The following is a 57671-nucleotide window of genomic DNA, read 5'->3' as shown; positions in this document are numbered from 1 at the left end:
CCAATTACCGAACCATAATGCTTAATGCGATAAATATGAATAAAACGCGTTTTTGCAAGTTGTTCAATGCTGTTGAAAATGGCGGTGTAACCTTCCAGTTATTAGACAATGAATATTTAAGAAATACCTATTGCGAGAATTGCAATGACTAAAACGTGTAAATAGTATCTGGCGTAACGCAGTAATCCAGTTTAATATCGCCTTGGTAAATCCCTTCAATGTTCTCTTCAACACTAAAAAGGGACAAACCAATTTTAATGGTTTCCGGTTTGCAGTTGGCCAAAAAATTATCGTAAAATCCTTTGCCGTAGCCTACCCGATTGCCTTGTTTATCAAATGCCAAAAGCGGTACAAAAACCACATCTATTTTTTTATCGTCAATTTCTATGCCATCAACAGGTTCGGGGATACCCCAAGCGCTTTTCTTAATTACCGTATTGTCGGTCAATAAATAATTGATTAAAGACGTGTCTTTAAATTTACATTTAGAGATGACAATGTTTTTGTCTTTCCCCGAAAGAATGTTTAAAATATAATCGGTGTTAATCTCTTTCAGCTCTTTAATCGATAAAAATATATGGTAGAAAGTGTGTTCCCAAATAGGCAAACTTAAAGTTTGGTTGGCAATAGCCATACTAAAATCGTCTATCTGTTTAAGCGATAAATCTTCGCGAAGCGCTTTATACTTTTTACGTAATGCTGGTTTGTCCATACTTGATTAATTTGAATTGAGAGCTGGCTGTTTTAACGTTTCAATTTTGTGGTAATATGAAAAAGTGCATCGCCTTGGTACACAACCGGCGATTGGTTTACATTAATAATATACCCCGTATGGTCAGCTTTTACAAAATAATTCATCTTGCCGTAAGGGTCGGTTATATTACCTAACAAATCACCTTTTTCTACTTTCGCATTTATTTTAACGGACGCTTTGAACATGCCTGAAAATTTAGCCCGAATCCATTTGCTTTCCTCAATAAAAACACAATCTTTTTTTGGTGTAGACACCTTAAATTTTGAGCTTAACATGCCCAAATGATGCAACACCCTTTTGGCACCGTTAACACCGGAATTGGTTACAATATCATCAATATAAAAAGACTTTCCGCCTTCAAAAAGCAACAAAGGCTTACCCAGTTTATAACAGGTATTTCTAAACGATTTATTTAGATTTTTTGAGTAAAGCACAAAGGGTGCACCAAAAACCTTTGCCAATCCATTAAGCTGTTTATTGGCCTTTGCGATACGCAATTGCGGGGCATTAAAACGTCCCGAACCACCTGTATGAAAGTCCATAACATAATCTACATGCGGTACAATTTCCGTTATTAGTTTGTGGGCCACACGACTTGCCAACGACCCGTTTTTAGACCCCGGAAACACTCGGTTTAAATCACGGCCATCGGGGAATTCCCGTTTTAAATTTATAAACCCAAAAATATTGATGATGGGCATGCAAATAATGGTTCCGGACTTTGGTTTGTTAATGCCTTTGGCAATTAACTGCCTTACAATTTCAACGCCATTTACTTCGTCGCCATGTATGCCAGCAGTAAATAAAACCGTTGGCCCCGGCTTTTTTGAGCGCTCAATAATAATGGGCACATTTACAGGCGATGAGGTGTGCAAATTGGCAACCACAAAATTCACTTCTTTGCGCTCTCCCGGTTTAATGGGTTTGCCTAAAATGGTAAGTATATTGGTTTCGGTACTCATATTACAAATATCATTTATTAAATGAAATTAGCGTCTGTTTCGTTCAATAAAAGTAATAATAGCTTTGGCAATATTCCGTCCGGTAGCGCCTTCAATTCCTTCTAATCCGGGTGTCGAATTCACTTCTAAAAGCAATGGCCCACGTGCCGATTGCAACATATCAACACCGCAAACCGGAAGCTTTAAAGCCTTAGAGGCATTCATGGCCAATTTAAGTTCGTCGTGGTCCAGTTTTATAATATTTGCCGATCCGCCACGGTGTAAATTAGACCTAAACTCGCCTTCCTTTCCTTGGCGTTTCATCGCGCCAACCACTTGTCCGTCAACCAACAAAACCCTTATATCGGCACCTTTGGCCTCTTTTATAAATTCCTGAACAATAACACGGGCCTGCAAGCCATTAAAGGCTTCCAAAACCGATTCGGCCGCATTTTTGGTTTCGGCCAAAACCACACCCAAACCCTGTGTGCCTTCCAGTAACTTTATAATTACGGGCGTACCGCCAACGTGTTCTATAACTTCTTCCACATCGCGCGAGTAATTGGTAAAAACGGTTTTTGGCATACCAATTCCCGCTTTACTTAAGCGTTGTAAACTTCGCAGTTTATCCCTAGAGCGCTGTATGGCATCAGAGGTTACAATGGTAAACACGCCCATTTCCTCAAATTGTCGCACCACAGCGCACCCATAAAAGGTAACCGAAGCTCCAATTCTTGGTATTATCGCATCCACATAATCCAAATATCTGTCCTTATAATATATGGTGGGTTTTTCGCGTTCTATTATAATATCGCATTTCAAAGGGTCAATCACTTCAACTTTATGCCCGCGCTTTTCACCTTCTTCAACCAAACGTTGGGTCGAGTATAAATGCGCATTTCTAGAGAGTATTACTATATTCATTCTACTTTTTTAAATTAAAGGACACATTTTCAACATCCACATCCACTAAAAATTTTCGTTTTAAAAACTGTCTCCCAATAAGCACCGGAAATTTCATATCCTCGCGCGTGCTTAAAGTTAAGTTAATCTTATAAGACTTTCCAAAAAATATAACTTCCGACTTTATTTTATACCTATTTTCCTTAAAACCATTACTACTTTTTACGTTGGTGCGCCAAAACTCATTAAACACAATTTCGGTTTTACCAAAGTTTTTGTGCACCTCGCTGTTAAAAATACATCGCAAGCGTTCGCCCTCTTCAATAATCTCAGAGCAATGTATCGCCGATGTGTAAGCACCGGTATCAATTTTTACATCAATATTGTGCAAGCCCAGTTTCGGGAAATCCACAATATCAATACGTCCTATAACTTTTTTGGTCATTTTTTTATTTATAATTTGGGCGTTACCTAAAGGTCGGGCTTTCCGTTTCAAGTCCGCGCTCGTGCCTCGCTGTGGGCTTTCCTCTGCAATCCCTAACGCGGGTTAGCCCGCGGTTTTCAGTGCTCAATCGCAAGTTAAAACCTTGTTTGTCATCACAATAACTTCAATCAACTTTCAACCGTCTTTTGTTGTTTAAGTTTTTTAAAAAGTGGCGCAAGGTAGTAAATTAGTTATTCCAAAAAACCATTTTACATTAAAAGTTTAACACATTTATATAATTGTATTTTCAGTCCTAAAAAATTAAAATAATTACCTTTGGGAAAATGAGTAAACCTACACTAGACATACAATTAAAAACCTTACCAAATGCTCCCGGTGTGTATCAATATTTTGATGCCGATGGCACCATTATTTACGTAGGAAAGGCCAAAAACCTAAAAAAAAGGGTCAGTTCCTATTTTACCAAAACACACGACAATGGCAAAACCCGAGTACTGGTAAAAAAAATAGCCAACATAAAACACATTGTGGTCGATACCGAAACCGATGCTTTATTGCTCGAAAACAACCTGATTAAAAAACACAAACCACGCTACAATGTGCTGCTGAAAGACGACAAATCGTACCCGTGGATTTGCATAAAAAAAGAGCGTTTTCCCAGAGTGTTTTCAACCCGACGCGTTTTTAAAGATGGTGGCGAATATTTTGGTCCCTACACCAGCATGAAAACCGTTTCAACACTGTTGGATTTAATAAAAGGCCTCTATAATTTACGCACGTGCAACTATCATTTATCCGAAGAAAAAATACAAGCCGGCAAATATAAAGTCTGTCTAGAATACCATTTGGGGAACTGCAAAGGCGCTTGCGAAGGTTTGGAAACCGAGGCCGAATACAACGAAAACATAAAAGCCATTCGGGAAATTTTAAAAGGAAATTTTAAAGATTCGTTACAGCAATTTCGAGTGCAAATGAAACAATTTGCTAAAAAAATGCAATTTGAAGACGCTCAAAAAATAAAGGAAAAAATAGAGGTTCTGGAAAATTACCAAGCAAAATCCACCATTGTAAATCCTAAAATTAGCAATGTTGATGTGTTTTCCATAATGAGCGACGAGAGTTATGGTTATATCAATTTTCTGCAACTGTCTTATGGCTCCATTATCCGGTCGCACACCTTGGAAATTAAAAAGAAATTAGACGAAACCGACCAACAGCTTTTAGAATTGGCCATTACCGAAATACGGCAACGTTTCCATTCAAAATCAAAAGAAATCTATGTGCCCTTTAAAGTAAATTTAGGCGACGCTGTTAAAGTTACCGTGCCAAAATTGGGCGATAAAAAACATATTTTAGACTTATCGTTGCGCAACGCCAAGTATTTTAGAATGGAGCGTTTTAAACAAGATAAAATTGTAGATCCCGATAGGCACGTAAACCGTATTATGGCACAAATGAAAGCCGATTTAAGGCTTTCTGAAGAACCACGGCACATTGAGTGTTTCGATAATAGCAACATTCAAGGCACACATCCGGTGGCGGCCTGTGTGGTATTTAAAAACGGAAAGCCAAGTAAAAAAGATTACCGGCATTTTAATATAAAAACCGTTGAAGGGCCAGACGATTTTGCATCGATGGAAGAAGTGGTGTATCGGCGGTACAAACGCTTATTGGACGAAAACCAACCCTTGCCACAGCTTATTATTATTGATGGCGGAAAAGGGCAACTCTCTTCGTCATTAAAAAGTTTGGATGCTTTAAATTTAAGAGGAAAAATAGCGATTATCGGTATTGCTAAACGTTTGGAAGAATTATTCTATCCAGACGATCCAATTCCCTTATATTTAGATAAAAAAAGCGAAACCCTAAAAATTATACAGCAATTGCGCAACGAAGCGCATCGTTTTGGTATCGAGCATCATAGAAATAAACGCAGTAAAACCGCGTTAAATACAGAGCTTGAAACCATTGCTGGCATTGGCGAAAAAACGGTTGTCGAGCTATTAAGGCATTTTAAATCGGCTAAACGCGTTGCCAATGCCAAATTGGACGAGTTGGAAGCTGTGGTTGGTGTGTCGCGTGCGGAAAAGATTTATAATTATTATCATGGGAAGTAAAATTTTAAAAATAATAATTCTAGTTTTATTAGTCCAGAGTTGTGCTACATTTCAAAAAGATGTTACTAATCCAGGTTTTTTAACTGAGAGCAGTCTCGATAAATTAAATGGAAAATATGAAGCAACAAATATTAATTTTGATAGTATTAAAAAGAAACGATGGGAGCATAATAATTTCCTAAGAGAAATAGATCGAAAGCTTTTAAAAGACACATTAAAATTAGACACATTAAAAAGGTATCATTTTGAATTAAAATGCCTCAACCATAAAAGTATTAAAATTAGTTATCTGGAAAATGATAAGGTTTTTAGAGAAAGAACTTTAAAAGGAAAGTTTAAAAAAGATGGATATTTCTATCTGAAAAATAAAAACACAGGATTTTTGTTGATACCATATCTATTTGGGGCAATCGATATAAAAAGAACTCGAATAACACTATCAACGAACGAAAATTTAATTTTTGATGCTTCTAACCATAGATCTGGTGCAGCATTATTATTCGTTTTTTTAGATGGAAGAACTTGGAAGTACAGAGATGAATATAAGAAACTGAAATAAAAAGAACGATAACAAACCTCTAAAAAGCTAGCGCTCATTTGTAGCGAGTGCCCAAAGCTAGCGCTCGTTTGTAACGAGTACTTACAAAAAAAATCAAACCGCCACTCGTTATAAACGAGCGGTAGCGTAGCAGAAATAAGAAAAAGACAATTAACAACTTGAACAATAAAACAATCATATTTGCCCTATTTCTAATCGCGTCACTTTCCGCGAAAGCGCAAGCTCGTGCCACCCAAAAACACGATGTAAAAGTCGGTTTGGTATTAAGTGGCGGTGGCGCAAAAGGGTTGGCGCATATTGGCGTGCTTAAGGTTATTGATAGTTTGGGCGTTAAAATAGATTATGTTGCCGGCACAAGTATGGGCGCTATTATTGGGGCGTTGTACGCATCGGGGTATTCTGGAAACCAATTGGATTCCATCTTTAAAAAGGTAGATTTCGATAAAATTATAAGCGACGATTTACCAAGGTCGTCCAAAGCCTTTTACGAGCGCAATAACTCCGAAAGATACGCCATAACGCTGCCGTTTAATAAGTTGAAAATTAAATTGCCGTCGGCACTTTCAAGAGGTCAAAACACTTACAGTTTACTGTCTAAATTAACATTGCACGTAAGCGAAATTGAAGATTTCAGCAAGCTGCCCATTCCGTTTTTCTGTATTGGCACCAATGTGGAAACCGGCGAATCGGTGATGTTGGATCGCGGCAATTTAACCCAATCTATAATGGCAAGTGGCGCGTTTCCGTCGTTATTTCAGCCTGTAATTATCAACAATCAAGTGCTTATTGATGGTGGCGTTGCAAACAATTATCCTATTGACGAACTCAAGGCAAAAGGCATGGATATTATCATTGGTGTTGATGTACAAGACGGATTGGCCAATAGAGAAGAGCTTACCTCGGCACCCGAAGTATTGTTGCAAATCAACAACTTTAGGACCATAAAAGACATGAGAATAAAGGCCAAAAAAACCGATATTTACATAAAACCCGATATTACGGATTTTACCGTGGTATCTTTTAGCGAAGGCGAAAAAATTATAAAACGGGGCATAACGGCAGCTTATGGCAAAATCCATGCTTTGAAGGATTTATCGAAATACGATGAAAACAAACCGAAGTTTAAAGTGAATTTACACACCCAAGATTCTATAAAAATTAATTCGGTAACACTAAACGGAAACGATAAATATACACGGGCTTATGTTTTAGGTAAACTGAGGCTGAGATTAAATGAAAAAATAGCTTTTAAAGAATTTTATAAAGGCGTTAACAACCTGGTGGCAACCAACAACTTTGATGCGTTTCAATACCAATTCAACAAATCTCAATATAGCGATGGGTACGATTTAACGGCAACCGTTAACGAAACCAACATTACCACCTTTTTAAAATTAGGGCTGCATTATGACGATTTATACAAAAGCGCAGCGCTAGTAAACGTGACCAAAAAAAGGTTTCTTTTTGATAACGATATCGCATCTTTAGATTTGGTTTTTGGAGACAACGTGCGCTATAATTTCGAGTATTTAATCGATAAAGGATTTTATTGGAGTATTGGTGTACGGTCTCGCTTTAATCAATTTCATAAAAACGTAAACGCCCAATTGTTTTTTGATGACAATGAAATTGCAACAACGGGATTAAATAAAATAGATATCGATTTTCAAGATCAAACCAATCAATTTTATTTGCAAACCCTAATAAAAAAAGATTTCGCCTTTAGTGTTGGCGCAGAGCATAAACGTTTGGAGATAAAATCCGAAACAGTTCTCACCAATAATAGCGAATTTGTGTTTGAAAACACCGATTATTTTAGCGCTTTTGGCACCTTAAAACTGGACACTTACGACCATAAATACTTCCCCAAGCGCGGTGTGCATTTTAATGGCGACTTACACATGTATTTATTAGCTTCAAGTTTTAACGGCGAGTTTGAAGATTTCTCAATGGCCAAAGCAGATATGGGTTACGCCTTTAGTGTATCGGATAAATTAGCGATTAATTTAAAAACAAGCGGCGGTTTTAAAATAGGCGATAAATCTACACAATCCTTAAATTTTGCCCTTGGTGGTTACGGCAATAATTTGGTTAATAATTTTATTCCGTTTGTAGGTTACGATTTTGTGGCTTTAACGGGCAATAGCTACGTGAAGGCTCATTTAACCGCCGATTACGAAATATTTAAAAACCAGCATATTACTTTGGAAGGCAATTGGGCTAATGTTGATGACGATATTTTCGATACCGGCGAATGGTTTACACTACCCGACTATCGCGGCTATGCGTTGGGCTATGCTCTCGATACTTTAATCGGGCCCATTCAAGCAAAATTTAGCTATTCGCCCGAAGCCAAACAAAGCGTTTGGTTTTTTAACGTAGGGTTTTGGTTTTAGTAAGTGATTGTTTTTTACGATATTTGTAACATGATAGCACCATTTTGGGCAGATTTATTACAGTTTCTACACTACCTCATCAAGAGAAATCCTGAGTGAGAGCGCATTGTCATTCCTGCGAAGGCAGGAATCTTTTTAAATTCATTATCTTTATTTGAGTTTTAGTTATAATGCCTTACAACTTTTCATTTTTAATATTTAAATTATGCCTTTTTATCATAAACTAGGAAACATTCCGCATAAACGTCATATTCAATTCAAAAAACCAGATGGTAGTTTGTATTACGAACAGCTCTTTGGCACCATTGGATTCGATGGCATGTACACAAATAGCTACCACGAACAGCGTCCCACACAAGTAAAGGAAATAAAAAAACAATACAGTGTCGCTCCAAAAATAGCGTTAAAGAACAATCTAAAATCATATCGTCTAAAAGGCTTTCAAGTAAAACCGGAAAATGATTTTTTAGAAAGCCGAAAAACCGTGCTAATCAATAGCGATTGTGCCATTATATTAGCGGCTCCAAAACAATCCACACAAGATTATTTTTATAAAAACACCGATGCCGACGAATTGATTTTTATCCACAAAGGCACCGGTAAATTACGCACTATGTTGGGCAATCTCGATTTTAAATATGGCGATTACTTGTTGATTCCACGTGGCATTATTTACAAAATAGATTTCGACACTGAGGATAACAGACTGTTTATTGTCGAGTCCCGCCGTCCCATTTACACCCCAAAACGCTACCGCAATTGGTTTGGACAATTATTGGAGCACGCACCATTTTGTGAGCGCGACATCAGGCAGCCCCAAGAATTGGAAACCAATAATGAAAACGGCGACTTTTTAATCAAAGTAAAAAAACAAGACGATATTATTGAAATGGTTTACGCATCGCACCCCTTCGATGTGGTGGGTTACGATGGCTATAATTACCCGTATGCCTTTTCAATACACGATTTCGAACCCATCACGGGGCGTATCCATCAACCGCCTCCGGTGCATCAAACCTTTGAAACCGATGCCTTTGTGGTGTGCAGTTTTGTGCCGCGTTTGTACGATTACCACCCGCTGTCCATTCCGGCGCCTTACAACCACAGCAATATCGATAGCGACGAGGTGCTGTATTACGTTGACGGCGATTTTATGAGCCGAAACGATGTCGAGGCAGGCCATATCTCATTGCATCCCGCAGGCATTCCGCACGGGCCGCACCCCGGAGCAGCAGAACGCAGTATCGGCAAAACAAAAACCGACGAGCTGGCCGTTATGGTCGATACCTTTAAACCCCTAATGGTAACTGAAAAGGCCATGAAAATAGCCGATGACGATTATCATAAATCATGGCTTGAGTAAATTGTCATTCCGAACTTGTTTCGGAATCTCATCAACCATAACGTTCATTAAAATAATTTTTAGAAGCTATTTCCTGCTTTCCGCTGTATCTTTTTCTCGTGCCTCAAAAAAGGATGCCGCTTCAATCAGGGCTAAAAACATAACTATTCGTTATTAGCTAAACGACTTAACGAATAAACAAATAAACAATTTATCATGAGTAAAGACATAAAATCAGTAAACTACGGTTTAGAAAAAATATTTGAAGGCGCACAAGATTTCTTGCCGCTATTAGGAACAGACTATGTAGAATTCTACGTAGGCAACGCCAAACAGGCAGCGCACTTTTATAAAACCGCATTTGGGTTTCAATCGTATGCCTATAAAGGCTTGGAAACCGGCTCGAAAGACACGGTAAGCTACGTATTAAAACAAGATAAAATACGCTTGGTGTTAACCACACCATTAAACAGTAAATCCAAAATAAACGACCATATTGTAAAACATGGCGATGGCGTAAAAGTAATAGCCCTTTGGGTAGACGATGCTAGAAAATCTTACCAAGAAACAACAAGTCGCGGTGCAAAATCGTATATGGAACCAATCGTTGAAAAAGACGAGCACGGTGAAGTGGTTCGCGCAGGCATTTACACCTATGGCGAAACCGTGCACATATTTGTGGAGCGCAAAAACTATAACGGTACGTTTTTACCGGGGTTCCGCGAATGGAAATCAGATTACAACCCAACTCCAGTGGGCTTAAAATATATCGATCACATGGTTGGTAATGTAGGTTGGGGACAAATGAATACTTGGGTAAAATGGTACGAAGACGTTATGGGTTTTGAAAACTTTTTATCGTTTGACGACAAACAGATCCATACCGAATATTCAGCGCTTATGAGTAAAGTGATGAGCAATGGCAACGGCCGTATAAAATTCCCCATAAACGAACCGGCAAAAGGGAAAAAGAAATCGCAAATAGAAGAATACCTCGATTTTTACGAAGGCGCCGGTGTACAGCATATTGCCGTAGCGACAGATGACATTATCAATACGGTATCTCAATTGAGGGCAAGAGGCATTGAGTTTTTATCAACCCCACCAGAAGCTTACTATAAAGCTGTTCCGGGGCGTTTGGAAGAACACAGCCATGAGCTAAAAGAAGACATTGAAACCCTGAAAAGTTTAGGTATTATGATTGATGCCGACGAGGAAGGCTATTTACTGCAAATATTCACAAAACCGGTTGAAGATAGGCCAACACTGTTTTTCGAAATCATTCAGCGTATGGGCGCACGTGGTTTTGGCGCGGGCAACTTTAAGGCCCTTTTTGAATCTATTGAGAGAGAACAAGCTAATAGAGGGACGCTTTAAAAAACAAATTGCACGGTTACAACTCCGGTAAGCGTGCAACTTTCAAATTAAAATTAGCTCTATTTATAACCTATTTGATTCTTAAAATCAGATAGGTTTTTGCGTTAGGGATAGCAGTGGAAAGCCCACAGCGAGGCACGAGCGAGGACTTGTAGCGAATAGCCCGACCACTTGCCCTGAGCGCAGTCGAAGGGTTGTGGTAACGCCCAAATTGTTAAATTCATTTTTATTACATGTAACAAAAAAACGTTAAGAGCTTCTTATAATAACAGGCTGTGTAAAGAATTTTTATATTTTTGGAACAGTAATTGTAATTTCTTGCGTACAACAATAAATGTAAACTCTAAGAGTTACAATACCTATCACCCAATAAAGCATGAAAAAAACACTACTTATAGTACTCGCATTTGGCACAATACAAATGGCTTTTTCCCAACAGGAGTCTGCGTTTGGCGATGGCGAATGGTTTAAATTCAGAATGAGTTACAGCAACTGGCTGAAAGCTGGAGAGGCCACACTTACCGTTAAAGACTCAAAACTTAACAACAAAGATGTTTACCATGTGGTTGGCAAAGGAAAAACCACAGGTATGATAAAGTGGTTTTTTAAAGTCAAGGACCGCTATGAAAGCTACTTCGATAAAAACACCCTTTTGCCTTACAGATTTATTAGAGATATAGATGAAGGCGGGCATACCAAAGATATTGAAATTGACTTCGACCAAAAAAACAATAAAGCCCACGTAAACGATAAAAAACACAACAAAAAAACAGTTTGGAACACCAAGCCCAATATACAGGACATGGTGTCAACCTATTACTATTTGCGCAACAACATCGATGTGAGCACGTTAAAAATAGGCGATGAGTTTAAAATTGACATGTTTTTTGATGAAGAAACCTACGGGTTTAAATTACAGTATTTGGGCGAAGAAACCATAAGTACCAATTTTGGTAAAATTGAAGCCCTAAAATTTAGGCCTTATGTTATGGCAGGTCGCGTTTTTAAAGAAGAAGAAAGTTTAACACTTTGGGTGTCGAAAGACAAAAATAAAGTACCTTTGCGCATTAAAGCAGATTTAGCCGTAGGGTCTTTAAGAGCAGACCTTGAGGCTTTTAAAGGCTTAAAACATCCATTCCAAATAGTTGTTGAAAATTAAAGAGATTTTGAGTACAGATATTACCAACCAGCTTAAAGAAAAATACGAGGCGATTGACCAAGATTTAGAGGTTCATCTTGAAGGTCTTTTATATAGCAAACCCATAAACTATTGGGACTATATTCAAACCGATGCCTTATTGAATTTACAAGTACAGCGCACCACCTTGCCAGACGAGATGGTGTTTATCATGTACCATCAAATAAACGAGCTGTTGTTTAAAATGATACTTGGCGAGATTGAACAAGTGGCAAAACACGACGCTGTTGATGCCGAATTGTTCACCTCAAAACTAATGCGTATTAGTCGTTATTTTGATATGCTTACATCGTCTTTTACTATTATGAAGGATGGAATGGACGTCGATCAGTACAATAAATTCAGAAAAACATTAACACCGGCAAGCGGATTTCAAAGTGCGCAATACCGAAAAATTGAGTTTGCTTCAACAGAGCTCATCAATCTTATAGATAACAGGTTTAGGGATTCTATCGACAGAAACACCTCTTACGAACATGCGTTCGAACATTTGTATTGGCAAGCCGCCGGAAAAGATTATAAAACAGGAAAAAAAAGCTATACTTTAACAGCTTTTGAAGAACGATATAAAGAAGAGTTTATTAGATTTACCAAGTTTTACAACACACATAATTTATTATCAAAATTTAGAAAACTTCCAAAGGAGGTAAAAGCGGACGAAAGCCTAATAAAAGCCATGCGCCACTACGATTATACGGTAAATATAAAATGGGTTATGGCACATTACAACACCGCAAACCACTATTTAAATATAGGCGGAAAAACAGCTGAAGCTACCGGAGGAAGCGAATGGGTGAAATACATGCATCCAAAATATCAAAGAAGAATATTTTTTCCAGAATTATGGACCGAAAAAGAATTACGAGAATGGGGAACAAATGTTTAGTACTGGCTGTTTTAGCCATAACCATTATGGCTTGCAAAAAAGACAAACCCGAGCCATTACCGGTTTTTCAAGAAGAGATTGCTATAGTAGAAAAACCAAAGGAAGTTTTTGAGTTTGGTTTTAATTTAAACGACTATACAGTTAAAAGAGACACCATAAAAAAGGGAGATACTTTTGGAGTTATTTTAGAGCAAAACAACATAGGCTACCCAAAAATATTTCATATTGCTGAAAAAGCAAAAGATACTTTTGATATTCGTAGACTCCAAGTGGGTAAACCGTATACCATGTTGTTTTCCAAAGACTCTTTAGAGGTTCCAGAGAGTTTTATTTATCAACCCACAAAAGAGGAATATGTGGTTATAAACTTCAAGGATTCCATTCACGCTTTTAAAAGCCGGAAACCCATCACTTATGTTGAAAAAACATTGTCTGGCGTTATTACAAGTAGCATTTCTGAAACTTTGGACGAAAAAGGGATAAGCGCAGTGTTAACCAATAAATTAGCGGACGATATTTATGCTTGGACGATCGATTTTAGGAGACTTCAGAAAGGCGACCGTTTTAAGGTAATTTATACTGATAAGTATATTGACGATTCTATATACGGCGGCATACACGACGTAAAAGCAGCTTATTTTGAGCATAATAAAGAACCTTTTTACGCTTTTCAATTTGAAACAGATTCAACCAAGGGCATCATAGATTACTTTAATCATGAAGCTAAAAATTTACGAAGGGCTTTCTTAAAATCACCTATTAAATTTGGCAGATTATCTTCTCGATATAATTTAAAGCGAAGAATTGCATATTATGGCTATAAAATAAGACCACATAGAGGCACTGATTTTGCTGCCCCTGTTGGAACCCCCATAATGGCGACTGCCAATGGAACTGTTACGGCTTCAACACGAAGAGGTGGTAATGGTAAATATGTAAAAATAAGACATAATGCCACCTACGAAACCCAATATTTGCATATGAGCAAACGCTTAGTTAAAGTAGGGCAGTTTGTAAAACAAGGCGATATTATTGGAAGAGTAGGTATGACAGGTAATACCGGCGGACCTCACGTGTGTTATCGCTTCTGGAAAAACGGAAAGGAAGTCGATCCTTTTAAGCAAAAACTTCCGGAGGCAAAACCCATTTCGGATTCATTAAAATTTCAATTTTTAGAATATATCAAACCTATAAAATATAAATTGGACAATATTCAATTTGAACCGGAAATTCCTGAAAATCAAGACCCGGAACAAACTATAATTACTCCAGCAAATTCATAATATGTCACTACCAGCTATAAACCCAACCGCAACCAATTCTTGGAAAAAACTACAAGAACATTACAACAAAATCAATCGTGTTCACATGAAAGATTTGTTCGCTCAAGACAGCGACCGAGCCAATAAATTCACCATTAAATGGGATGATTTTTACGTTGATTTTTCTAAAAACAGAATTACCGAAGAGACGTTTAAATACTTGTTGGAGTTGGCTGATGATGTTAAATTAAAAGACGCTATTGCAAGTCAGTTTTCAGGTGAGAAAATAAATCAAACCGAGGGACGTGCCGTTTTACATACCGCATTGCGCGCTCCAAAAAATGCCCAGTTTTATGTTGATGGCGTTAACGTTATGCCCGAAATTCACCAAGTAAAACAAAAAATTGAAGGGTTTACCAACGAAGTTGTAAATGGCAACAGAAAAGGCTTTACAGGCAAACCATTTACCGATATTGTAAATATTGGTATTGGCGGCTCGGACTTGGGACCAGCTATGGTTGTGGAATCTTTGCAGTACTATAAAAATCACCTAACCACACATTTTGTTAGCAATGTTGATGGCGATCACGTCAACGAGGTCATTAAAAAACTAAACCCGGAAACCACACTTTTTGTGGTGGTTTCAAAAACATTTACCACCCAAGAAACCTTATCAAATGCAAACACCATTAAAGATTGGTTTCTAAATACAGCAAATCAAGATGCCATTGCAAAACACTTTGTTGCCGTATCTACAAATATTGAAAGCGTTAAGAGTTTTGGAATTGACGAGAACAATATTTTCCCCATGTGGGATTGGGTTGGTGGCCGTTTTTCGCTGTGGAGTGCCGTTGGTTTAAGCATCAGTTTAGCCGTGGGTTATAATAATTTTGACAGTTTGTTAAAAGGCGCCCATAAAATGGATAACCACTTTAAAACCGAGGATTTTAAAACCAACATTCCAGTGGTTTTGGCCTTGATAAGTATTTGGTACAACAATTTTTTTAAAGCTGAAAGTGAAGCTGTAATAGGCTACTCGCAATACCTAAACCAATTTGCAACCTATTTGCAACAAGGCATTATGGAAAGCAACGGGAAAAGTGTAGATAGAAACGGAGATGCAATAGATTACGAAACAGGGACTTTAATTTGGGGCGAACCGGGAACCAATTCGCAGCACGCCTTTTTTCAACTCATTCATCAAGGCACAAAATTAATTCCTGCAGATTTTATTGGGTTTGTAAAATCGTTGCACGGCAATCAAAATCACCAAGACAAATTAACGTCTAATTTTTTAGCGCAAACCGAAGCCCTTTTAAACGGAAAAACCAAAGAGGAGGTTATCGCCGAAGGCACCGATGCATCAATCATACCGTTCAAAATATTTAAAGGCGATAAGCCGACAAATACCATTTTTATAAACAAGCTAACACCCGAGAGTTTAGGGAAATTAATTGCGATGTACGAGCATAAAATATTTGTGCAAGGCATTATTTGGAATATTTTTAGCTACGACCAGTTTGGGGTTGAATTAGGCAAGCAATTGGCCAGTAAAATATTAAAAGAATTTGGTGCAAGTGCAATTGGCAATCATGATTCTTCTACAAGCAATCTATTGAACTATTATAAGAATTTATCTTAATTTATTGCGATATCATTAAAATCAACATCAAAAAGGCAAATATTGTTAATATTTGCCTTTTTTTGTTTATAACTAAATGTTAAGTTTGTTAACATTTAGTTAATATTAATTACTTAATTATATGTATTTTTGCGTCGACTAATTTCAAAATAATTAATTTAAAATTATGAAAAAAACTTCTCAATTTTTATTGCTGACTGTAGCGTTTTTATTTTCTACAGTAATTATGGCACAAAGTACTTTAACCGGTTCGGTTTTAGAAGCAGGAAGCAATATACCACTTCCAGGAGCTAATATTATCGAAAAAGGTACTACCAATGGTGTAACATCAGACTTTGATGGAAACTTTACACTTAAAACACAAGCTTCTTCTGGCGAAATTGTAATCACTTTTGTTGGTTACAGCTCGAAAACCTTATCTTTTTCTGGAGATGCCGATCTTGGAAAAATTTTCCTGGAATCTAGTCAAGTAGGTCTTGAAGAAATACAAATCATTGCTTCTGTGGCTGTTGATAGAAAAACGCCAGTAGCCGTATCAACTGTAAAAGCAGCCGATATAGAGCTAAAATTAGGAACGCAAGAGTTTCCGGAAATTTTAAAATCTACACCTGGTGTTTATGCAACCAAAGCAGGTGGTGGTTATGGTGACGGTAGAATTAATGTACGTGGTTTTAAATCTGAAAACGTAGCCGTTATGATTAATGGTGTGCCAATTAACGATATGGAAAACGGTCGTGTATTTTGGTCTAACTGGGCTGGATTAGCCGATGCAACAAGATCTATGCAAGTACAAAGAGGTCTTGGAGCTTCAAAGGTTGCCGTGCCATCAATTGGTGGAACTATTAATATCTTATCTAAAACTACCGATGCAGAGGCAGGTGGAAATGTTTCTACTACTCTAGCAAACGACGGGTATTTAAAATACGGATTAACGTATTCTACAGGATTAAACGAGAACGGTTTTGCTGCTACAGTATCTGCTGCCAAAACTTCTGGAGATGGTTATGTAGATGGCACCGAATTTACTGGAGTTTCTTATTTTCTTAACCTTTCAAAACAATTCAACGAAAGCCACACCTTATCATTTACAGCTATTGGTGCGAAACAACGTCATGGTCAAAGACAAAATCGCCACACTATAGAAACCTATAGAAGTAGTGAAAGAGGTATTAAATACAACTCTGATTGGGGTTATAAAAATGGACAAGTAACCCATATTGAAGATAACTTTTACCACAAACCTCAAATTTCATTAAATCACTATTGGACACTAAGTGATAGAACAAGTGTGTCAACCGCATTATATGGCTCATGGGGCTCTGGTGGTGGTGGTGGAACCGCAGGATCGGATAGAAGTAAATTTTCTAGTGACGATTATAAAATTGGAAACTTTGGACCCGTGGATTTAGATCGTATTGTTGATGAGAATATTGAAAATGGCGCTCTTGGTTCTACTACATTCTTAAGAGCATCGCGTAACGATCACAACTGGTACGGGCTTTTATCTACATTAAAAACAGACTTATCTGATAATACCGTTTTATTAACCGGATTAGATTGGAGAAGCTATAAAGGTATTCACTTTAGAGAAGTTACCGATTTATTAGGCGGGCAGTATGCGACTGATGACAGCGATGTGAACGACCCAAATAAAGTACTTCAAGTTGGCGATAAATTCTCGTATTTTAATGATGGTATCGTAGGCTGGTTAGGTGCTTTCGGACAAGTAGAGCACGATATTAATGAGAACTTTAATACCTTCGTTTCTTTATCTGTTTCAAATACATCTTACAAAAGAGTTGATTATTTTAACTACTTAGATAGCGACCCATTACAAGAAACAGATCGTTATAATTTCTTAGGCTATAGTATTAAAGGTGGTGCTAACTACAGGTTAGACGATAAACATAATGTTTTCGCGAACGTTGGTTATTTTGAAAAAGCACCAGGTTTCGATAGTGTGTTTTTACAATTTGATAACGAACATATCAATGAAGATGCAGCAAATCAAAAAATTACAAGTTTCGAGTTGGGTTATGGTTATAGAGGCGACAAGCTTTCTGCAAACGTAAACTTATACTCTACAAGATGGAATGATAGAAGTGAAACAGCTTCGTTCCAACAACCAGACGGATCGTTTTTGGCGGCAAACATTTTAGGTGTAAACGCGCTTCATAATGGTATTGAACTTGATTTTGTTTACAAGGCTTCTTCAAAAGTAAAATTCACAGGTATGGCATCTTTTGGAGATTGGAGATGGGATAGTAATGTAGAAAACGTTGATATTATTGACGAAGAACAAAATGTTGTAGACACGGTTAATTTATTTATAAAAGATTTACACGTAGGTGATGCAGCACAAACAACTATGGCTTTGGGTATGAATTATAGCTTATCGCCAGAAACCACATTGTTATTAGATTACATCTATTATGATAATTTATATGCAGATTTTGATCCGAGTGATAGAGGAACTCCTGGACCTGAAACATGGGTAGTACCAAGTGTGGGGTTATTTGATATGGTATTAAAACACGATTTCGATTTAGGTCCTTTTAGAGGAACTTTAACGGGAAGAATTAACAACCTATTTGATACAGAATATATTTCTGATGCTAACGATGGTACAAATTCAGACGCAGATACTGCACTAGTTTGGTTTGGTAACGGAAGAACCTTTAGTGTTGGGGCAAAATTTAATTTTTAAAAAACTTTGAAAATGAAAAAAATAATTTATTTAATGGTAGTATTAGGAGTAACCCTTTCGGGTTGTAATCCTATGGAAGACATCTATAACGACATAGATGCAACAGTAGACCCTATAGTGGGTGATGCTGTTATAACCTTATCGGACGAGGACTATGATGAGCTTGAATTGAATTTTGGGAATTTTAATTCTGTAGATGATGCAAAATCAATGTTGCCTAGCTTTTTATCAGATAAATATCCAGTATGGGGGGCAGGCTCTACGGCTTTGGTAACTTTTAAATGGTACAACCCTATTGAAACTTACGAAGCAGCTGTTTACGAATTATCAGATGCAGAACACAATGCCATTACCGGTACAACTTACGGTAACTTTGATGAAAGTGGGCACATCTATGATTATTTAGACGCTACTTATCCAAATCCGGATGAAGGCGACTTTGTATCGTTAAGATATCGTTTTTATAACGGAGGAGAAATGACATTAACTGATGGTTTTGCATTCGAAGATGGATCATGGGTAAAATTCACAGGATTTACAGAAGACCAATATAACGCCATGGGTGAAGGTTTTCCTAACTTTTCCAGTGAAGATGAGGCTAACCAGAAAATTCCAATTGCATTGTTAGATGTATATAAATTCAATCCGAAGAGTGCGGGAGACATTGTTTTATCAATGTATGAGTTATATGTTGGCGGAGGTGTAACAGAAAGTTATACGGCTGCGTATATTTTTGACGGGGTAGCGTTTTCGGCTTACAACAATGTAGCTGAAGAAACTGTTCAGTTTGGACATGATGGTACTACTTGGGTACCAGATAACACAATTAAGTATACATTCACTGGTGACGACGTAGCATTCATATCCAATGCGTTAATTGGTACTTACCCTGGACCTGCAGATAATGTTGGCTTTTTCGGAAGTTTTGACAGAAGAGACAGCAGCAGCAACTACTGGAGTGATGCCATGCTTTTAGAAGCATTTAACTTACTGTTAGATAACAAACACCCTAGTGCTGAAGAAGGACAAAAATATGTACTTACTTTTATTATCTACAACGGTTCTACAACTAACGAAACAAAAAGCGTTATTAAAACCGGAGGCGTTTGGGTATATCAATAATATAGTATATTCTTAAAGTAAAAAACCATCTCAATCGAGGTGGTTTTTTTTCCTCAAAAATTAATACCTTTATTAATATTATGAAAAAAATCTGTTTATTATTACTTGTTGTCTTAGCCTTTTCCAATTGTAGCTCAAGTGGCAACGATGCGCCACCACCAACCCCAACACCAACTGATGACGGTAAGCCCGTAGCTGTGAACGACACAGCAACAACCGTGGAAGATGCCAAACTAATTATAGGCAACCTTTTGGATAACGATACCGTAGTTGATAATGCAAGAATAACCTCTTTTGATACCGCATCAACAAACGGCGGAACTATTGAAGACAATAGAGACGGAACCTACACCTACACACCGGCAAATAATTTTGTAGGCGCCGATACCTTTACTTATACACTTTGTGACGATGATGATCCTAAAAACTGTTCTACCGCAACCGTTACAATAACGGTAACCGACGAAGGCAATCCCACAGCAGAAGACGATGCCATTAATGTCCTGGAAAATAGCACGAAAATAATTTCAACGCTTTTGGATAACGATGTCGTTATCGATGGTGCAGTATTAACTTCTGTTGATAACACCTCAACGCAAGGTACGGTGGTTTTAAATACCGATGGCACCATTAGCTATACACCTCCAACCGATTTTACGGGTTCTGATAGTTTTGTGTATACCATTTGTGATGACGATACACCAACTAATTCTTGCGATTCGGCAACCGTTACCATTACGGTAATTGCCGCTATAAACTTTAACATTCCCGCAGAATTGGTAGACTATTATTCTGGAGTAATATTTTCGGAAGACACCGATTTAATGTTTACGGAATTAGATGAACTAACAAAAGAAAAGCATACCACAATACTGTCTTATGGCCAAAGACACCAATATTTATACAATGCCGATGAAGACGAAAATAATGCTGATAATGTTATTTTGATGTACTCAGGGGAAAGCAGATATTGGGAAGAATATACCTCGGGAACAAATTCATATTCGCCTCAAACTTTTAATACCGAACATATTTATCCGCAGTCTAGACTTGAAGCCAATGATGCCGTAACGGATTTGCATCATTTAAGAGCCTGCGATGCAACCGTAAATAGCAATAGACTTAATTATCCTTTTACAGACGGAACCGGTTCTTACGCATTGGGAACAGAAGAATGGTTTCCTGGTGATGATTGGAAAGGTGATGTAGCCCGAATGATTATGTACTTAAATATAAGGTATGGTGAAACTTTTGAAAAAGTAGGCAGTCTAGAATTATTTATTAAATGGAATATTGAAGATCCGGTCTCGACATTCGAAGAGCAACGAAATAATATTATTTACGCTGCCCAAGGTAATAGAAATCCGTTTATAGACAACCCGTATTTGGCCACACTGGTTTGGGGTGGCAATGATGCCGAAAACAAGTGGAATTAAAAACTCATAAGCTCTAAAAAAACCGCTACCAACAAAGCGGTTTTTTTAGGTCTTTTATTATTACTTTTGCTAATATCAAATTTTTAAAAAAATAAATTATGTATAATACGCTTTTAAATTTGCACTCCTATTGGGCTTATCTGGTTTTATTGGTTTTAATTATTGCAGCAGGTAACGCTCTCATTAAATCAATTGGAAGTAAAGAGTACACGGCTATAGATTTTAGAATATCACTTTTTACTTTAATCGTATCCCATATTCAATTATTAATTGGATTGATACTCTATTTTGTATCACCAAGATTTGAACTTTGGAGTGAATTGGGAGGTAAAGTTATGAGCAATTCCGTAGCACGCTTATTCCTTGTTGAGCATCCTTTTGTAAATATTATAGCAGTTGCTTTAATTACCATAGGCTATTCCAAACATAAAAAGAAACTAACATCGGCTTCTAAATTAAAAACAATAGCTATTTTTTATACCATTGCGCTCGTGTTATTTTTATCAAGAATTCCGTGGAATACGTGGATGGGTTAAACACAAAAACAACCATTATATTACAAAACCTGACAGATTTTAAACCCTTGTCAGGTTTTCTGTTTTATGAAGATTTTTAATCTGTAACCTCTTTGATTATATATACATAAACAGGAAAGTGATCGCTAAAACCGTCGGTAAACGTCCCATTGGAAAAACTTCTTTTCGGATACCCTTTATATTGCCCACGGTTATTTATCAAATAATTTTTGTTGAAAATGCCCGCTTTATAAAATCGGAATGACGAATAATCTTTTTCCAACAAAGGTTTGGTCATCAAAATTTGATCGAACAAACTCCATGTATCTCGGTACGCATTCGAACCCAATCCTTTTTTATAAAACCCTTCAAACGGATTATAAATCCCTTTTAACCCTACTTTTTTTCTGTCTTTTTTAGCTTTCAAAATACCTTTAACACTTTCGTTGGTTGGGTTGTCGTTTAAATCGCCCATAATAAATATTTTAGCATAAGGATTTATGGCTTGTACCGAATCTATTAAATGCTTACTTAATTTTGCGGCTGCAACTCGTTTGGGTCTGCTTCTCGCCTCCCCGCCTCGTCTAGATGGCCAATGGTTTACAATAACATGAATAACATCGCCATCTAAATTACCGGTTACAAAAAGTTGGTCTCTGGTATACACGCGCTTTTTACTAGCATCGTCATAAATTTTCAGGGTATGACTACTTGTATGCGTGGGCGTAAATATTTTTTTTTGATATAATATGGCCACATCAATGCCTCGTGTATCTGGCGAATTGTAATGCACAATACCGTAATCTTTTTCAAGTAATAACGAATCGTTTACCACATCTTCAAGCACTTCTCTGTTTTCAACCTCAGAGACTCCAATAATCGCGGGAGCGTTATTTGTAACATCAGCACCAATATCTGCAATTACACGGGCCATATTTTTTACTTTCTTTTTATAAATAGCAGCGCGATTGGTTTTCAGTTCCATCATCGGGCTAAATTCATCAAATTTATTCGGGTCGTTTATAGTGTCAAATAAATTTTCTAAATTGTAGAAGGCTACAGTGTGGATTTTGAATTTTTTTTCTTGAGCATTTGCAGTCCAAATAAGCCCAAAAAATAAAATAGAAATGCTAAGTTTAATAATACTCATTTTTAATAACAAACTAACGGATTGCATTAGCTATAATACAAAACCTAAGCCAAAGTTATTCTAAATGAATTAAATTATTTTTAGATGTTTCTATGTCTAATCATTTGTTTCTAAATAGATATGAAGAAAATTGTACTGTTTTTTTTATTTGGATTTATTACAGTTTCATTAAGCTTTGGGCAACAAACAAGTATAAAAGGCAGCGTTTTAGACGCCATTTCTTTTGAACCTATTTCTAATGTCACCATTACTATTGAAGGAAACAAACAAACCACGCAAACCAATGCTTTGGGCGAATTTGTTTTTGCTTTAAATGTGCCCTTGGGCGAACAGGTTTTAAGGATTTCCAAAATAGGATACATTACCAAAAGGTATCCCATAGTTGTAAATGAAAACAAAACGGTAAACATTACGGGCATGACTTTAGAAACGGAAGCCTCCAGAAACCAGGATTTATTTACCATTACACTTAGCGATGACGAATTGAACGATGATACCAGTGGCGCCGATAATATTTCGGGCTTGTTGGCATCGTCATTAGACATATTTCAACGTACCGCGGCATTCGAGTTTAGTGCATCCTTTTTTAGATTGAGAGGTTTGGATTCTAACCACAGCTCCGTTCTAATCAATGGTATTGAAATGAACAAAACCTATAACGGACGACCGCAATGGAGCAATTGGGGCGGAATAAACGATGTGTTGAGAAACCAAGAATTGGCAGCGGGATTAACGCCATCAAACTATAATTTTGGCGGTGTTTTGGGCAGTACAAACATAAACACGAGAGCCTCAGAAGCGCGGTCTGGCGGCCGTATAACCTACTCGTCTTCAAACCGCAGTTACACCAATCGGTTTATGGCAACCTATGCTTCGGGTTTATTAAAAAACAATTGGGCCTATACCATTTCGGTTGGGCGACGCTGGGGAAATGAGGGCTATCAAGAAGCGACGCATTATAATTCAAATTCGTTTTTCACTTCCGTGGAAAAAAAAATAAATAATACGCACAGTTTAAATCTAACAGCCATTTATACGCCGAATCGTCGCGGTAAATCATCCCCAAACACACAAGAGGTTTACGATTTAAAGGGCATAAAATATAACGAATATTGGGGTTGGCAAAACGGCGACAAGCGCAACAGTAGAATTAAAGAAGTTAACGAACCCATAATCATGTTAAACCACTATTGGGATTTCAATAACAAAACCCATTTAAATACTAACATAGGTTACCAATTTGGAAAACTGAGCAATAGCCGATTGGATTATAATGGCACCGATTTGGTTAATGGCTTTCCCCAAGGCGGTGGCGCAAACCCAAGTCCGGCCTATTACCAAAAGCTCCCAAGCTATTTTGAAAGAAACTTTCCTAACGATTTGCAGTTTGCCTACTTAGCTTTAAATAAATTTTTGGATGATGGCCAAATAGACTGGAACGCCATGTACAGCGCCAATATCAATAATACCCAACAAGGTGGCAATGCTATTTATGCCTTGTATGAAGATCGGGTTGATGATTCGCAACTTGCCCTAAACTCTATTTTAAATACCCAATTAAACGAGCATACCACCTTAAATGCAGCCCTAAATTATAAAACTTTAAAGTCTGAAAACTTTGCCCAGGTTTTAGATCTTTTGGGTGCATCAAGCTATTTGGATATCGATGGTTTTGCCACAACTATTGAAGAAGCACAAAACAACTTGTTAAACCCCAATCGCGTGGTAAGCCAAGGGGACACCTTTAAATACCATTACAATATACTGGCGAGCGAATTGAGTGCCTATACGCAGGCGCAATTTAAATTTAAAAAGACCGATTTTTATGTGTCTGCAAGTGTAAAGAACACCCAATACCAAAGAGACGGCAAGTACCAAAATGGTGGGTTTCCAGATAATTCCTTGGGCAAAGGCGACAAATTAAACTTCACAGGTTTTGGTGTCAAAGGAGGTCTTACCTATAAACTTACAGGAAAACATGTATTTGATGCCAATGCGGGTTTCATTTCCAGAGCACCTTCCATACAAAACACCTATTCAAATTCTAGGGAAAATCATAATATAGTGCCTAATATTTCCGAAGAAAATATAATGAGTGTCGATGGCAGTTATATTTTCAGATCGTCCATAATAAAAGCAAAACTAACGGGCTATTTTACTAAAATAACCGATGCCAGCGAAATATCATTCTATTTTGCCGATGGCGTTGGAGGCGATAATACAGCCTTTGTTCAGGAGATTTTACAAGGCATAGACAAAAAGCATTTGGGAATTGAAGCAGGTATTGAAGCCCAAGTAACACCAACCATAAAATTGAAAGGCGTGGCATCGGTTGGCCAATTTACATATGCCAATAATCCAGATTTATTTTTATCGACAGAACCCGACGACGAATCTGTTGCCGCTGGTTTTATTAATGGATTTAAAGGTTTTGGACAGTCCAATTTAAAAAATTACAAACTGGCTTCGGGACCGCAACATGCGTATTCGGTGGGCTTTGATTATCGCGACCCCGATTTTTGGTGGTTTGGCGCTACGGTGAATTTTTTCGCTAATATCTATGTCGATGTCAATCCCTTAACTCGATCCTCAAATTTTACAACAGATTTTGATGGGAATGTTTTTAATGATTACGATGAAGATTTAGCTCGAACCTTATTAAGGCAAGAACGTTTTGATGATTATATGGTTATAAATTTGGTCGGTGGAAAATCGTGGAAGCTCGGTAAATACTATGTGGGGCTTTTTGCAAGCGTTAATAATCTTTTAGACGAAACCTACAAAACCGGTGGTTTCGAGCAAGGTAGAAATGCCAATTACAGAGAGTTAAGGGATGATAAAGCGTTGGACAAACCCGTTTTCGGATCGAAATACTGGTACGGCCGTGGCACGACCTATTTCTTAAATTTGAATCTTAGATTTTAAAAAAGTTAATTATGAAAAAAAATAGCAAAATCAGAATACTTTTAAGTGTTGTTTTAATGCTTTTGGTTATATCGGCTTGTATAAAAGACGACGATTACAGTGTACCCAATATTTCGGTGACCGAACCCCAAATTCCGCAAGATAAAATAACCACATTTAAAGCCATTAAATCGCTTTACGAACAGGCCGAAAACAATGGGAATTCAACCGTTGTTATCGATGACGACACCGATTTATATATTGTAGGTTATGTGATTTCTTCGGATAAATCCGGTAACTTTTTTAAAGAACTCATTATTCAAAATAAAACAGATGACAGCAGTCCGGATAACGACCCGAGGTTGGGTTTTAAGGTTGATATCAATGTGAGTAGTTTATCAGACACCTATCAATTCGGACAAAAAGTTTACGTAAAACTAACGGGGTTAACCGTTGGCGAAAGCAATGGCGTTTTAACCATTGGAAAAGGCGATGCCGTAAGCGTGAAACAAATACAAGCTGCCGAGTATAAAGATGTGGTAATTAGAAGTAACGACATCGCAACAATAACGCCAAAAATTGCCAATTTATCAGAATTAAATGCATGGGACAAAAACACCTTAATTCAATTAAATAACATGCAACTAAACCGGTTTGAATTGGGCGCCACTTATGCCAGTGAATCGTTCGACGAGTTTGATGGGCACCGTTTGCTGGAAAGCTGCGACTCCGGTATTTCCATGATTTTACAAACCAGTACGTTTGCCGATTTTAAATCTCTAGTTGTTCCGCAGGGAAAAGGTTCCGTTACCGGTGTTTTTAGTAGGGATTTTGGCGACGATTTTAATGTGTTGATCATAAACAGCACCCAAGATATAAATTTTGATAGCGATGCCCGTTGCGACCCTATGGAATTGAATTGTGGTTTGGCCTCAACCGTTGGAACAGGAAATTTATTTATGGAAGATTTTGAATCTCAAAAAAACAATAAACCCATTGAAATTGACGGTTGGACCAATTATATTGAAGCAGGCACAGTAGCTTGGGAAGGCTATTCGTCAACATCGTCCAATGCCTCTTTGGGGCGTTCTGCGAGGTTTCAACCCGCCAGTTCCGGAGATGATAGTAGCATTGGTTGGTTAATTACACCGGCTATTGATTTAGATGCTCATGAGGGCGTTACGCTGCGTTTTAAAACATCAAATAGTTTGGCCGATAGTAGTTTTATGGAGGTGTTATATTCGCTGGATTGGGACGGCGATGAGGCCCATATTACCACGGCAACTTGGGGCGTGCTGTCTGCGGCTTATGTGGTAAAGGATACCGATTCGTTTGTGCCCTGGTTTAATTCCGGAACTGTCGATTTATCATGCGCAACAGGCACCATGCACGTCGCATTTAAATACACGGGCAGCGGACAGGATACTTTTGATGGGGTTTACGAATTGGATGATATTAGTGTGGATTATGTTGAGTAATTAAAATAGCATAAAGTCATTAAGAAAACATTAAATTCGCCAAATGACAGTTTTCGACCAATTTTACTACGCAATATTTTCGTTTTATAAAAAGCGATACAAACAAAAGGCAAATACTGTGGCGCTGGTTTATGTAACTATACTTCAAATAAGTTTAGCGTTTCTTTTAGGTTGTTTTTTTGCCGCCTTTTTTAATAAAATGCATGCCGATACGATGTCGAGCACGAGCGCCTGGACATTATTTATTTTGGTTTCCATTGGTATCCATTTTAAAAACTGGATACAATACACGGGTAAAAGACGCATGATGATAAACGCAAAAATGATTAAAAAGAAAAAACCACAAACCAATATTTGGCTGCTTTGGGTTTTACCCTGTGTTGTTTTAGGATTGGCTTATGTTGTGTTTCAGGCAACGTGATTTAAAAATGTGATAACTTCCGTCACCCCGAAACTGTTTCAGGGTCTCACAAGTAAAATAAAATTATAATGTGATTCTGAAACAAGTTCATAATGACGAAAACTGTTACTTCTTAAAAATAGCATACACCGGAAAATGGTCGCTGTAACCGCCTTGATATTTTTTGCCAATATAAGTTCTAAAAGGCGAGCCTTTAAACTTGCCATTAAAAAGTTTTAAAAAATCTTCGTCAAAAATATTGGCGGTGTAATATTCGAAAAGTTTATCAGAGGTTTTAAAAAAATTGGTCGATATTAAAACTTGGTCAAACAAGTTCCACTGCCTACCGTGGTAAGAGCTACCCCGACTGTACGAGCGCAATGTTTCCATAGGATTAAACAAATTAAAACCGTTAACCAACTGCTTTATGCTATGGCTATGCGGGTCGTCGTTAAAATCGCCAATTACAATAATTTTAGCGTTTTCATTGTCTAATCGTAACGTTGTAATAATCTCGCCAACTTTGGCTGAAGACGCCATGCGTTTAAACTCGGTTTCCTTTTCGCCTTCCCGTCTCGACGACCAATGATTCACGATAACATGTACAAGCTCGCCATCAAGTAAACCCGACACCAACAATATATCTCTGGTATAATCAGGAAAACCATCGGCGTTAGTCAATTGAATGGTAAACGTTTCAGAGTGGGTCACTTTAAAAGCCGTAGCATCGTAAAGTAAGGCCACATCAATCCCGCGTTCGTCCAAAGAATTGTAATGCACATACTTGTAATTACAGTTTTCCAAATGTTTCGAGGCTATTAAATCTTCAATAACCTTAGCGTTTTCAACTTCGCATAACCCAACAATAGCGGGTTGTTTCCCGGTTTCTTTCCGTCCTATATTCGAAATGGCAAACCCCAGTTTTCTAAGCTTGTTTTTGTAGCGTTTCGGTGTCCATTTTTTAACCGATGTCGGTAAAAAATCGTTATCGTTGGTATGTCTATCTTCGTTTAAATCGAATAGATTTTCAAGATTATAAAATGCAACCGTCTGCATATCGTCTCTAATCGGAAGGTCTTCAAAAGTGTCTAACATACTTCAAAAATAGAAAAAATAAAATGCTTGTAATTACGTAACTTTGCATTATGATAGAAGAGAAAGACCTCAGCTTAGAACGTGCCGTTTTAATTGGCATTATTACTAAAGATCAAGATGAAGAAAAATCTAAAGAATATTTAGACGAGCTTGAATTTTTAACCTTTACCGCTGGTGGCGATGTTATAAAACGCTTCACCCAAAAAATGGATATGCCAAATCCAAAGACCTTTATAGGCAGTGGAAAAATGGAAGATGTGCGCGAATTTATTGAAGAAAACGATATTGGCACCGCTATTTTTGATGATGAATTATCGGCCGCCCAAGAACGAAACATAAGTAAAGTACTTAATGTAAAAGTATTGGATCGAACCAATTTAATACTCGATATTTTTGCACAACGCGCCCAAACCAGTTACGCCAGAACGCAGGTAGAACTGGCCCAATGCGAATATTTACTGCCACGATTAAGAGGGATGTGGACCCACCTTGAACGCCAAAAAGGGGGTATTGGCATGCGCGGACCGGGTGAAACCGAAATAGAAACCGACAGACGTATTGTACGCGATAAAATAGCACTTTTAAAAAAACGAATAGAAACCATTGATAAACAAATGGCCGTACAGCGCGGTAACCGTGGTAAAATGGTGAGAGTGGCATTGGTGGGGTACACCAATGTGGGCAAATCCACACTCATGAACGTGATAAGCAAAAGCGACGTATTTGCCGAAAACAAACTGTTTGCCACATTGGATACCACGGTTAGAAAAGTGGTAATTCAAAATCTGCCTTTTTTATTAACCGATACCGTAGGTTTTATCAGGAAGTTGCCAACGCAATTGGTTGATAGTTTTAAAAGCACACTGGATGAAGTTAGGGAAGCCGATTTATTATTGCATGTGGTAGATATTTCGCATCCCAATTTTGAAGAACATATTGAATCGGTAAATAAAATTTTAGGTGAAATAAATAGCAGCGATAAACCCATTATAAAGGTGTTTAATAAAATTGACGCTTACAAGCCAGAACCTTTTGACCCAACAGATTTGGAAATCGAACGCAGCTCTGAACATTACTCGTTGGAAGAATGGAAGAAAACCTGGATGAACAAATTAGGCGACAACGCCCTGTTTATTTCGGCACTAAACAAAGAGAATTTAGAAGACTTTAAAAAACGCGTTTACGATGAGGTTCGCGACATTCACGTAACGCGTTTCCCTTACAACCATTTTTTATATCCGGATTACGACGATATACAGCAATAAACCAGACTGTTTAGAATGAAACGTATAAGATTGGCACTAAAAAACAGATGGGTTAGGTGGTCTTTAATGGCAGCGGCAAGCATCGTCCTTTTTTTTACAATCATTTATGTTAGTGTGTTTTTAGGAGCTTTTGGAAAACTTCCTACGGAACAGGATTTAGGTTCCATCAAACAAGCCGAGGCTACGCAAGTGCTGGATGCCAACGGTAAACTGATTGGGAAATATTACATTTATGACAGGCAGCCATTGAATTTTAAAGATTTCCCCCAGCATCTTATCGATGCGCTTATAGCTACCGAAGATGTGCGGTTTTATGAACACGACGGAATCGATAACGTAAGCTTAATGCGCGTGTTTGTTAAAAACATCATTTTTCAGGATAAATCTGCTGGTGGTGGGAGCACCATTACGTTGCAATTGGCAAAAAATCTTTTTGGGCGTAAAAAATATTTCGCTTTTAGCATGTTAATTAACAAGTTTAAAGAATCGATTATTGCTAAACGCATTGAAACTATTTATTCAAAAGAAGATATTCTTACGCTTTACCTCAACACCGTTCCTTTTCCCGATAACACTTATGGCGTTGAAAGTGCCGCTCGCAAGTTTTTTAACAAACCAGCTTCAAAATTATCTTACTCAGAAGCCGCCACTTTGGTTGGTACTTTAAAAGCAACTACCTATTTTAATCCACGGATTAACTTAGAGCGCAGTCAATCACGACGCGATGTTGTGTTTCAGCAAATGCTTAAATATGAATACATCTCGCAAGACTCTTTAGAGGCTTATACCAATCAAAATATTGTTTTAAATTATAAATCTTTTAATCACGATGTAGGGTTGGCACCTTATTTTCGTGCCCAAGTAAAAAAAGAGTTAACTGCTATTTTAGACACGCTAAAAAAACCAGACGGCAGTGTTTATGATTTGTATAAGGATGGCTTAAAAGTACACACAACATTAGATTCTACCATGCAATCTTTTGCTGAAAAAGCCATGCGCGAATACCTTATGGATTTGCAAAGTGTGCACGAAAAATCTTTTGGAAAAACAGCGCCGTGGAACTCTAATAAAGCCATTATCCAAGCTGCCATTAAAAACTTGCCTAAATATAAGTCCTTACAAAAAGCGGGATTAACTGAAGCTCAAATTTTAGATTCGCTTTCCGTAAAACGAAAAACAGAAATGTTTAATTGGATGGGCGATACCATTCAAAATATATCGGCAATAGATAGTTTAAAGCATTATTTAAAATTTTTAAACACAGGAATGCTTTCTATTGCCCCAAAAACCGGTGCTATAAAAGCCTATGTTGGCGGTATTGATTATAGGTTTTTTAAATACGACCATGTGTCGCAAAGCGAACGTCAGGTTGGTTCTACCTTTAAACCTTTTGTTTACACTGCCGCAATTGAAAATGGCATGAAACCGTGTACCTATTTTTCGTTACAAGAAGTCACTTACACTAATTTTGATGATTGGACGCCAACCAACTCCGGTGTAAAAGAAGAAGATCCGCACCTCAATTATAATTTAGAAATGGCTTTGAGCAATTCCGTTAACACCATAGCTGTAAAAGTTTTAAATGAAGTTGGTATTGATAATGTTGTACAGCAAATAGAAAAATTAGGCATTAGTAAAGCACTTCCTAAAGAACCTTCGCTGGCTTTGGGCGTAGCAGAAATAAACCTAAAAGCACTTACAGGAGCTTATGCTAGTTATGTAAACAACAGCAAAGGCGTTAAACCGTATGCGATAACAAAAATTGAAGATAAAGCAGGTCATAATATTGCCGCATTCGAACCACAAATTATAGAAAAACCAGCTTATAGCAATTATACAAGGCAGGTGATGCTACAAATAATGAAATCTACCGTTAATAGCGGAACAGCCTCTAGATTGCGATCAACCTATAATTTAAAAAACGAAATAGCAGGCAAAACAGGAACCACGCAAAACAATAAAGACGGTTGGTTTGTGGGTATTACCCCTAATTTAGTAACCGTTACTTGGGTTGGGAACGATAACCATAGCATTGGATTTAAATCTACAAGCCTTGGGCAAGGTGCAAATTCTGCATTACCTATTTTTGCTAAATTTTATCAGAAATTAAATGCCGATACGCATTTTAATAGTATTACGAAAAGCAATTTTGAAACACCTTCACAAGAGGTTATTAGTGATTTAGACTGTAATCCGGAAAAACGAGATGGGTTTTTTAAAAGGCTTTTTGGAAGAAAACATAAAAAGAAGAAGTTTAAAGGTGATGAATAAAAAAGAAGCTGTATAAAAAGTCAATTTCTACTCTAAATGTCACATTGAGCGCAGTCGAAATGTTTTGGTTTTCAGAATATTAAAACTTATAATTAAGTCCGAACACCCAATACGATTGTAGTTTGTTATCGGTATCTTTTAATTGCGCATTCGCACTCCCTGGTTGACTTTGTTGGTAGTTAAACGCTTCTTGTTTATTTTGCCTTAAACCAAAATCGAACCCAACGCCAATCATTTTTCATATCCGACTTACAATGATGAAGAAATGGAATGATGGTTTTATTTAAATTTCATATTCCAAGATAATCCCACATCAAAAATCCAAAAATACGAACCCGGGTTGAAACTAACCTCTTGATGCACAATGCCACTTCTTATGCCCCATGCATTTTTGTTGTTCTTCGATGTGAAAAAGTAGCCTAAATTTAATTTTTGGGATTTAAGGTTTATTATGGCGTTTTCATTGCCTTCAAATTCGAATCTGTAAATTTCGGGAGAAAAACCCATGCCCGCATCAATGCTAAAATAGTTATCGGAATTAATTCTATACTTTCTGTAATTAAGGGTTCCTGACATGCTCGCGCCAGAATCGCCAGGGGTAATGTAGGTTCTAAACGACCAATAATCATTACCGGTGTACCAACCTACAGAACCCGTATAAATGGTTGTGGTTTGCGAGTATTTTAAGGCTCTTAATCCGAGTGATGCCTCAAAACTTTTTGGTAAAGATTTGTATAGTTCGAATCCGTAGCGAATATCTGGAAACAGTGATGAACCGGATACGCCAACATTTAAATAAGCGTATAAACCTTTGGTTATTTTTGGATATAAATCAACTTCAAATTGTACACCATTTGAAGCAAACCTTCTGTTAAAATTAACTTTACCATGAATACTACCATATTTTGTTTGTCTTGAATATTTAAATAGATAATACTGCATGGGGTCGAATACTTCTGAATATATCTCGACCGACGACCGTAACCCTATGGTGTTTAAACTTAATTTATCAACTAAACTGGTTTTAAAGGATTGTGCTTTTTCATGGTTTGGATTTGTTTTTAGCAATGCCTCAATGGTTTGTAAGGCTTCGTTTTGCTCGTTGGTACCCTCTTGGGCACTCGCTTTTAAGTATAATAAATCCGGGTTGTTAGGAAAATAGGTTAATGCCTCGTTCGCCATTTTTAGGGCACTAAAAGGCACTTCGCTATACAACTCATTTTTAATGGCAGCCTCCCAAGTACCCAATCTATTGGAATCTTTTTTTAGAACATACTCAAAAGCTTCTCTTGCTTTTTTATATTCTCCATCCCAAGAATACGTGCTTCCTAAAAAGTCTCTTATATCGTGATAATCCGGATACTTTGTTAAAATTAGCAACAAGGTGTCCTGTGCTTGCTTTCGCGCATCGTTAAATGCTAAATTCCGAGCGACTTCAAAAGCGCTGTCTGGGTCGCCCTTAAAAACTTTTTGCTGGCTAAATGCGCTATAACTTATAAGAAATATTAATATATAATTGAGGTTTTTCATGATTTGAAACGGCCTTTACTGTAAGGTTTTTTTAAACGTTAAATAATTGGTGTTATTGGGGTGTTTATTAATAATACTATCCATTAATTTAATGGCTTGTTTGGTGTTTTGGTTTCTTAAATACGCTTGGGCCATTTTAAAACTAAGCTCTGGTTCTTTTATTTTATTTTTTATAGCTTTTTTAAATATAGCTTCAGATTTGTGCTCTTGACCAGACCACCAATACATATCTAAAAGCGCTAAATAGCTATCGTAATAAAAAGGCGATCTTTTAACAACATTTAATAATTCGGCTTCGGCTTTTTCAAAATACCCATCCCATGCTAAAGTTCTGCCTTTTAATGTGCGGGCATCAGCATGATTGGGAAGCTCGTTTAAAATATAATCGCATAGTAATTGTGCCTTTTCACGTTCTTTATTAAATGCTTTTTCTCTAGCAATTTCAAATGTTTCATCAAAAGACAATCCGTTTACCATGGTTTTTATTGATGCCAATTGCGCTTCAGAAAAATCGATTCGGGATTTCATGTATATATTTAGTGAATCGGGGAAAATCTTATTTTGCTGAGTTACATAAGCATTCATTTTTTTAAATGACATCAATGAATCTGACAGTTGGTTAATCAATACCTCATCGTCGATTATAGACGTATTAAAATTCTCTTTTATTTTGAACAATTCACCATCAGAATACAAATAATCTTGATACATATAATCGTTAATGCTTCCTTTGTAACGCATTAATGGAATTTTATGAATGTTTCTAAACTGCCGTGCCGTATCTAAGCCTTCGCCCATCCAAGCGGTTTCTTCTAAATTATTAAGCTTGTAGTTTTTCGCCAAAAAAGCAAGTATACTTGGTGCAACATCCCAGTGTGAAGACACAGATTTAAACCTTTCGGCTTTCTTTAAAAGAGGACTGTAAATATATAAAGGCACATGAAATCGACACAGTTTGTCTTTTTGTGAAATCGGAATTAGTCTGTGATCGCCTGTAATAATAAAAATAGTATTGTTGTAATCTTTACGTTTTGCATAGGCCGTCATAAAATCTTTGATAGACGCATCAGTGTAGTTTAAAGTGGCGTAAATATCTTTATGATTTAAAACCTCTTCTTTTGATATTTTAAGGTTTTTATTAGCGTTTAAAATACTGTCTACCTTTAACTCGTGAAGTTCTTTATTGGGGAATTTAAAAGGCTCGTGATTAGAAAGCGTCATGATTATATCTAATCGCGGTTGTTTTTTATCATCTAAAGAAGCTAAGGTTTTTTTGAAAATTTCGGCATCTGGATAGCCCCACGAAAAGCCACCGGAATTAGTTTCGGTTTTTATGTATTCCTGCTCGTATTTACTCTCGTCAACAATGTTTTCAATCTCGTTATATTCAAGAAAATTAATTTTTTTATCAAATCCAGATCGATCTCCAGAGTAATAAGAAGTCGTGTATCCATTAGCTTTTAAAACACTAATTAATGATATATGGGATGGCGTTTGAGGCACTTCCATAAAACCAGTGTCTCCAAAAGGCAACGACCCTAACAAAGAAGGGAGAACACCAAAGGTTCGGCCTGTGGTGCTTACAAAATGGTCCCAGTACAAAGATTTTGAAATTAAACCGTCTAAATATGGCGTAAAGCCACCGTAGGTTCTATGGCCAATAAATTCAGTACCCAAACCTTCTACAATTAAAACTACAATATTGGGCTTCTCTTCCTTCATGTTGAAGAATGGTGACAACACATCTTTAGACGTATGAAATGGTTTTAATAAAGGATAATCGTTCCGGTTGAAAGCCGTGGTGCTGAGGTTGATTTTATCTTTTTGATATTTAATGATATCGGCCGTTAAATACGCTATTTTATTTTGATTTTTTTTGTTAGAAGTATTGTTGTACGATATTAACATGGCACTGCCAAATAGTACGATAAGTATAATGCCTCCGCCGGTTAACTTACGTTTGCTGACAAACTTTTCGATTAATTTGAAAAACAAAATCAGCAATATGGGAAATAAAATATACGGTATAAAATAGGTGACAGACAAGGACTCTGAAGCAGAAACGGTATTATAGATATCATCAAAAGAATAGCCTAAAAGATCGGCGCCTAAATTTAAAAGTGTTGTTACACTGTATTTTACAAGCGAAAACTGTATGATTATTATGATTACAAACAGGGCTTTGATAATATTAAGCGCATATTTTTTTGATAAATAATGAAGTAATAGATATACCGGAAACAATAAGATACCAACAATTAAAGCCACCCAAAAATCATTAATAAACTTAAAAAAAATCGTATTAAATAAAGTGTCGTGGGCACTGGTTTTTAAAGACAAAGCTTCAAAAAGACTGATACACCAAAACACCCCAATTAAAGATAAGGTTGTACATGCGTACCCATAAAAATCCTTATTCTTAAAGTTAAACTTCATACCTACTTTATAATTAATTTTATCGGGATTAGACTTTAGCCTGTTAAACCTTTACGCGTCATTTTACCCCATTTTTTATTTTTGTTAAAATAGTAATCAATATTACCTCTTACAGCCGCATACAATATAAATGGGTGTAAAATAAACGGTTCAATAGCGCTTAATAATACAAGTTTTATGCCCATGCCTTTCTTCTTATATTGGTGAAATGATAATTCTTCAGAATACAGTGCAAGGATTGATAGCAATACCGAAAATAAATAGGCCAATAAAAAGAAGGATAAGGCATACTCCCAACGTACGGCGTTTAAAAACAATAATATTATAAAATATACAAGGCCAACAACCTCTATAACAGGTGCTAAACGCTCAAATATTAACCAATACGGATAGCTAATCATTCCAAAAGACCCATATTTGGGATTAAACGCTATTTTTCGATGTTTTCTCATGGTTTCAATAGTACCTCGAGTCCATCTGTTTCTTTGTGATATAAAATCTTTATAGTTATCGGGTGCTTCCGTCCAACATAAAGGGTCGGGAATATATGATACTTTGTACTTTCTGTTACTTTCTTCCATGTAGCGGCGCATCCGCACTACAATTTCCATGTCTTCCCCTACGGTATTGGTATCGTAACCGCCTACCTCTATCGCAATTTTTTTCTCAAATATGCCAAAAGCTCCCGAAATTACCAATAATCCGTTTAGTCTACTCCATGCCATTCTGCCCAGTAAAAATGAACGAATGTATTCTAATATTTGAGATTGAACAAGCAAATTTTTAGGAAGATTTACGTCTAATAATTTACCGCCGCTAATGGTACAGGAGTTCGCAATGCGAATTACACCTCCAGATGCAATAACCGTGGTTTCGGTTTCTTCAAGAAAAGGTTTTATCATTTTCTGTAAAGCGTCTTCTAACAATAAACAATCTACATCTATACAAGCTACATATTTGCTATTGCTTATATTAAGCCCCATATTTAAGGCATCGGCTTTACCACCGTTTTCTTTATCGACTACTATTAACTTTTCAAAAGCAGGATTTTTAGATTTAAAAACACCAGCCCGAAGTGGTTCGGTTTGTAGCTTTTCATTTATTAAAAACTCCACTTTTTCTAAATCGTAGGCGGCAATTAATTTCTCTAAACTATCATCGGTACTCCCATCGTTTACAATAATAACATCGTAATTAGCATAATGATTGGACAACAACGACCGTACATTTTCAACCACATTAAGACTTTCGTTATAAGCTGGAGCTATAATACTTATTGACGGTGAAATGGAAGACGATAGAATATCTTTATAATTTATAAAGCTCTTTTTTTTAAGATACTGTGTGGTTTCTTTTGCAGAAATTACAGATAGTATAATGTATGATACTATGGCTAAAAAAGCGAAAGCAAAAAACAAATAATGAAATATTTGAATAATGATTTGTGCCGTAGTATTATCCATTATTTACAAATTTATACATGTCAAACTTATCCTTGTTTGTTGCCAATTCTTTTAACCCTAAAAACTTATCAAGGTTAATGGACTTTAATATTTTAAGCGCTAATAGTTGTATTTCAAAGTCTTTGTGAAACAGATGTTTTTCGATAAAAGGCTCATCCGTTGGGACCACTAATTTTTCTAACATCTCAAAAAAGCAAAGCTGCTCTTCGATACTTAATTCGTTAAAATTGGTTTTTAATACCTCTTTAGCTTCGATACCATATAAACTTGTTAAAACTTCTATGGTACAAATTCTTATGTCTTGGTTTTCATGTGAAAGCAAATCAATTAGTACATCTTTTACTTCAAATTGATTGTAAACCTTAGCGAGTTTTAAGGCAAATAAAACAACCGTATGGTTTGACGATTTTAACCAAGGCTTAATGTCGCAGATATCTTGTTTATCAAACCGTTGCAATATTCCGAGAATTTGCAATTGATCCCATTCCGAAAGTGGGGTTTTTATTTTGTTTAAAAACATGAGGCCGTCAAACTGAAATAAACTCACAAAGTACAAGTGTGCTTCTTTACGAACTTCGCGCACAGGGTGTGTAATTAATGGCTTTATTTCATTTTGTACCTCAACAACCTGAAACCTTCTAAGTTCTCCAATGGCTTTCGAAATAATATGCCATTTTTTAGATTTTAAACCCTTTAAGGCAAACTCAAATAATCCGGTTTTAAAATAAAATATTTTTGCAGCTTCAGACATTTCACCAGAAACCTCACTCATTAATTTATAAAGAATTAAAACAATAATTTTTCTTCTCGATTTAATGGTTGCTTCTCTCTTTAATCTTGAAATTATAGATAATTGATTCTCCGTTAAATGTTCTGTACTGCTTCCGGAATACAGGTATTCTACCAATAAAGTTTCGTATTCATTTTTAAGGGTTTTAATTTCGGTATCCTTTATTCTTAAATGTAACCGAATTAGCCGTAGATAAAGGATTAGTATTATTATGAGCAAAGCTAAAATACCACTAAACCACAAAGTAGATTTAACCAAAAATGGAAAATCTTCAATATAATTGAAAATGTAGTTTAGGCTATCCATCTTCTAATTAATTAGTCTATTGACTCTAATCATTAATTCGTTTGGACTAAAAGGTTTTCCCATAAAATCGTTGGCACCTAAACTGAAAGCTTTTAAAACCATTTCTTCTTGACCTGCAGACGAGAATACAATTATAGGCGTGTTCGAATCCAGTTTAATTCGTACATGACTAATAACCTCTAAACCGCTAACAAACGGCATCATAATATCGGTTATTATTAAATCTGGTTTTTCGGTTTCAATGAGTTCCAAAGCTTGCTTCCCGTTTACTGCAGATAGTAAATGGTATCCTTCTTTTTCTAGACGGAATTTTAATAGCATTGATAGTGTAGAGTTATCCTCTGCTAATATTATTTTCTTGGTGGCCATAAGTAGTTAATAAAGTTGGGAGCTTAATTGGGGGCAATATAAATAAAATTATCGATTAAATACAAATAAAACAGATAAAATGCATTAATCTCAATTTTTGAAAGAAAATTATTTATGTTATAATATATGCTTAAAAATGAAGTTTATAAACAAAAAAAGACTATCTAACAGATAGCCTTTTTGCGTGGTATATTTTTTAAATGGTCTAAAACTTATAATTAAGTCCGAACACCCAATACGATTGTAGTTTGTTATCGGTATCTTTTAACTGTGCATTTGTACTTCCTGGTTGACTTTGTTGGTAGTTAAACGCTTCTTGTTTGTTTTGTCTTAAACCCAAATCAAAACCAACACCAATCATTTTCCATAAGGTATATCCAAAAGAGTTGGTCCAGGTCCAGTTCGATAGATCTCCAGATTTATAACTTTGGAACATCGATAAATTGGTTTTGAAACTTACAGCATCAATTTGTCGCGTATAATCAACAAGGATTTTAGCACCCATAGACGACTCAAAATCTATAACCGAATTGCTGCTAAACACAAAGTTGTAGTTTAATGGATGCACAACAACCACTAAATCTTTAGCTGGTGTCCAAGTGGCACCAACACCCAAATCCAAAAATCCGGGATCGTTAAAATTGCTTAAAATGGTTGTTCTGTATTCGGCTAAACCGGAAATCGCGAATTTTTCGCTTAGTTTGTGCCCGTATAACGAGTTGATATTAAAAACATCGGTAGCTTCCCTAAATTTATCGCTATCCGTTGGGTCGTCTTTGTCATCCAATTTTACCCAAGATAAGTTTACGTTTGCCGCATTTCTCCAAAAGAATTTATCCTGATTTAAGTTTGCAAAAGCATTAACCGTAAAGCCAATGTTTCCGGAATTATTATTGGGTGTGCCTTGAGCGTACCAGTTTTTAAAACTGGAAATGCTTCCGCCAATGGTACCAAAAGCCCCTTTTTTCCAACCGGGCAGTGCATCAATTTGCCCTTGAATGGCATTAACGCGCCCTTGAATGGCTGCAATAGAATCTTTTTTTTCCTTTTGAGTTGCTTTTAACTCCTCTAAAGTTTGAGCGTTTATAGAAATTATTCCTATAAGAAAAGTAAAAAATAATAGCGTTTTTTTCATTTTAATTGTGGTTAAATTATATGTTGTTACATGTTTAGACACCAACTTATTAGTTTAAGTCACAACAAAAGTAAATCTTATTTTTTTTTGAATAAAGGCACCGAAGAACAGGCTTCGCCATACATAATAGATTTAGCCACTGGTTTTAGTTTAGTTGCCAACATAATATACGCGTTTTGCGGCACTGGTTTTTTAGAGCAGCCTTTAATAATAATAGGTTTGTCTGCGTATTCCGAAACATCGAGTGATTTAAGAACATCTTGATAGATGGAAGTTTCTAAATTCTCAAGATTACCGATAATGGTTTTTTTAGCAAAAGGCTCTAAATGAACACTTAAAAGCATAAACGCCCAAGCCGGAACAATGGCATCGGTACTGCAGGTTAGTGCTACATAACTGCCTTGATATTGCGACCAATCGTGTTCTGAGGCTTTTTGCCTAAAATCTTTTTCGCGCAAAACGAAACCTTCAAACAGCCAATCTTTGATATCAAAAAGCACACGTTTGCCATCGGGATAATAATCCTCAAGGTTAACGGTTATTAACTTACTATTCGCTACGCGATTTATAATTTCGTCTTTCAAAAAAGTAGGCGTTAAATTGTTTAATGCTAAACTGAAAACTGAGACTGAGACTGCAACCTAAATTACAGCATGCCCAATTCCAACTTCGCTTCCTCGCTCATTAAATCTTGGGTCCATGGCGGATCGAAAGTGATTTCAACCTCGGCAGATTTTACCTCATCCAACGATTTTACTTTTTCCTCAACCTCCAAAGGCAAGGTTTCTGCAACAGGGCAGTTTGGCGTGGTTAATGTCATTAAAATTTTAACGTCGTAATCTTCGTTTACAAATACATCGTAAATTAATCCAAGTTCGTAAATATCAACAGGGATTTCTGGGTCGTAAATCGTTTTTATAACATTTACTATTTTTTCACCTAAGGCATTCGTGTCTATTGTTGTATCGCTCATAATAACTACTTTTTTTTTGTCATTCCCACGAAGGTGGGAATCTTATTTAAGTGGATTCCCGATGTCTCGGGAATGACAGTTTATTTGAAACCAAAAGTTTTTAACTTTTGGAGTGTTTCTTTAATTTAACTGGGTTTGATATGCGATGGCATACATTTTAAGTTGTTTTACCATACTTACCAAACCATTGGCGCGTGTAGGCGACAAGTGTTCTTTTAATCCAATTTTATCGATAAAATCCGTATCGGCATCAATAATATCTTTTGGGTGTTGATTTGAAAATACGCGAATTAAAATAGCAATAATTCCTTTTGTAATAATGGCATCGCTATCGGCGGTAAATTCAATTTTATCGTCGTTCATTTCGGCATGCACCCAAACTTTACTTTGGCATCCTTTAATGATGTTGCTTTCGGTTTTATATTGCTCATCAATTAAAGGTAAATCTTTGCCCAAATCAATCATATATTGGTAACGCTCTTCCCAATCTTCAAACATTGAGAACTCGTCTATTATTTCGTTTTGAATGTCTTCAATACTCATAGATTCAATTTTATACAAAAATACAATAAGAAATGTTGCTATTCAATTTTTTTGGTAATAGATAGCATTTCTTTAACAAGTGCAGTGATTTGTTTTGGCGGGTTACCGTGATCGAAAGATTGCGACTCGTAAACTTTACCGTTGTATGTGATTTTTAAATTCGCTATGGCGGCACCATCAAAAAAGCGATCTTCGGAAGGCGCTTTTAAATTCGGAATATTTTTAACATCAACGGTTTTAAGAGTTTTCATTAATTGGTTCCAATCTGTTTCGCTACACGTTTTTATGTCTGGTTTTTCACCGTACTTATTTACTGTTGAAACTTTCTTTTTATTTATTACAATACATTTGTAAGCACCCCTAGTTTGCGTGGTATATTCCAAAGTAATGGCATCTTGATTTATTTTTGATTGTGTGCAACTATTATCTACAAACACTAAAGAAAGTATTAAAAACAGATGTTTCATTTTTATTGATTTTAAACTATATAAGAATACAAAAAAGACGCCAAAATTGGCGTCTTTTTAACTTTTATTAATAAATACAATTTAGCTGCCTATCATTGAGGATCTTGCGCCGCCCGGTGCAAAAATAGCTCTCATTCTGTTACGTTGGCCATCTGTAAACATATACATGCAAGAATCGTAAGTATAGTCCATATAATTCATTGTCATGTCGGCAGATTTACAATGTGTGGTTGGAAACGTAGGACACCCCCCATTGGATCTATCAGATTTAGGTGTGTCAGCAACAAAATCATCTCGATTACATCTACCATCACCCCAAATATGGCGCAGGTTAAAGTAGTGCCCAACTTCATGCGTTGCGGTTCTACCCAAGCCGTATGCACCACTTGTGTTTCCAAAATAGTTGCCACCTAACACGACACCATCTGTTGATGAATTGCCACCCGGAAATTGCGCATACCCTAAAATGCCACCTCCTATTTCACACACCCAAATATTTAAATGTGTTTCTGGTGTAATTGGCGGATAAGCACTTTTTATAGCATCATTTGTTCCCCAAGAAGACCTTGAATCGTTATGTCTAAATGTCCCTGCCAACGAAAAACTAAAACCTGCATCTGTAGCATCATTGGCAAATGTAGTTCCCGATGGAAGTAAGTTGGTATTAATATCTCTAAAATCAGCATTTAAAGTAGCCATTTGAGAATTAATTTGAGAAGTAGAAATACTGTTTGCATCGGGATATACGATGTGTATATAAACCGGGATATTAATAATACCTAAATTGTCCTGGATTGGTAATACGTCAACATCCGTATCTCCAGAACCTCCTCCAGAGCCACCGCCCCCTTTAGGTGGTTTTCCTTTTCCGGCGAGAAATTTTCGGGTATGATACTCAACATCATACATTTTTTTCTCTAAACCTGGGTTTTGGTTTAATTGGCGATTTAAATTTTCCATTGCGTAACAAAACTTGGAATTGCCCTTTCCTTTGTTTTCCTTTGAAGCTAAATCGTCATTCGAATCTGTGTAGACATAAAAATCACTCATGTCGATGTTTTGTTCTTCAACGATAGCTTCTTTAGAATCGTCGCTACAAGCTGCAAATAAAAAGGCTACAGCGGCCATGCTTAAAAATACTTTTTTCATTTTTAAAAATTATTTGAATTAGTCGTTGCACAATGTATAATTTTTTTGTGTAAAAATTAACAATTCAATAAATTAATCGTTAATTATTAGACAAAATACATTGCGCTGTTAATTATTTAACAATAGGAAATTTTAAAAAATGAAATATGTAGATATATAAAAGTGTACCCTATGAAAGCATCATTTTAGCCTTTTTCACCCCTTCAACCAACGCATCAATTTCTGCTTTTGTGTTGTAAAACGCAAAGGAAGCGCGAACGGTTCCCGGGATTTTATAAAAATCCATAATGGGCTGCGCACAATGGTGGCCCGTACGAACGGCAATGCCCAATTTATCTAAAATGGTACCCACATCGTAGGGATGAATGCCCTTTAAATTAAACGAAACAACCGATGTTTTGTTTTTTGCGGTGCCGTAGATTTTTAAACCTTCTATCTCCAGAAGTTTTTCTGTGGCATAATCCAACAGCTCGTGTTCGTAGTTTTCAATGACATCAAAACCAATTTGGTTCATATAATCGATGGCTGCCCCAAAAGCTATACCTCCACAAATGTTTGGTGTGCCGGCTTCGAATTTATGTGGTAAGTCGGCATAAGTGGTTTTTTCGAACGTAACTTCGGCTATCATTTCGCCACCACCTTGATAGGGCGGTAATTTGTTTAACCAATCTTCTTTTCCGTAAAGCATCCCAACGCCCGTTGGCCCACACATTTTGTGTGCCGAAGCAACATAAAAATCGACATCCAATTTTTGAACGTCTGGCTTTACATGCGGACAAGCCTGTGCGCCATCAATTAAAACGGCGGCGCCAACGCTGTGTGCTTTTTCAATGATATACGCGATGGGGTTTATAGTCCCCAAGGCATTTGAGATATGATTTACAAAAACAAGTTTTGTGTTTTTTGAAAGTAATTTATCGTATTGTGCCATTTCCAATTCGCCGGCATCATTCATGGGAATCACCTTTAAAATGGCACCCGTGCGCTCGCAAAGCATTTGCCAAGGCACAATATTACTATGATGCTCTAAAGCTGAAACAATAACCTCATCGCCTTTTTTTAATAGTGACGAAAAGCCGTTTGCGACTAAATTTATCCCATCGGTTGTGCCTGATGTTAAAATGATTTCGTGCGTGTATTTGGCATTAAAATGCGCTTGTATTTTTAAGCGCGCTTGCTCGTATAAATCGGTAGCTTCTTGACTTAAGGTATGCACGCCGCGATGAATGTTGGCGTTGTATTTTGAGTAATATTCTACAATAACATCAATAACCTGTTGTGGGGTTTGCGAGGTTGCTGCATTATCGAAATACACTAAGGGTTTTCCGTTTACTTGTCTGTTAAGTATGGGAAAGTCTTGTCTTATGTCGTTTACCTTGAACATTGCTGATGGTTTAGCCCCGATAGAAACGGCATCCTTTTTTGAGGCACGAAAAAAAGATACAGTGGATAGCGGGAAATAGCTTCAAAAAAAATTGTTTAAATATCATAAGATTCCCTCCTTCGAGGGAATGACAAAGTTGTTACAAATCGAACCCAATATTTACGCCTAATTTATTGGCGATTATTTTGGTGATGCGCTGTTTTATCTCTGGAATTTTAACCGAGCTTAACACGTTGTTGCTAAAGGCGTACATTAAAAGGGCTTTGGCCTCTTTTTCTGGAATACCGCGCGAACGCATGTAAAACATAGCGCTTTCGTCGAGTTGCCCTATGGTACAACCGTGCGAGCATTTTACATCGTCGGCAAAAATTTCGAGTTGCGGTTTGGTGTTTATGCTGGCTTTGTCGCTTACCAAAATGTTGTTATTGGCTTGAAAGGCATTGGTTTTTTGCGCTTCTTTTTCAACAATTATTTTTCCGTTAAATACACCGGTTGAATTTTCGGCAAAAATACCTTTGTAATCTTGATGGCTCTCGCAATTTGGCTCGATGTGGTGCACCAAAGTGTTGTGATCGACATGTTGTTTGTTGCCAATAATGGTAACCCCTTTTAAGATGGAATTGATGCGCTCGCCTTCTTGATAAAAATTAAGGTTGTTGCGCGTTAATTTACCGCCAAAGGCAAAGGTGTGCACCGATGCGACACTTTCGCGCTTTTGCTTAATAAAGGTATTATCTATTAAGGATGCGTTGGCGTTGTCGTTTTGTATTTTGTAATAATCTACAATGGCGCGTTTATTGGCAAAAATTTCGGTAACGCTATTGGTGAGCACCGCGTTATCGGTTAAACTTTGGTGGCGCTCTATAATTTGCACATGCGAATTCTCGTCGACCACTACCAAGTTACGTGGTTGCAACATGGTTGCCGACTCGTTTCCGGTAGATAAATGTATAATTTGAATAGGCTTTTCAACCAACTTATTTTTTGGAATATGAATGTATGCCCCTTCTTGGGAAAACGCCGTGTTTAGTGATGTTAAGCTGTCTTTTTCGGCAGCTTTGTTGAAATAATTTTCAATCACCAATCGGTATTTTGGTTTTGATAAAGCTGATGACATTAAGCACACATCGATACCATCGTGCGTGGTTTGCGATAAATGTGATGAATATTTACCATCGATAAACACTATTTTATAGCTGTCTATATTATGGATGAAATATTTTTTAATATCGTTATAATCTATAGTGCTTTCTTGTTTTGGGAAAACACTGTAGTCTTCTTTAAGCAGCTTGTTTAACGAGGTGTATTTCCAAGCTTCTTCCTTTTTAGTGGGAAACCCTTTTGCTTCAAATATTTTAATAGCATCGTTTCTAACATTGTGCACATAGGTGTCAACATCAGCTTGGTCTTCAAATACGATGAAGGATGATACTAATTTTTCTTTTAAATCCATATTGATAAGTATTCAGTTTGCAGTCTTCAGTTTGCAGTTAAAAAGACTGCTTACTGTGGACTGTGGACTAGTTACTGTTATGCGTTCGCTTTTTCTTTAATCCAATCGTAACCTTTTTCTTCTAGCTCGTGTGCCAATTCTTTTGTTCCGGATTTTACAATGCGGCCTTCGTGAATAACGTGTACAAAATCGGGTACGATATAATCCAATAAACGTTGGTAGTGCGTAATAACGATTACGGCGTTGTCTTTACTTTTAAACTTATTTACACCGTTGGCAACAATGCGCAAAGCGTCAATATCCAAACCAGAATCGGTTTCGTCAAGAATGGCTAATTTTGGTTCGAGCATGGCCATTTGAAAAATTTCGTTTCGTTTTTTTTCACCACCGGAAAACCCTTCGTTTAACGAGCGCGATAAAAATTTTCTGTCTATTTCCAACAAATCGGCTTTTTCACGGATTAGTTTTAGCATGTCCTTTGCCGGCATATCTTCCAAACCTTTTGCTTTTCGGGTTTCGTTAATAGCGGTTTTAATAAAGTTTGTTACCGAAACCCCTGGGATTTCCACCGGATATTGAAACGACAGAAAAATGCCTTTGTGTGCACGTTCTTCGGCCGAAAGCTCGTTGATGTTTTCATTTTGTAAAATGATTTCCCCTTGGTCCATTTCATACTCTTCCTTTCCGGCAATAACCGATGCCAATGTACTTTTCCCAGAACCGTTTGGTCCCATAATAGCGTGTACTTCTCCTGGTTTTACCTCAAGGTTTACACCTCTTAAAATGGCCTTGTCTTCAACACTTGCGTGTAAATTCTTTATCTTTAACATAATTACTCTTTTCCTAGTTTTACTAAATTATCGTTATCGTTTTTTGAAGCTGTAACGCTTAATATTTCTTTTATTTCTACGCGGTTGTCCCAACCTTCTTCACCTTCTGGTTTTTGGGTTATTTTTCCGCGAATCTCAACTTGTACAAAATCGGTTGGTTCTTTTTTAAATGCTTTTGCTTTATTGTTTAATTCTTCAACCTTATCGTTAAGAATTACACCGTAAATTTGGGCATGCGTTTGTAAAACAGCAGCATCGGCATAATACACAAACTCACCTTTTAAAAGGGTTAACCCATCGCTTTGTTTTGCTGTCCTTTCTTCACTATCCAAACTGATGGTTTCTTCGGATTTCTGAGATTCGGCATCTTTTTTACAGCTAATAAATACTGTTAGAACTAATGCGATAAAAAATACTCTTTTCATTTATTTAAAATTTTTGGTTGGATTACTGAGATTCCTGCCTTACTGAAACAAGTTCAGCACAGGTCGCAGAAATAACAAAAGATTACCCAACACTTCCTTCTAAACTTATTTCCAATAGTTTTTGAGCCTCAACGGCAAACTCCATCGGGAGTTTATTCAACACCTCTTTACTAAACCCGTTTACAATTAAAGCAATCGCTTTTTCGGTATCAATACCACGTTGATTACAGTAAAAAATCTGGTCCTCGCCAATTTTACTGGTAGTCGCTTCGTGCTCGATTATTGCGGTTTTGTTTTTCGCTTCAATGTATGGGAAGGTATGTGCACCACATGCGTTGCCCATTAGCAAACTATCACATTGCGAAAAATTACGTGCATTTTCGGCTCTTGAATTTATTTGAACCAACCCACGATAACTGTTTTGTGATTTTCCGGCAGAAATACCTTTTGAAATGATAGTGGATTTTGTGTTTTTACCTAAGTGAATCATTTTCGTTCCCGTATCGGCTTGCTGATAATTGTTTGTTACTGCGATTGAGTAAAACTCACCAACAGAATTATCGCCTTTTAAAATACAGCTCGGATATTTCCAAGTAACGGCAGAACCTGTTTCCACTTGTGTCCACGAGATTTTAGCGTTTTTTTCGCATAAACCACGCTTGGTAACAAAGTTATAAACACCACCTTTTCCTTGGTCGTTTCCAGGATACCAGTTTTGTACGGTTGAATATTTTATTTCGGCATCATCTAAAGCGATCAACTCAACAACGGCGGCGTGCAATTGGTTTTCATCTCTGCTTGGAGCCGTACAGCCTTCTAAATAACTTACGTAGCTACCTTCGTCTGCAATAACAAGTGTACGCTCAAACTGACCAGTTCCCGCTTGATTGATTCTAAAATAGGTTGACAATTCCATGGGGCAACGCACCCCTTTTGGAATGTAACAGAAAGAACCATCGCTAAATACAGCCGAATTTAAGGCGGCATAAAAGTTGTCTTTTTGTGGTACAACGGTACCTAAATATTTTTTCACAAGCTCTGGGTGCTCTTTAATAGCTTCAGAAATACTCATAAAAATAATACCTTTCTCACCCAATGTTTTCTTGAATGTGGTGGCCACCGAAACGGAATCAATAACTACATCCATGGCTACGCCAGCAAGTTTTTTTTGCTCGTCTAAAGAAATTCCCAGTTTTTCAAAAGTTGCCAATAATTCGGGGTCAACCTCATCAATACTATCGTATTTAGGTTTGGTATTTGGTGCCGAATAATACGAAATGCCTTGAAAATCCGGCTTTTCGTAATTTACATTGGCCCAGTCCGGCTCTACCATTTCTTTCCAAACTTTAAAGGATTCCAATCTCCAATCGGTCATCCATTGCGGTTCTTCTTTCTTTTTGGAAATAGCGCGAACCACATCTTCATTCAATCCGTTAGGGAATGTATCCGATTCTATATCGGTATAAAAACCGTATTCGTATTCTTTGGTTTTTAGCTCTTCGCGTAAATCGTCTTCAGTATACTTGTTCATATTCCGAGTTTAAAATTTAAAATTCAAAGTTAGGCTAATTTGCTTTGTACTTGCTTCCCTTTAAATCACTTTTCTTAAGATAGTTCATAAACCCTCCAATCATTTTTCCTAGAATAATCGTTTGATCATAAAGTTTATTAAACTCATCTTTATTAATATAATTTCTATCTAAAACCCTGTATAATTGAGATCTTGTCTCACCACAGGAGGCTTTTGATATAGATAAAAATTGAATAAATTCTTTATTTCCATTTCTTTCAAATCCTTCAGCAATATTATCCATTACAGATCCTGAAGAACCATCTATTTGACTATACAATTTATAATCTTTTCTTAATTCTGTACTGTTTGCAATTTTGTTGATGTCTTTGCAAAGTATTCTAGCTAGTTTCCAAATATCTAAATCTTCAAATTGTTTTACAGTTGCCATAACCTTGAATTCAGAATTTTAAATTTTGAATTTTTACAAGGAAAAGCTCTCCCCACAACCGCATGTACGGTTTGCGTTAGGGTTATTAAAAACGAAACCTGTTCCGTTTAATCCGCCTGAATATTCCAGTGTCGTCCCAATGAGGTATAAAAAGCTTTTTTTGTCAATGATGATTTTTACGCCATTGTCCTCAAAAACCTTATCGTCGTCTTGTTGTTCTTTGTCAAATTTTAAATCGTAAGACAATCCAGAACAACCACCACTTTTTACGCCCACACGAACATAGTCGGTCGCAGCATTATAGCCATCATCTGCCATAAGCTCCACCACTTTTTTCTTAGCTGTTTCAGATACTTTTATCATATTCTTGTTTATTAGATTTAGTGTCGCCTTAACCGTGTTTTATTAAGACAGTTTCTAAATAGAGTGCAAATATACAATATAAGTCATGGATTACCATACAACCTAACATTATATTAGCATATAGTTTTATAGGAATTTTTTATTGGTTTAGGAAGTCTGGATTACTTATAAATTCATCATCTGAAAGGGATAGTAAAAAGGCTTTTAAATCGGCTTTATCTTGAGCTGATAATTGCACGCCGCCTTGGGCGACTTTCTTCATTAAGGGATCGATGGTTGACGAGTTTTGCAAGCCTTCGCTGTAATGGTTTATCACTTCGTCCAGTGTGGCAAAACGGCCATCGTGCATGTAAGGTGCGGTAAAAGCAAGGTTGCGTAATGATGGCGATTTGAATTTACCGTTGTCTGCCGGATCGCCGGTTACCGCGCCCAAACCCAAATCGGTAAACGTGGCATCCAAACCGTTGTTATGAAATATATTATCGGTCCAAAGCGGGTTTTTATCGCTGCCGTGGCAATGAAAGCAATCGCCTTTGGTTTCGTCCATAAATACATTAAACCCGTTGAGTTCTTCGGGCGTTAAAGTAGCTTCGCCCAAAAGGTACTTATCGAATTTTGAATTGGATGAAATTAAAGTGCGCTCAAATTGTGCAATGGCTTTTGTAACCACAGTTGAATCGATTTTTGAGGTGCCAAAAGCCTGTTGAAATAAATTGGGATATTCTGGATGTTGCTGAAGCTCGGTTTCCAATTGTGTCCACGAACTTTTCATTTCAATGGGGTCTGAAACGGGTACAAAAGCTTGATGTTCCAAACTGAATGAACTGCCGTCCCAAAAGAATTTTTCATCGTAGTTCCAAGCGAGATTGAATAGCGGCATCGAGTTTCTGTTCCCACGAATACCGTCAATGCCATCGCTAAATCTATCAGCATCGGAAAAAGCATTCCCCGGTGCATGGCAATCGGCACAAGCTTGGGTGTTATCTCCCGATAAAATAGGATCGAAAAACAGCTTTTTACCTAAAGCTACACCTTCAACGGTTTGCGGATTATCAACTGGGATTACGGGGTTTAGGATGTTGTCTTCAAATAATTGGGGAATTTGTAACGGACTCGGTGTTGCCACGTAAGTTTCCACACTTTCATTTGAACACGACCAGCCCATGAAAATGAAAATACAACTCATATGTGTTATCCATTTTTTCAATATATTATGGTGTAAAAGATTTTAAACCAAATACATGTTGCCCGTTTTCATACATCATAACTTGGGCATTAAAATTAGGCATCAACATATTGTTCAATACATTCAAATCCCAAGTATTTGGGTTTTTAAACCATTCGGCAATATTCATTTCAATATTAAAAGTGGCATGGTTTGTAATGGTAACCGCGCCCAAATCAACCTCGAAAAAAGTATCTTGAAATTCTTGTGGTGTTTTAGAATTATGAACAGCTCTAATGGCATGATAAGCGTAACCTGTTTCGGTTGCTGTGTTATCGATAAACTTGCCTTCTAATTGCATAAAATGATAACCGCCACCAAGCATTGAAGGGACATTCCATGAGGCCGAATTCAAGTCTGGGTAATTCCCGTTGTAATTAGCGTCGTTATCAAATCCGAAGGTAAAATATACATGACTATAGTTCCCTGAAGGAATTGTTGCCGTTGGTGTAAACGACAGATTCGTGCCATTGGTAACATCCACTAAATTATAACCATCTAATAGGGTTTTTTCGCCGTTTGATTTTTGAAAAGTGATTTTTGAAATTATATACCGGAGCTTTGTAATACTTAATTGCTCGCCGTTGGCATTGGTATATTGAATGCTGTTGAAATTTGCATTTGAAACTGAAGTGCCATCCCAATTGTGGGTAAAATTGAAGGTTATATTTACTTGAGTTGCGGTGTCATCATTATCCTCACTACACGATGTGATGAGTAAACAAGTAAATAATATGGGAATTATGGTTTTCATTTCTTTCTTTTTTTCAGATCTACAGGGTTTTTAAAACCTTGCAGGTCTCTGTAATGGTGTTATTTTATTTTGAAAATCAACACATCGGTAAACCCTTTATTTTCTGGAATGTCAACATCCGCACTATTGGTTTCGCCAACCACAATTATAGATTTATCGTTTAACTCCACAGCGTCGTAAGCAAAATCTATGGCGCTGCCGCCAATGGTTTTTTGCCATTGTAAATTGGCATTTGCATCTATCTTTAACAACCAAGCATCGTTTTGTCCGTTATTCGTTGTCACATCACCATCGCTGCTTCTTGAGCTCCCGGAAATCAAATAGCCATTGTCTTGGGTTTTTGTGACCGATCGCGCCACATCAAAACTGCTGCCTCCAAAAGTTTGCTCCCATATGATATCGCCCAATGGCGACATTTTAACCACCCACAAATCGGCTGCTCCGTTGTTTTGAGAAACGTTTTGATCGTTACTTCTAGTATCTCCAACAACAATAAAATTACCGTCGTTTGTGCTTGTAATGCCTCTAGCTTCATCGATTTCTGAACCTCCAAATGATTTTTCCCAAATTAAGGTTCCCGTTTCAGAGATTTTAATCACCCAAAAATCATAAGAGCCTTTATTATTTGAAATATCGACATCGTTACTATCTGTAGAACCCACCAAAATATAACCGTTATCGCTGGTTTGAATGACATCGTAAGGTGTATCGGTAAACGACCCGCCGTAAAATCTGCTCCATTGTTTGTCGCCAATGGCGTTAAGTTTTATGGCCCAATAATCGCCGCCGGCATGTTTAGTTGCCAACGCTTTACTGTTTCCTAAACCGCCGGAAGCCGTAACATCCAAAACACCTGTTATAAGATAGCCATTGTCGTTTGTTTCAATAATGGAAATGCCATCATCTGCTCCAGAAAACCCATACGATTTTTGCCAAGAAACAACTCCTGAAGCATCGAGTTTTACAATCCAAAAATCACTAGCGCCAGCGTTTGCGGTAACATCGCCATCGTTACTTTGGCTAAATCCGATAATAGCGAATCCGCCATCTGTGGTTTGTACCATATCGGCACCTCTGTCGTCGTCAATTCCGCCGTAGGTTTTTTGCCATTGCAGGTTGTTGGCGGCGTCAAATTTAAGCAGCCAATAATCGAACAAACCGTTTTGTTTATTGGTTACATCGCCGTCGTCACTTTGTGTATAACCAAAAACGGCATACCCATTGTCTTGGGTTTTAACGACTGTTTTGGCGCTTTCATTTTTAGAACCCCCAAAGGATTTTACAAATTCTATTTCGGGTTGAAAAGGAGGGGTTCCTTTTGCATCATCTTCATTTTTAGAACAATTTCCAAAGAAGAAAATAAGCATATAAAGACATAATATTTTAAAATATTTTTTCAGCATAAAACTGGATTATGTGCCGCTTTTTCTAACAATAAACAATCCGCCTTCAATATCGCTAATTACAATATTTCCGCTTTCAAAATACGGATATACATTCCAAACGCCGTTAAAATTGGCACTATCGCTTGACGGATGGGTATCGAAAAAACCCACTTCGGTCATAGCGTTAGATGAGGCTGCTATGTTGGTAATATCCAATACCCGTAATCCGGCTCTGTAATTTGCCAAATAATAGGTATTTCCTTTTACATAGCCGTTATGGTCTATGGCAAGCGTTGGCCCAAAATAAGTAGATGATAATATGGGATTGTCTAAATCGCTAAAATCGAAAACCAGTGTTTTGGTATTGTTACCAAAAAACTGTTCGTCGAGTTCATCACCTAAAATAAAATGCTGTTGATTTTCGGTAAACCAGCCTTGGTGCGTATAACCCGGATTTGAGTAAGTTACATTTGAAATAAATTGTGGGTTTGCTTTATCTGAAACATCAATAATTACCACCTTATTCGTACCCGAAGAACTGCCGTTGCTGCCTATATAAATTTGTTTGCCAGTGTAATCGGTATCGGGACCATTATAGGTTATAACTTGCGCGTCGTGCGAGTATCCATCGGCAGCATAACCACCGGCGCCTACAGGGTTTTTAGGATTAGTTATATCAATAAAATTTGGCCCGCCACTAAAGGTATTGCACCCAACCAAATAAGCAAAACCTTCTTCTTCGTTAATTACAATGTTATGGCAACTATTTACGCCCGTGTAAACCGCATCGGCAGAAAAGGTTTCTGGCGGATTAGCAACATTTCGCAAACGCGTTAAGTCGAATACTTGCATGCCATGGGGACCAACATTATCGGCAACTATAAAGGCGTGATCATTGTAAACCTTTACATCGCGCCAAGAACTGTTTACGGTTTCAGTTGGTATATTGCCCAAATAAATAGGGTTTGTTGGTTCGGTAATATCAATAAAGGCAACGTTGGTATTGGTTGCCACTAAAACATACTCATTACCGGTAGTTGGGTCTGTCCAACCCCAGGAATCATTTCCGGAAACGGCGCCAAAAGTAGCTATGGGTACATGTGCCATTAAATCGTAATCGTTACAAGGATAAATACCGGCAAAGCCATTTTCGCAAATCGCCATGGGAACGTTAGAATCATCAAAATCGCTATCGCACAAATTACCTATACCATCACCATCGGCATCTGCTTGATCTGGATTTGCAATAGATGGGCAGTTGTCTACACTTTCTTCAATGCCATCATTATCCGTGTCAATAAAAACCGTTGTAAGTTCTACGGTTTCGTTCTCGCAAGAATAGGTTAGTGATAATAAAATACATCCTAAAATTATGTTTTTTAGGATATTTGTACTTTTTAGGGACATACTCATATTTGCAATTTTTTAATTATTCTTTTTCAGTCTTTTCAGGCTGTTTTAATATCATAGCATTGTATTAAAACGAATTAGTGAGTCACATATTTTAATCTTAAGAAACTAATAAATAATGATTTATAAATATTAAGATTAGAAACAAAATTAGTTTAATATTAATTAAAAAGACGGCAACTCAACGATTTTAATGTTAAAATTGAATGATTGTTATTTGAAGAAACCAACATCTTTTTAATGTTATAATACAAAAAGCATGTTGGTTAATAAGAATAGCTTCTTATTTTTGCAACATGATAGAAGATAAAAATCAACAGAGCACGCCGTTAAGCGATTTAGGTGAATTTGGTCTTATTGACCATTTAACCAAGAATTTTAAAATTAAACACACATCCACAATTAGGGGTATTGGTGACGATGCCGCGGTTTTAGAATTTAAAAATAAAAAAATCGTTGTTACTAACGATTTACTAGTTGAAGGTGTGCATTTCGATTTAAGCTATATGCCCCTTAAACATTTGGGCTACAAGGCTGTAATTGTTAATTTATCCGATGTGTATGCCATGAATGCCAGCGCTACGCAAATTACGGTTTCCATTGCGGTGTCTAACAGGTTTCCGCTTGAAGCACTCGAAGATTTATATGCCGGAATTGAAACTGCTGCCAACATTTATAACATTGACGTTGTGGGCGGAGACACCACATCGTCTACAACAGGCTTACTGATTTCGGTTACTGCTATTGGCGAGGTTGAAACTGGCGCAGAAGTTTACAGATCTGGCGCAAAACCAAATGATTTGTTGGTGGTTTCGGGCGATTTGGGCGGCGCATATATGGGATTGCAGGTGCTTGAACGCGAAAAAGAAGTGTATAAAGTAAACCCAAATAGCCAACCCGATTTAGAACCTTATTCCTATATTATTGAGCGTCAATTAAAACCCGAAGCTCGTAAAGATGTTGTTAAACTATTAAGCGATTTAAAGCTGAAACCAACCTCGATGATTGATATTAGCGATGGATTGTCTTCTGAAATTATTCATATATGCAAACAAAGCAAAGTGGGTTGCGATTTGTATGAAGAGAAAATTCCGTTGGATCCACAGGTGATTTCAACTTGTGAAGAATTTAATATTGATAGCACTACCGTGGCTTTAAATGGCGGCGAAGATTACGAACTGTTGTTTACGATTTCTCAAGATGACTATCCAAAAATTAAAGCAAACCCCAATTTTTCAATAATCGGACATATAAAAGAGGAAAGCGAAGGCATGCATTTAGTAACCCGAGCAGAAACAAGAATACCAATTAAGGCACAAGGCTGGAAAAACTTTAATGCTTAAAAACCAATAAATTAGGATTGAGGTTTTTGCAAGTGGTTTTAGAAATACGCTTGTTATGGATGTATTCTAAAACGCTGTTAATCTCTTTATACTTTGAGGTAAGCTCGGTTAAATTCCCTGAGCTGCTGGTTGTAAATTCTTTTCTGCAATACTTACAGGCGTATTCTTTAACATGATAGGTTACATTTCGTGATACTTCCAAATCATGTCCAAACACCTTGCAATGAATGTTTTTCATTTAACTTTAACTATTAATTAATACTATTTTAAGGGAGAGGTTTAAATATATTAAAAAGCCGTTAAAGTTACATTCAAGTGATTAATAAATCGACGAAACGGCTGGTTTCTTCTTTAAACGTTGCATTCTTGAAGCATGTATGCGACTCAGTATCGCGTTTATCTCTCTAAATTTGGGAGTAAGCTCTATTAAATTACCGTTGCTGTTTGTGGTTAATTCCTTTTTGCAGTGTCTGCACGTGTACTCTTTTACGTGGTAAGTTACTTTTTTACTTACTTGATAATCATGCCCAAAAAGATTGCAGTACATTTTTGGGATAAAAGTAGGTTTGTTGGTAGTTTTTTCCATGGGTTAAAGATTTAGGGTCAATAAACATAGTAAAAAAAAACAATAAAACGATAAAGTGCTATTAATTTTCGATGAAATACAATATATTGCGTAAGAAATCCTCTTTATTTTCAATATGAGACATATGTCCATCAGGAAACTCAACCACTTTTATATTCGCTTTTTTTGCTTGTAATATTAGTGCGTTATAATCTAAAACAGGGTCTTTTTTGCTAATTATCATCATTACTTTATAGCTTTTGGATTTTAAAACAGCTTCTCTGTTTGGTCGAATTTTCATGCCTTCCAACGCCGCAATAATACCTTGTAAAGGTGTTTGCAAAGCTTCAATGATTATTTGTTTTATGGTTTCAGAAAAAATGGTTCTGTTTTTTGGTCTGAATAAATTATTAATCGCAATCCTAATAAAAACTTTATGGTTTTTTTTAACGGCAATTACGGCTCTATCCCTATTTTCTTTTTTTTCTGTTGAATCCGCTTCGGCCGTAGAATTCATTAAACACAAGCCCGTTAACGCATCTGGGTTTCTTTCCGCGAAAGCGAGCGCCACATAACCGCCCATGGAATGCCCGATGAAGGTGGATTGATTGATTTTTAAATGATTTAAAACCGCCGAAACAGCATCGGCCATAAGTTCCATGGAATGGATGTACCCTATGCAACCCGTTTGCCCATGACCCAACAAATCTATACAAATAACCCTATTGTTTTTGGTCAATTGTGGCAGAAACACATCCCACATGTTCGAGTTTTCCAAAAACCCGTGCAGCAGCACTAGGGCTTGCCCTTTACCTTTATCGGTATAAAAAATATGAATCCCTTTGTATTCTAAAATCATTTTTAAACTATATTAGACAAAGATAAACCAACCAATGAATAAAACGAAACAGACCTTTGTATTTGGCTTTGCCTTATTTGCTGGTTTTTTTGGCGCCGGAAATTTAATTTTACCTCCATTATTGGGATACAATGCAGGCACAGATTGGTGGATGGTTACCTTGGGTTTTGTAACATCGGCAACCGTAATTCCGTTACTGGCCATTTTCGCACATGCCAGATTACAAGGTACCATGTTCGATTTTGGCAAAAAAGTATCACCGCTTTTTAGTCTTGCTTTTTGTTTTTGCATGTATGCCATTACCATTGCACTGCCCTGTCCCAGAACGGCGGCCGTAGCCCACGAAATGGCCATAGCGCCTTTTTTTGATACAAGCGCGTTACTTACC

At 37.0% G+C, this 57671-nt stretch carries 53 protein-coding genes (2 of these 53 only partly in view); 21 read left to right on the top strand and 32 right to left on the bottom strand.

The annotated features are described in order from the left end of the window. A protein-coding gene (locus tag RNZ47_RS04250) for a hypothetical protein (protein WP_311936893.1) crosses the window boundary here: on the top strand, positions 1 to 152 show its end. It extends 1735 nt beyond the left edge of the window; the window shows 152 of its 1887 coding nt (coding positions 1736–1887); its start codon lies beyond the left edge, outside the window; its stop codon occupies positions 150 to 152. Here the strand turns inward: RNZ47_RS04250 and RNZ47_RS04245 are convergent. Genes RNZ47_RS04245 through RNZ47_RS04230 form a run of 4 tightly spaced genes read right to left on the bottom strand, consistent with a single transcriptional unit; the run spans position 149 to position 3043 of the window. Continuing rightward, complete coding sequence (locus RNZ47_RS04245; protein WP_311936890.1) at positions 149 to 712, bottom strand: 5-formyltetrahydrofolate cyclo-ligase; 564 nt, start codon at positions 710 to 712, stop codon at positions 149 to 151. The two genes, RNZ47_RS04250 and RNZ47_RS04245, sit on opposite strands and share 4 nt — an antisense overlap. Before the next feature lie 32 nt (positions 713 to 744). After that, positions 745 to 1716, bottom strand: a complete 972-nt coding sequence (locus RNZ47_RS04240; protein ID WP_311936887.1) for a succinylglutamate desuccinylase/aspartoacylase family protein — start codon at positions 1714 to 1716, stop codon at positions 745 to 747. A 27-nt stretch (positions 1717 to 1743) separates the two neighbouring features. Then, positions 1744 to 2619 (bottom strand): 30S ribosomal protein S6--L-glutamate ligase, encoded by an 876-nt coding sequence (gene rimK, locus RNZ47_RS04235; protein ID WP_311936884.1) that lies wholly within the window; start codon positions 2617 to 2619, stop codon positions 1744 to 1746. 1 nt (position 2620) lies between these two features. Then, positions 2621 to 3043, bottom strand: a complete 423-nt coding sequence (locus tag RNZ47_RS04230; protein ID WP_311936881.1) for an ATP-dependent zinc protease family protein — start codon at positions 3041 to 3043, stop codon at positions 2621 to 2623. Positions 3044 to 3366: 323 nt separating this feature from the next. Between RNZ47_RS04230 and uvrC the strand changes: the two genes are divergently transcribed. The 13 genes from uvrC (at position 3367) to RNZ47_RS04165 (ending at position 21623) form a co-directional block, all read left to right on the top strand. Beyond that, positions 3367 to 5160 carry an excinuclease ABC subunit UvrC gene (uvrC, locus tag RNZ47_RS04225; protein WP_311936878.1) on the top strand — a complete coding sequence of 598 codons (1794 nt, stop codon included), beginning with the start codon at positions 3367 to 3369 and terminating at the stop codon, positions 5158 to 5160. After that, positions 5150 to 5719: a hypothetical protein gene (locus tag RNZ47_RS04220; protein WP_311936875.1), complete on the top strand. Its 570-nt coding sequence runs from the start codon at positions 5150 to 5152 to the stop codon at positions 5717 to 5719. Before uvrC ends, RNZ47_RS04220 begins: the two co-directional genes overlap by 11 nt. A 158-nt stretch (positions 5720 to 5877) precedes the next feature. After that, positions 5878 to 8115, top strand: coding sequence for a patatin-like phospholipase family protein (locus RNZ47_RS04215; protein ID WP_311936871.1), 2238 nt, complete (start codon positions 5878 to 5880; stop codon positions 8113 to 8115). A 205-nt stretch (positions 8116 to 8320) separates the two neighbouring features. Then, positions 8321 to 9478, top strand: a complete 1158-nt coding sequence (locus RNZ47_RS04210) for a homogentisate 1,2-dioxygenase (protein WP_311936867.1) — start codon at positions 8321 to 8323, stop codon at positions 9476 to 9478. Positions 9479 to 9673: 195 nt separating this feature from the next. Further along, on the top strand, positions 9674 to 10834 hold the full coding sequence (hppD, locus tag RNZ47_RS04205) for a 4-hydroxyphenylpyruvate dioxygenase (protein ID WP_311936864.1): 1161 nt from the start codon (positions 9674 to 9676) through the stop codon (positions 10832 to 10834). Positions 10835 to 11210: 376 nt separating this feature from the next. Beyond that, positions 11211 to 11993 carry a DUF3108 domain-containing protein gene (locus tag RNZ47_RS04200; protein ID WP_311936860.1) on the top strand — a complete coding sequence of 261 codons (783 nt, stop codon included), beginning with the start codon at positions 11211 to 11213 and terminating at the stop codon, positions 11991 to 11993. A gap of 7 nt (positions 11994 to 12000) precedes the next feature. Next, positions 12001 to 12918 (top strand): tryptophan 2,3-dioxygenase family protein, encoded by a 918-nt coding sequence (locus RNZ47_RS04195; protein WP_311936856.1) that lies wholly within the window; start codon positions 12001 to 12003, stop codon positions 12916 to 12918. Then, positions 12900 to 14201 (top strand): peptidoglycan DD-metalloendopeptidase family protein, encoded by a 1302-nt coding sequence (locus RNZ47_RS04190; protein WP_311936852.1) that lies wholly within the window; start codon positions 12900 to 12902, stop codon positions 14199 to 14201. The genes RNZ47_RS04195 and RNZ47_RS04190 overlap by 19 nt, the downstream gene beginning before the upstream one ends. Position 14202: 1 nt before the next feature. After that, positions 14203 to 15822, top strand: a complete 1620-nt coding sequence (gene pgi / locus RNZ47_RS04185) for a glucose-6-phosphate isomerase (RefSeq protein ID WP_311936848.1) — start codon at positions 14203 to 14205, stop codon at positions 15820 to 15822. 166 nt (positions 15823 to 15988) lie between these two features. Next, complete coding sequence (locus RNZ47_RS04180) at positions 15989 to 18529, top strand: TonB-dependent receptor (protein ID WP_311936844.1); 2541 nt, start codon at positions 15989 to 15991, stop codon at positions 18527 to 18529. Positions 18530 to 18541: 12 nt separating this feature from the next. Further along, positions 18542 to 19651 (top strand): hypothetical protein, encoded by a 1110-nt coding sequence (locus tag RNZ47_RS04175; protein WP_311936840.1) that lies wholly within the window; start codon positions 18542 to 18544, stop codon positions 19649 to 19651. An 80-nt stretch (positions 19652 to 19731) separates the two neighbouring features. Beyond that, entirely contained in the window at positions 19732 to 21087 is a 1356-nt protein-coding gene (locus tag RNZ47_RS04170; protein WP_311936836.1) for an endonuclease, read from the top strand. A gap of 98 nt (positions 21088 to 21185) precedes the next feature. Beyond that, positions 21186 to 21623: a hypothetical protein gene (locus RNZ47_RS04165; protein ID WP_311936833.1), complete on the top strand. Its 438-nt coding sequence runs from the start codon at positions 21186 to 21188 to the stop codon at positions 21621 to 21623. Between the two features lie 76 nt (positions 21624 to 21699). Here RNZ47_RS04165 and RNZ47_RS04160 read toward each other — a convergent pair whose 3' ends face one another. Next, positions 21700 to 22752 carry an endonuclease/exonuclease/phosphatase family protein gene (locus tag RNZ47_RS04160; protein WP_311936830.1) on the bottom strand — a complete coding sequence of 351 codons (1053 nt, stop codon included), beginning with the start codon at positions 22750 to 22752 and terminating at the stop codon, positions 21700 to 21702. Positions 22753 to 22872: 120 nt separating this feature from the next. On the opposite strand from RNZ47_RS04160, the gene RNZ47_RS04155 reads away from it, so the two are divergent. The 3 genes from RNZ47_RS04155 to RNZ47_RS04145 are packed head-to-tail and all read left to right on the top strand — an operon-like array spanning position 22873 to position 27555. After that, positions 22873 to 25677 (top strand): carboxypeptidase regulatory-like domain-containing protein, encoded by a 2805-nt coding sequence (locus tag RNZ47_RS04155; RefSeq protein ID WP_311936828.1) that lies wholly within the window; start codon positions 22873 to 22875, stop codon positions 25675 to 25677. An 11-nt stretch (positions 25678 to 25688) separates the two neighbouring features. Further along, positions 25689 to 27134, top strand: a complete 1446-nt coding sequence (locus RNZ47_RS04150; protein WP_311936825.1) for a DUF5689 domain-containing protein — start codon at positions 25689 to 25691, stop codon at positions 27132 to 27134. 43 nt (positions 27135 to 27177) lie between these two features. Further along, a complete protein-coding gene (locus RNZ47_RS04145; protein ID WP_311936822.1) occupies positions 27178 to 27555 on the top strand; it encodes a hypothetical protein in 378 nt (125 codons plus the stop codon). 105 nt (positions 27556 to 27660) lie between these two features. Here the strand turns inward: RNZ47_RS04145 and RNZ47_RS04140 are convergent, their stop codons facing one another. Further along, positions 27661 to 28629, bottom strand: coding sequence for an endonuclease/exonuclease/phosphatase family protein (locus RNZ47_RS04140; RefSeq protein ID WP_311936819.1), 969 nt, complete (start codon positions 28627 to 28629; stop codon positions 27661 to 27663). Positions 28630 to 28679: 50 nt separating this feature from the next. On the opposite strand from RNZ47_RS04140, the gene hflX reads away from it, so the two are divergent. After that, a complete protein-coding gene (hflX, locus tag RNZ47_RS04135) occupies positions 28680 to 29894 on the top strand; it encodes a GTPase HflX (protein ID WP_311936816.1) in 1215 nt (404 codons plus the stop codon). 15 nt (positions 29895 to 29909) lie between these two features. Next, positions 29910 to 32165 (top strand): penicillin-binding protein 1A, encoded by a 2256-nt coding sequence (locus RNZ47_RS04130; RefSeq protein ID WP_311936812.1) that lies wholly within the window; start codon positions 29910 to 29912, stop codon positions 32163 to 32165. Between the two features lie 79 nt (positions 32166 to 32244). Here the strand turns inward: RNZ47_RS04130 and RNZ47_RS04125 are convergent, their stop codons facing one another. The 23 genes from RNZ47_RS04125 to RNZ47_RS04015 form a co-directional block, all read right to left on the bottom strand. Continuing rightward, on the bottom strand, positions 32245 to 32400 hold the full coding sequence (locus RNZ47_RS04125; RefSeq protein ID WP_311936809.1) for a hypothetical protein: 156 nt from the start codon (positions 32398 to 32400) through the stop codon (positions 32245 to 32247). 44 nt (positions 32401 to 32444) lie between these two features. Beyond that, on the bottom strand, positions 32445 to 33695 hold the full coding sequence (locus RNZ47_RS04120; RefSeq protein ID WP_311936806.1) for a YaiO family outer membrane beta-barrel protein: 1251 nt from the start codon (positions 33693 to 33695) through the stop codon (positions 32445 to 32447). Between the two features lie 15 nt (positions 33696 to 33710). Beyond that, positions 33711 to 36131 carry a sulfatase-like hydrolase/transferase gene (locus RNZ47_RS04115; protein ID WP_311936803.1) on the bottom strand — a complete coding sequence of 807 codons (2421 nt, stop codon included), beginning with the start codon at positions 36129 to 36131 and terminating at the stop codon, positions 33711 to 33713. Between the two features lie 35 nt (positions 36132 to 36166). Continuing rightward, positions 36167 to 37594, bottom strand: a complete 1428-nt coding sequence (locus RNZ47_RS04110) for a glycosyltransferase family 2 protein (protein WP_311936801.1) — start codon at positions 37592 to 37594, stop codon at positions 36167 to 36169. Further along, a complete protein-coding gene (locus RNZ47_RS04105) occupies positions 37587 to 38690 on the bottom strand; it encodes a HEAT repeat domain-containing protein (RefSeq protein ID WP_311936798.1) in 1104 nt (367 codons plus the stop codon). The genes RNZ47_RS04110 and RNZ47_RS04105 overlap by 8 nt, the downstream gene beginning before the upstream one ends. Before the next feature lie 3 nt (positions 38691 to 38693). Next, a complete protein-coding gene (locus RNZ47_RS04100) occupies positions 38694 to 39059 on the bottom strand; it encodes a response regulator transcription factor (RefSeq protein WP_311936796.1) in 366 nt (121 codons plus the stop codon). A gap of 205 nt (positions 39060 to 39264) precedes the next feature. Continuing rightward, complete coding sequence (locus RNZ47_RS04095) at positions 39265 to 40194, bottom strand: DUF3078 domain-containing protein (RefSeq protein ID WP_311936794.1); 930 nt, start codon at positions 40192 to 40194, stop codon at positions 39265 to 39267. A gap of 77 nt (positions 40195 to 40271) precedes the next feature. Then, the gene (locus RNZ47_RS04090) at positions 40272 to 40778 is read right to left on the bottom strand and encodes a DUF2480 family protein (RefSeq protein WP_311936791.1); all 507 of its coding nucleotides are present in this window, start codon (positions 40776 to 40778) and stop codon (positions 40272 to 40274) included. Positions 40779 to 40840: 62 nt separating this feature from the next. Next, entirely contained in the window at positions 40841 to 41167 is a 327-nt protein-coding gene (locus tag RNZ47_RS04085; RefSeq protein WP_311936788.1) for a DUF59 domain-containing protein, read from the bottom strand. A gap of 120 nt (positions 41168 to 41287) precedes the next feature. Next, positions 41288 to 41710 (bottom strand): SufE family protein, encoded by a 423-nt coding sequence (locus tag RNZ47_RS04080; RefSeq protein ID WP_311936785.1) that lies wholly within the window; start codon positions 41708 to 41710, stop codon positions 41288 to 41290. A gap of 38 nt (positions 41711 to 41748) precedes the next feature. Next, a complete protein-coding gene (locus tag RNZ47_RS04075) occupies positions 41749 to 42177 on the bottom strand; it encodes a hypothetical protein (protein WP_311936782.1) in 429 nt (142 codons plus the stop codon). Positions 42178 to 42258: 81 nt separating this feature from the next. Beyond that, positions 42259 to 43326 (bottom strand): zinc metalloprotease, encoded by a 1068-nt coding sequence (locus tag RNZ47_RS04070; RefSeq protein ID WP_311936779.1) that lies wholly within the window; start codon positions 43324 to 43326, stop codon positions 42259 to 42261. Between the two features lie 169 nt (positions 43327 to 43495). Continuing rightward, positions 43496 to 44710 (bottom strand): aminotransferase class V-fold PLP-dependent enzyme, encoded by a 1215-nt coding sequence (locus RNZ47_RS04065; protein ID WP_311936776.1) that lies wholly within the window; start codon positions 44708 to 44710, stop codon positions 43496 to 43498. A 139-nt stretch (positions 44711 to 44849) separates the two neighbouring features. Beyond that, positions 44850 to 46163, bottom strand: a complete 1314-nt coding sequence (gene sufD / locus RNZ47_RS04060; RefSeq protein ID WP_311936773.1) for a Fe-S cluster assembly protein SufD — start codon at positions 46161 to 46163, stop codon at positions 44850 to 44852. A gap of 77 nt (positions 46164 to 46240) precedes the next feature. After that, a complete protein-coding gene (gene sufC, locus RNZ47_RS04055; RefSeq protein WP_311936771.1) occupies positions 46241 to 46993 on the bottom strand; it encodes a Fe-S cluster assembly ATPase SufC in 753 nt (250 codons plus the stop codon). Positions 46994 to 46995: 2 nt separating this feature from the next. Further along, positions 46996 to 47418, bottom strand: a complete 423-nt coding sequence (locus RNZ47_RS04050; RefSeq protein WP_311936768.1) for a hypothetical protein — start codon at positions 47416 to 47418, stop codon at positions 46996 to 46998. 82 nt (positions 47419 to 47500) lie between these two features. After that, on the bottom strand, positions 47501 to 48949 hold the full coding sequence (sufB, locus tag RNZ47_RS04045; RefSeq protein ID WP_311936765.1) for a Fe-S cluster assembly protein SufB: 1449 nt from the start codon (positions 48947 to 48949) through the stop codon (positions 47501 to 47503). Positions 48950 to 48983: 34 nt separating this feature from the next. Continuing rightward, entirely contained in the window at positions 48984 to 49379 is a 396-nt protein-coding gene (locus tag RNZ47_RS04040; protein WP_311936762.1) for a four helix bundle protein, read from the bottom strand. A gap of 33 nt (positions 49380 to 49412) precedes the next feature. After that, the gene (locus RNZ47_RS04035) at positions 49413 to 49742 is read right to left on the bottom strand and encodes a HesB/IscA family protein (protein ID WP_311936759.1); all 330 of its coding nucleotides are present in this window, start codon (positions 49740 to 49742) and stop codon (positions 49413 to 49415) included. 139 nt (positions 49743 to 49881) lie between these two features. Beyond that, entirely contained in the window at positions 49882 to 50928 is a 1047-nt protein-coding gene (locus RNZ47_RS04030) for a cytochrome-c peroxidase (protein WP_311936757.1), read from the bottom strand. A gap of 25 nt (positions 50929 to 50953) precedes the next feature. Next, positions 50954 to 51721, bottom strand: coding sequence for an MbnP family protein (locus RNZ47_RS04025; RefSeq protein WP_311936754.1), 768 nt, complete (start codon positions 51719 to 51721; stop codon positions 50954 to 50956). 59 nt (positions 51722 to 51780) lie between these two features. Beyond that, positions 51781 to 53088 carry a hypothetical protein gene (locus RNZ47_RS04020; RefSeq protein ID WP_311936751.1) on the bottom strand — a complete coding sequence of 436 codons (1308 nt, stop codon included), beginning with the start codon at positions 53086 to 53088 and terminating at the stop codon, positions 51781 to 51783. A 45-nt stretch (positions 53089 to 53133) separates the two neighbouring features. Next, positions 53134 to 54519 (bottom strand): choice-of-anchor B family protein, encoded by a 1386-nt coding sequence (locus RNZ47_RS04015; RefSeq protein WP_311936747.1) that lies wholly within the window; start codon positions 54517 to 54519, stop codon positions 53134 to 53136. Positions 54520 to 54812: 293 nt separating this feature from the next. Here RNZ47_RS04015 and thiL point away from each other — a divergent pair, with 293 nt between their 5' ends. Continuing rightward, positions 54813 to 55859, top strand: a complete 1047-nt coding sequence (thiL, locus tag RNZ47_RS04010; RefSeq protein WP_311936743.1) for a thiamine-phosphate kinase — start codon at positions 54813 to 54815, stop codon at positions 55857 to 55859. On the opposite strand, the gene RNZ47_RS04005 is transcribed toward thiL, so the two are convergent. From RNZ47_RS04005 to RNZ47_RS03995, 3 genes are all read right to left on the bottom strand, one after another. Further along, a complete protein-coding gene (locus RNZ47_RS04005) occupies positions 55849 to 56097 on the bottom strand; it encodes a DUF1660 family phage protein (protein WP_311936740.1) in 249 nt (82 codons plus the stop codon). The two genes, thiL and RNZ47_RS04005, sit on opposite strands and share 11 nt — an antisense overlap. An 81-nt stretch (positions 56098 to 56178) precedes the next feature. Then, the gene (locus RNZ47_RS04000; protein WP_311936737.1) at positions 56179 to 56445 is read right to left on the bottom strand and encodes a DUF1660 family phage protein; all 267 of its coding nucleotides are present in this window, start codon (positions 56443 to 56445) and stop codon (positions 56179 to 56181) included. A 61-nt stretch (positions 56446 to 56506) separates the two neighbouring features. Then, positions 56507 to 57283, bottom strand: coding sequence for an alpha/beta fold hydrolase (locus tag RNZ47_RS03995; RefSeq protein WP_311936734.1), 777 nt, complete (start codon positions 57281 to 57283; stop codon positions 56507 to 56509). A 34-nt stretch (positions 57284 to 57317) separates the two neighbouring features. Here RNZ47_RS03995 and brnQ point away from each other — a divergent pair, with 34 nt between their 5' ends. Then, on the top strand, positions 57318 to 57671 hold the 5' portion of the coding sequence (gene brnQ, locus RNZ47_RS03990) for a branched-chain amino acid transport system II carrier protein (protein ID WP_311936730.1). 933 nt of this gene lie beyond the right edge of the window; only the first 354 of its 1287 coding nucleotides appear in the window; it begins with the start codon at positions 57318 to 57320; its stop codon lies beyond the right edge, outside the window.

Origin of the sequence: Hwangdonia seohaensis (assembly GCF_031932625.1) — a bacterium.
Lineage (GTDB): Bacteria > Bacteroidota > Bacteroidia > Flavobacteriales > Flavobacteriaceae > Hwangdonia > Hwangdonia seohaensis.
The sequence above is the reverse complement of the archived record's forward strand: the minus strand, read 5'-3'. Positions and strand labels throughout refer to the sequence as shown.

What these genes read in the sequence shown, in the direction of transcription:
- RNZ47_RS04020 (WP_311936751.1), bottom strand. Translation starts at nt 53,088, where the DNA reads ATGCTTATTTTCTTCTTTGGAAATTGTTCTAAAAATGAAGATGATGCA.
- RNZ47_RS04095 (WP_311936794.1), bottom strand. Translation starts at nt 40,194, where the DNA reads ATGAAAAAAACGCTATTATTTTTTACTTTTCTTATAGGAATAATTTCT.
- RNZ47_RS04220 (WP_311936875.1), top strand. Translation starts at nt 5,150, where the DNA reads ATGGGAAGTAAAATTTTAAAAATAATAATTCTAGTTTTATTAGTCCAG.
- rimK (WP_311936884.1), bottom strand. Translation starts at nt 2,619, where the DNA reads ATGAATATAGTAATACTCTCTAGAAATGCGCATTTATACTCGACCCAA.
- sufD (WP_311936773.1), bottom strand. Translation starts at nt 46,163, where the DNA reads ATGGATTTAAAAGAAAAATTAGTATCATCCTTCATCGTATTTGAAGAC.
- RNZ47_RS04100 (WP_311936796.1), bottom strand. Translation starts at nt 39,059, where the DNA reads ATGGCCACCAAGAAAATAATATTAGCAGAGGATAACTCTACACTATCA.
- RNZ47_RS04190 (WP_311936852.1), top strand. Translation starts at nt 12,900, where the DNA reads ATGGGGAACAAATGTTTAGTACTGGCTGTTTTAGCCATAACCATTATG.
- RNZ47_RS04035 (WP_311936759.1), bottom strand. Translation starts at nt 49,742, where the DNA reads ATGATAAAAGTATCTGAAACAGCTAAGAAAAAAGTGGTGGAGCTTATG.
- RNZ47_RS04160 (WP_311936830.1), bottom strand. Translation starts at nt 22,752, where the DNA reads ATGAGTATTATTAAACTTAGCATTTCTATTTTATTTTTTGGGCTTATT.
- RNZ47_RS04210 (WP_311936867.1), top strand. Translation starts at nt 8,321, where the DNA reads ATGCCTTTTTATCATAAACTAGGAAACATTCCGCATAAACGTCATATT.
- hppD (WP_311936864.1), top strand. Translation starts at nt 9,674, where the DNA reads ATGAGTAAAGACATAAAATCAGTAAACTACGGTTTAGAAAAAATATTT.
- RNZ47_RS04170 (WP_311936836.1), top strand. Translation starts at nt 19,732, where the DNA reads ATGAAAAAAATCTGTTTATTATTACTTGTTGTCTTAGCCTTTTCCAAT.
- RNZ47_RS04015 (WP_311936747.1), bottom strand. Translation starts at nt 54,519, where the DNA reads ATGAGTATGTCCCTAAAAAGTACAAATATCCTAAAAAACATAATTTTA.
- sufB (WP_311936765.1), bottom strand. Translation starts at nt 48,949, where the DNA reads ATGAACAAGTATACTGAAGACGATTTACGCGAAGAGCTAAAAACCAAA.
- hflX (WP_311936816.1), top strand. Translation starts at nt 28,680, where the DNA reads ATGATAGAAGAGAAAGACCTCAGCTTAGAACGTGCCGTTTTAATTGGC.
- RNZ47_RS04005 (WP_311936740.1), bottom strand. Translation starts at nt 56,097, where the DNA reads ATGAAAAACATTCATTGCAAGGTGTTTGGACATGATTTGGAAGTATCA.
- RNZ47_RS04065 (WP_311936776.1), bottom strand. Translation starts at nt 44,710, where the DNA reads ATGTTCAAGGTAAACGACATAAGACAAGACTTTCCCATACTTAACAGA.
- RNZ47_RS04200 (WP_311936860.1), top strand. Translation starts at nt 11,211, where the DNA reads ATGAAAAAAACACTACTTATAGTACTCGCATTTGGCACAATACAAATG.
- thiL (WP_311936743.1), top strand. Translation starts at nt 54,813, where the DNA reads ATGATAGAAGATAAAAATCAACAGAGCACGCCGTTAAGCGATTTAGGT.
- RNZ47_RS04245 (WP_311936890.1), bottom strand. Translation starts at nt 712, where the DNA reads ATGGACAAACCAGCATTACGTAAAAAGTATAAAGCGCTTCGCGAAGAT.
- RNZ47_RS04175 (WP_311936840.1), top strand. Translation starts at nt 18,542, where the DNA reads ATGAAAAAAATAATTTATTTAATGGTAGTATTAGGAGTAACCCTTTCG.
- RNZ47_RS04105 (WP_311936798.1), bottom strand. Translation starts at nt 38,690, where the DNA reads ATGGATAGCCTAAACTACATTTTCAATTATATTGAAGATTTTCCATTT.
- RNZ47_RS03995 (WP_311936734.1), bottom strand. Translation starts at nt 57,283, where the DNA reads ATGATTTTAGAATACAAAGGGATTCATATTTTTTATACCGATAAAGGT.
- RNZ47_RS04155 (WP_311936828.1), top strand. Translation starts at nt 22,873, where the DNA reads ATGAAGAAAATTGTACTGTTTTTTTTATTTGGATTTATTACAGTTTCA.
- RNZ47_RS04130 (WP_311936812.1), top strand. Translation starts at nt 29,910, where the DNA reads ATGAAACGTATAAGATTGGCACTAAAAAACAGATGGGTTAGGTGGTCT.
- RNZ47_RS04165 (WP_311936833.1), top strand. Translation starts at nt 21,186, where the DNA reads ATGTATAATACGCTTTTAAATTTGCACTCCTATTGGGCTTATCTGGTT.
- RNZ47_RS04025 (WP_311936754.1), bottom strand. Translation starts at nt 51,721, where the DNA reads ATGAAAACCATAATTCCCATATTATTTACTTGTTTACTCATCACATCG.
- RNZ47_RS04110 (WP_311936801.1), bottom strand. Translation starts at nt 37,594, where the DNA reads ATGGATAATACTACGGCACAAATCATTATTCAAATATTTCATTATTTG.
- RNZ47_RS04150 (WP_311936825.1), top strand. Translation starts at nt 25,689, where the DNA reads ATGAAAAAAAATAGCAAAATCAGAATACTTTTAAGTGTTGTTTTAATG.
- RNZ47_RS04085 (WP_311936788.1), bottom strand. Translation starts at nt 41,167, where the DNA reads ATGAGCGATACAACAATAGACACGAATGCCTTAGGTGAAAAAATAGTA.
- RNZ47_RS04075 (WP_311936782.1), bottom strand. Translation starts at nt 42,177, where the DNA reads ATGAAACATCTGTTTTTAATACTTTCTTTAGTGTTTGTAGATAATAGT.
- RNZ47_RS04240 (WP_311936887.1), bottom strand. Translation starts at nt 1,716, where the DNA reads ATGAGTACCGAAACCAATATACTTACCATTTTAGGCAAACCCATTAAA.
- RNZ47_RS04050 (WP_311936768.1), bottom strand. Translation starts at nt 47,418, where the DNA reads ATGAAAAGAGTATTTTTTATCGCATTAGTTCTAACAGTATTTATTAGC.
- RNZ47_RS04230 (WP_311936881.1), bottom strand. Translation starts at nt 3,043, where the DNA reads ATGACCAAAAAAGTTATAGGACGTATTGATATTGTGGATTTCCCGAAA.
- sufC (WP_311936771.1), bottom strand. Translation starts at nt 46,993, where the DNA reads ATGTTAAAGATAAAGAATTTACACGCAAGTGTTGAAGACAAGGCCATT.
- uvrC (WP_311936878.1), top strand. Translation starts at nt 3,367, where the DNA reads ATGAGTAAACCTACACTAGACATACAATTAAAAACCTTACCAAATGCT.
- pgi (WP_311936848.1), top strand. Translation starts at nt 14,203, where the DNA reads ATGTCACTACCAGCTATAAACCCAACCGCAACCAATTCTTGGAAAAAA.
- RNZ47_RS04080 (WP_311936785.1), bottom strand. Translation starts at nt 41,710, where the DNA reads ATGAGTATTGAAGACATTCAAAACGAAATAATAGACGAGTTCTCAATG.
- RNZ47_RS04140 (WP_311936819.1), bottom strand. Translation starts at nt 28,629, where the DNA reads ATGTTAGACACTTTTGAAGACCTTCCGATTAGAGACGATATGCAGACG.
- RNZ47_RS04000 (WP_311936737.1), bottom strand. Translation starts at nt 56,445, where the DNA reads ATGGAAAAAACTACCAACAAACCTACTTTTATCCCAAAAATGTACTGC.
- RNZ47_RS04115 (WP_311936803.1), bottom strand. Translation starts at nt 36,131, where the DNA reads ATGAAGTTTAACTTTAAGAATAAGGATTTTTATGGGTACGCATGTACA.
- RNZ47_RS04145 (WP_311936822.1), top strand. Translation starts at nt 27,178, where the DNA reads ATGACAGTTTTCGACCAATTTTACTACGCAATATTTTCGTTTTATAAA.
- RNZ47_RS04120 (WP_311936806.1), bottom strand. Translation starts at nt 33,695, where the DNA reads ATGAAAAACCTCAATTATATATTAATATTTCTTATAAGTTATAGCGCA.
- RNZ47_RS04040 (WP_311936762.1), bottom strand. Translation starts at nt 49,379, where the DNA reads ATGGCAACTGTAAAACAATTTGAAGATTTAGATATTTGGAAACTAGCT.
- RNZ47_RS04030 (WP_311936757.1), bottom strand. Translation starts at nt 50,928, where the DNA reads ATGAGTTGTATTTTCATTTTCATGGGCTGGTCGTGTTCAAATGAAAGT.
- RNZ47_RS04125 (WP_311936809.1), bottom strand. Translation starts at nt 32,400, where the DNA reads ATGATTGGCGTTGGGTTCGATTTTGGTTTAAGGCAAAATAAACAAGAA.
- RNZ47_RS04180 (WP_311936844.1), top strand. Translation starts at nt 15,989, where the DNA reads ATGAAAAAAACTTCTCAATTTTTATTGCTGACTGTAGCGTTTTTATTT.
- RNZ47_RS04070 (WP_311936779.1), bottom strand. Translation starts at nt 43,326, where the DNA reads ATGAAAAAAGTATTTTTAAGCATGGCCGCTGTAGCCTTTTTATTTGCA.